The organism is Thioalbus denitrificans (genome assembly GCF_003337735.1).
Lineage (GTDB): Bacteria > Pseudomonadota > Gammaproteobacteria > DSM-26407 > DSM-26407 > Thioalbus > Thioalbus denitrificans.
Map to the genome: position 1 here is coordinate 186302 of NZ_QPJY01000005.1, position 53017 is coordinate 239318.

At 68.7% G+C, this 53017-nt stretch carries 45 protein-coding genes and 1 riboswitch (1 of these 46 only partly in view); of the genes, 23 read left to right on the top strand and 22 right to left on the bottom strand.

Annotation, left to right across the window (positions count from 1 at the left end):
• The 6 genes from pyrR to gshB form a co-directional block, all read right to left on the bottom strand.
• On the bottom strand, positions 1–49 hold the beginning of the coding sequence (gene pyrR, locus DFQ59_RS11955) for a bifunctional pyr operon transcriptional regulator/uracil phosphoribosyltransferase PyrR (protein WP_114279934.1). It extends 461 nt beyond the left edge of the window; 49 of the gene's 510 nt are visible here — the first part of the coding sequence; its start codon is at positions 47–49; the stop codon falls past the left edge of the window.
• Complete coding sequence (gene ruvX, locus DFQ59_RS11960) at positions 46–510, bottom strand: Holliday junction resolvase RuvX (RefSeq protein ID WP_114279935.1); 465 nt, start codon at positions 508–510, stop codon at positions 46–48. The genes pyrR and ruvX overlap by 4 nt, the downstream gene beginning before the upstream one ends.
• Positions 503–1066, bottom strand: coding sequence for a YqgE/AlgH family protein (locus tag DFQ59_RS11965; protein WP_114279988.1), 564 nt, complete (start codon positions 1064–1066; stop codon positions 503–505). The genes ruvX and DFQ59_RS11965 overlap by 8 nt, the downstream gene beginning before the upstream one ends.
• A 318-nt stretch (positions 1067–1384) precedes the next feature.
• Positions 1385–2281, bottom strand: coding sequence for a cell envelope integrity TolA family protein (locus tag DFQ59_RS20290; protein ID WP_281268254.1), 897 nt, complete (start codon positions 2279–2281; stop codon positions 1385–1387).
• 40 nt (positions 2282–2321) lie between these two features.
• On the bottom strand, positions 2322–3353 hold the full coding sequence (locus DFQ59_RS11975) for an FAD:protein FMN transferase (RefSeq protein ID WP_114279990.1): 1032 nt from the start codon (positions 3351–3353) through the stop codon (positions 2322–2324).
• Complete coding sequence (gene gshB / locus DFQ59_RS11980; protein WP_211314917.1) at positions 3353–4306, bottom strand: glutathione synthase; 954 nt, start codon at positions 4304–4306, stop codon at positions 3353–3355. Before gshB ends, DFQ59_RS11975 begins: the two co-directional genes overlap by 1 nt.
• Before the next feature lie 364 nt (positions 4307–4670).
• On the opposite strand from gshB, the gene pilG reads away from it, so the two are divergent.
• The 8 genes from pilG (at position 4671) to DFQ59_RS12020 (ending at position 16612) form a co-directional block, all read left to right on the top strand.
• Complete coding sequence (gene pilG, locus DFQ59_RS11985; RefSeq protein ID WP_114279937.1) at positions 4671–5063, top strand: twitching motility response regulator PilG; 393 nt, start codon at positions 4671–4673, stop codon at positions 5061–5063.
• Between the two features lie 164 nt (positions 5064–5227).
• Positions 5228–5593 (top strand): response regulator transcription factor, encoded by a 366-nt coding sequence (locus DFQ59_RS11990; RefSeq protein WP_114279991.1) that lies wholly within the window; start codon positions 5228–5230, stop codon positions 5591–5593.
• Positions 5594–5610: 17 nt separating this feature from the next.
• Positions 5611–6147 carry a chemotaxis protein CheW gene (locus DFQ59_RS11995; protein WP_114279938.1) on the top strand — a complete coding sequence of 179 codons (537 nt, stop codon included), beginning with the start codon at positions 5611–5613 and terminating at the stop codon, positions 6145–6147.
• Positions 6148–6310: 163 nt separating this feature from the next.
• On the top strand, positions 6311–8386 hold the full coding sequence (locus DFQ59_RS12000) for a methyl-accepting chemotaxis protein (protein ID WP_114279939.1): 2076 nt from the start codon (positions 6311–6313) through the stop codon (positions 8384–8386).
• A 133-nt stretch (positions 8387–8519) separates the two neighbouring features.
• Complete coding sequence (locus tag DFQ59_RS12005) at positions 8520–14486, top strand: Hpt domain-containing protein (protein ID WP_114279940.1); 5967 nt, start codon at positions 8520–8522, stop codon at positions 14484–14486.
• 90 nt (positions 14487–14576) lie between these two features.
• Positions 14577–15059: a chemotaxis protein CheW gene (locus DFQ59_RS12010; protein ID WP_170142146.1), complete on the top strand. Its 483-nt coding sequence runs from the start codon at positions 14577–14579 to the stop codon at positions 15057–15059.
• Positions 15060–15429: 370 nt separating this feature from the next.
• The gene (locus DFQ59_RS12015; RefSeq protein ID WP_147275244.1) at positions 15430–15858 is read left to right on the top strand and encodes a hypothetical protein; all 429 of its coding nucleotides are present in this window, start codon (positions 15430–15432) and stop codon (positions 15856–15858) included.
• A gap of 34 nt (positions 15859–15892) precedes the next feature.
• Positions 15893–16612, top strand: coding sequence for a rhodanese-like domain-containing protein (locus tag DFQ59_RS12020; protein ID WP_211314918.1), 720 nt, complete (start codon positions 15893–15895; stop codon positions 16610–16612).
• A 61-nt stretch (positions 16613–16673) separates the two neighbouring features.
• Here DFQ59_RS12020 and DFQ59_RS12025 read toward each other — a convergent pair whose 3' ends face one another.
• Positions 16674–17408, bottom strand: a complete 735-nt coding sequence (locus tag DFQ59_RS12025; protein WP_114279944.1) for a 16S rRNA (uracil(1498)-N(3))-methyltransferase — start codon at positions 17406–17408, stop codon at positions 16674–16676.
• 50 nt (positions 17409–17458) lie between these two features.
• The gene (gene asnB, locus DFQ59_RS12030) at positions 17459–19399 is read right to left on the bottom strand and encodes an asparagine synthase (glutamine-hydrolyzing) (protein ID WP_114279945.1); all 1941 of its coding nucleotides are present in this window, start codon (positions 19397–19399) and stop codon (positions 17459–17461) included.
• A 226-nt stretch (positions 19400–19625) separates the two neighbouring features.
• Between asnB and DFQ59_RS12035 the strand changes: the two genes are divergently transcribed.
• On the top strand, positions 19626–20555 hold the full coding sequence (locus tag DFQ59_RS12035; protein WP_114279946.1) for a hypothetical protein: 930 nt from the start codon (positions 19626–19628) through the stop codon (positions 20553–20555).
• Between the two features lie 84 nt (positions 20556–20639).
• Here DFQ59_RS12035 and DFQ59_RS12040 read toward each other — a convergent pair whose 3' ends face one another.
• The gene (locus tag DFQ59_RS12040; protein ID WP_114279947.1) at positions 20640–21047 is read right to left on the bottom strand and encodes a DUF6941 family protein; all 408 of its coding nucleotides are present in this window, start codon (positions 21045–21047) and stop codon (positions 20640–20642) included.
• Between the two features lie 18 nt (positions 21048–21065).
• Entirely contained in the window at positions 21066–22019 is a 954-nt protein-coding gene (locus tag DFQ59_RS12045) for an ATP-grasp domain-containing protein (RefSeq protein ID WP_114279948.1), read from the bottom strand.
• Between the two features lie 246 nt (positions 22020–22265).
• Between DFQ59_RS12045 and DFQ59_RS12050 the strand changes: the two genes are divergently transcribed.
• Positions 22266–23249: a sulfotransferase family protein gene (locus tag DFQ59_RS12050; protein WP_114279949.1), complete on the top strand. Its 984-nt coding sequence runs from the start codon at positions 22266–22268 to the stop codon at positions 23247–23249.
• Here DFQ59_RS12050 and DFQ59_RS12055 read toward each other — a convergent pair.
• The 5 genes from DFQ59_RS12055 to DFQ59_RS19870 form a co-directional block, all read right to left on the bottom strand.
• Positions 23204–24652 carry a phenylacetate--CoA ligase family protein gene (locus DFQ59_RS12055; protein WP_114279950.1) on the bottom strand — a complete coding sequence of 483 codons (1449 nt, stop codon included), beginning with the start codon at positions 24650–24652 and terminating at the stop codon, positions 23204–23206. The genes DFQ59_RS12050 and DFQ59_RS12055 overlap by 46 nt on opposite strands.
• A 57-nt stretch (positions 24653–24709) precedes the next feature.
• Complete coding sequence (locus tag DFQ59_RS12060) at positions 24710–25114, bottom strand: 6-pyruvoyl trahydropterin synthase family protein (RefSeq protein ID WP_114279992.1); 405 nt, start codon at positions 25112–25114, stop codon at positions 24710–24712.
• A gap of 158 nt (positions 25115–25272) precedes the next feature.
• Entirely contained in the window at positions 25273–25935 is a 663-nt protein-coding gene (locus DFQ59_RS12065) for a 7-cyano-7-deazaguanine synthase (protein WP_114279951.1), read from the bottom strand.
• Entirely contained in the window at positions 25935–27020 is a 1086-nt protein-coding gene (locus tag DFQ59_RS12070) for a methyltransferase domain-containing protein (protein WP_114279952.1), read from the bottom strand. The genes DFQ59_RS12065 and DFQ59_RS12070 overlap by 1 nt, the downstream gene beginning before the upstream one ends.
• A gap of 67 nt (positions 27021–27087) precedes the next feature.
• A complete protein-coding gene (locus tag DFQ59_RS19870) occupies positions 27088–27645 on the bottom strand; it encodes a hypothetical protein (RefSeq protein ID WP_170142147.1) in 558 nt (185 codons plus the stop codon).
• On the opposite strand from DFQ59_RS19870, the gene DFQ59_RS19875 reads away from it, so the two are divergent.
• On the top strand, positions 27644–28381 hold the full coding sequence (locus tag DFQ59_RS19875) for a SagB/ThcOx family dehydrogenase (RefSeq protein WP_170142148.1): 738 nt from the start codon (positions 27644–27646) through the stop codon (positions 28379–28381). The genes DFQ59_RS19870 and DFQ59_RS19875 overlap by 2 nt on opposite strands.
• Here the strand turns inward: DFQ59_RS19875 and DFQ59_RS12080 are convergent.
• The 5 genes from DFQ59_RS12080 to metK form a co-directional block, all read right to left on the bottom strand.
• Positions 28378–29742, bottom strand: coding sequence for an adenosylmethionine--8-amino-7-oxononanoate transaminase (locus DFQ59_RS12080; RefSeq protein WP_114279954.1), 1365 nt, complete (start codon positions 29740–29742; stop codon positions 28378–28380). The two genes, DFQ59_RS19875 and DFQ59_RS12080, sit on opposite strands and share 4 nt — an antisense overlap.
• A gap of 173 nt (positions 29743–29915) precedes the next feature.
• Positions 29916–30782 carry a methylenetetrahydrofolate reductase [NAD(P)H] gene (gene metF / locus DFQ59_RS12085; protein ID WP_114279955.1) on the bottom strand — a complete coding sequence of 289 codons (867 nt, stop codon included), beginning with the start codon at positions 30780–30782 and terminating at the stop codon, positions 29916–29918.
• Entirely contained in the window at positions 30782–31138 is a 357-nt protein-coding gene (locus DFQ59_RS12090) for a four helix bundle protein (RefSeq protein ID WP_114279956.1), read from the bottom strand. The genes metF and DFQ59_RS12090 overlap by 1 nt, the downstream gene beginning before the upstream one ends.
• Before the next feature lie 28 nt (positions 31139–31166).
• A complete protein-coding gene (ahcY, locus tag DFQ59_RS12095) occupies positions 31167–32582 on the bottom strand; it encodes an adenosylhomocysteinase (protein WP_114279957.1) in 1416 nt (471 codons plus the stop codon).
• Positions 32583–32603: 21 nt separating this feature from the next.
• Positions 32604–32689, bottom strand: a riboswitch (S-adenosyl-L-homocysteine riboswitch).
• A gap of 167 nt (positions 32690–32856) precedes the next feature.
• A complete protein-coding gene (metK, locus tag DFQ59_RS12100) occupies positions 32857–34017 on the bottom strand; it encodes a methionine adenosyltransferase (protein WP_114279958.1) in 1161 nt (386 codons plus the stop codon).
• Positions 34018–34495: 478 nt separating this feature from the next.
• Between metK and tkt the strand changes: the two genes are divergently transcribed.
• The 11 genes from tkt (at position 34496) to DFQ59_RS12155 (ending at position 46995) form a co-directional block, all read left to right on the top strand.
• A complete protein-coding gene (tkt, locus tag DFQ59_RS12105) occupies positions 34496–36490 on the top strand; it encodes a transketolase (protein WP_114279959.1) in 1995 nt (664 codons plus the stop codon).
• A gap of 57 nt (positions 36491–36547) precedes the next feature.
• Positions 36548–37546, top strand: a complete 999-nt coding sequence (gene gap / locus DFQ59_RS12110) for a type I glyceraldehyde-3-phosphate dehydrogenase (protein ID WP_114279960.1) — start codon at positions 36548–36550, stop codon at positions 37544–37546.
• Positions 37547–37683: 137 nt separating this feature from the next.
• Positions 37684–38868 (top strand): phosphoglycerate kinase, encoded by a 1185-nt coding sequence (locus DFQ59_RS12115; RefSeq protein ID WP_114279961.1) that lies wholly within the window; start codon positions 37684–37686, stop codon positions 38866–38868.
• A 75-nt stretch (positions 38869–38943) separates the two neighbouring features.
• Entirely contained in the window at positions 38944–40398 is a 1455-nt protein-coding gene (gene pyk / locus DFQ59_RS12120) for a pyruvate kinase (RefSeq protein WP_114279962.1), read from the top strand.
• 64 nt (positions 40399–40462) lie between these two features.
• Positions 40463–41527: a class II fructose-bisphosphate aldolase gene (gene fba, locus DFQ59_RS12125; protein WP_114279963.1), complete on the top strand. Its 1065-nt coding sequence runs from the start codon at positions 40463–40465 to the stop codon at positions 41525–41527.
• A 224-nt stretch (positions 41528–41751) separates the two neighbouring features.
• Positions 41752–43203 carry a sensor histidine kinase gene (locus tag DFQ59_RS12130; RefSeq protein ID WP_114279964.1) on the top strand — a complete coding sequence of 484 codons (1452 nt, stop codon included), beginning with the start codon at positions 41752–41754 and terminating at the stop codon, positions 43201–43203.
• Positions 43193–43705: a hypothetical protein gene (locus DFQ59_RS12135; protein WP_114279965.1), complete on the top strand. Its 513-nt coding sequence runs from the start codon at positions 43193–43195 to the stop codon at positions 43703–43705. Before DFQ59_RS12130 ends, DFQ59_RS12135 begins: the two co-directional genes overlap by 11 nt.
• Positions 43702–45057: a sigma 54-interacting transcriptional regulator gene (locus DFQ59_RS12140; protein WP_114279966.1), complete on the top strand. Its 1356-nt coding sequence runs from the start codon at positions 43702–43704 to the stop codon at positions 45055–45057. The genes DFQ59_RS12135 and DFQ59_RS12140 overlap by 4 nt, the downstream gene beginning before the upstream one ends.
• Before the next feature lie 83 nt (positions 45058–45140).
• The gene (locus tag DFQ59_RS12145) at positions 45141–45311 is read left to right on the top strand and encodes a DUF1328 domain-containing protein (RefSeq protein ID WP_114279967.1); all 171 of its coding nucleotides are present in this window, start codon (positions 45141–45143) and stop codon (positions 45309–45311) included.
• A gap of 419 nt (positions 45312–45730) precedes the next feature.
• A complete protein-coding gene (locus DFQ59_RS12150) occupies positions 45731–46258 on the top strand; it encodes a BON domain-containing protein (protein ID WP_114279968.1) in 528 nt (175 codons plus the stop codon).
• A 188-nt stretch (positions 46259–46446) separates the two neighbouring features.
• On the top strand, positions 46447–46995 hold the full coding sequence (locus tag DFQ59_RS12155) for a hypothetical protein (RefSeq protein ID WP_147275246.1): 549 nt from the start codon (positions 46447–46449) through the stop codon (positions 46993–46995).
• Between the two features lie 17 nt (positions 46996–47012).
• On the opposite strand, the gene DFQ59_RS12160 is transcribed toward DFQ59_RS12155, so the two are convergent.
• Together DFQ59_RS12160 and DFQ59_RS12165 are read right to left on the bottom strand one after the other, a co-directional pair.
• The gene (locus DFQ59_RS12160; protein WP_114279970.1) at positions 47013–47552 is read right to left on the bottom strand and encodes a phosphatase PAP2 family protein; all 540 of its coding nucleotides are present in this window, start codon (positions 47550–47552) and stop codon (positions 47013–47015) included.
• Positions 47549–48733: a glycosyltransferase family 4 protein gene (locus DFQ59_RS12165; protein ID WP_211314924.1), complete on the bottom strand. Its 1185-nt coding sequence runs from the start codon at positions 48731–48733 to the stop codon at positions 47549–47551. The genes DFQ59_RS12160 and DFQ59_RS12165 overlap by 4 nt, the downstream gene beginning before the upstream one ends.
• A 312-nt stretch (positions 48734–49045) precedes the next feature.
• Between DFQ59_RS12165 and DFQ59_RS12170 the strand changes: the two genes are divergently transcribed.
• Positions 49046–52900: a DUF3683 domain-containing protein gene (locus DFQ59_RS12170; RefSeq protein ID WP_245937265.1), complete on the top strand. Its 3855-nt coding sequence runs from the start codon at positions 49046–49048 to the stop codon at positions 52898–52900.
• The last annotated feature ends 117 nt before the right edge of the window (positions 52901–53017 follow it).

A 53017-nucleotide genomic window follows, 5' to 3' on the forward strand; every position in this document is an offset into this window, starting at 1 on the left:
CGGCCATCTTCTTGATGAGGACCTCGATATCTTCGTGCGTCTCGCTCATGCGGATGGGTTCCGTTGCTGTTCCAGCCAGGTCTCCAGGATGACCTGGGCGGCGATGTGATCCAGGGGCGCGTCCGGGCGTGCTTTCCGGGCATTGTCTCCGCGCAGCCGGCTGGCCGCCTCCGCGGAGGAGAGCCGCTCGTCCACGGCGTGCACCGGCAGGCCGAAACGGCCCTGCAGGCGGTTCATGAATCGCCGGGCGGCGCGGGTGACCTCGTGCTCGCTGCCGTCGGCGTTGAGGGGCAGGCCCACCACGATGAGATCGGGCCGCCACTCCTCGATGATCCCGGCGATGCGGTCCCAGTCGGGGATCCCGTCCCGGGCGGGGAGGACCTCCAGGGGGCGGGCGGTGGCGGTCAGCGCCTGGCCCGCGGCGACACCGATGCGCCGCATTCCGAAATCGAACCCGAGACAGGTGGGCGCCGTCTTTCCCGCCGGTTCGGGCCGGGCGCTGTCAGGCATGTCCCACTTCGCTGGAAATGCTGTCCAGGTCCACGCCCAGGAGACTGGCGGCGGCGTGCCAGCGCTGCTCCAGCGGGGTCTCGAACAGGATGGCGGCCTCCGCCGGCCCGCTCAGCCAGGCATTTTCCGCCATCTCGCGCTCCAGCTGGCCGGCGCCCCAGCCGGCGTAACCCAGCGCCAGCAGGGCGTCGCCGGGACCCGTGCCCAGGGCGAGGGCCTCGAGGATGTCGCGGGAGGTGGTCACCGCGATCTCATCGGTGACCGGCAGGGAGACGTCCCACTCGCCCACCGGCCGGTGCACGACGAAGCCGCGCTCGGTCTGGACCGGTCCGCCCCCCAGGATGAACTGGTCGCGGACCGCCGCGTCGCGGGTCTCGATCTCCATGTGCTGCAGCACATCGCCCAGCCGGATATCCAGCGGCCGGTTGATGACGATGCCCATGGCCCCCTCGTCGTTGTGCTCACAGATGTAGGTGACCGTGTGGAAAAAATTCGGGTCGGCCAGGGCGGGCATGGCGATGAGAAAGTGGTTACGCAGTGAGGTCGTGCCGAACATGGCCATAGTATCCGGCGAACCCCGGTGAGGTGGCAAGAGCGGTTCCCCCGATCAGCCCTCCGGGGCCGGGTTGTTCACCACGAAGGCACGAAAAACACGAAGTCTGAACAGGCTGAATCGACAGGATTAACAGGATAGACAGAACTTGTACTTGATTGCTGTGTGCCCTGGTCGCCGGCGTGGGAACCGGCGGGGCACTGCCGAGCATATTTGTCGCAGGGACAAGGAAATCCTGCCAAACCTGTCCGTATCTTCTCTGTTAGGTTTTTCTTCGTGCCCTTCGTGCCTTCGTGGTGAGATTTTCCCCGCGGCGGCGTGTCACTGGCTCACCAGGCGGTTGTCGCTGCGGAACACCCAGGTGCGGATGATCTCCAGCACGTCGGTGTCGCGGGTGATGGACTCGGGCAGGGGCGCGAAGGGCGCGGCCAGGTGGACGATGCGCAGCGCCGCGTCGTCCAGCAGCTTGCTGCCGGAGGACTTGAGCATCTCCACATCGCGCACCGTCCCGTCGGTGTTGAGCCGCACCAGCAGCCGCAGGCTGCCGGAGACGCCCTGGCGCTTGGCCTCGTCCGGGTAGTTCAGGTTGCCGATGCGTTCCACCTTGCGCCGCCAGGCGTCCAGGTAGAGGGCGAAGCGGGACTCCCGGGTGTTGGCGGAGATGGTCCGCACCCGCTCCCGCTGGGAGTAGGCCTCGCGCTGCTGGTTGTACTCGGCGGTGAGGCTGGCGATGGCCAGGCTGCGGGTGATCAGCTGGCTGGCCGAGGGGGCTGCCTCCGGCTCGGGACGGGCGGTGGGCGGCGCCGGTGTGCGCCGGGGGACCTTCTCCGGCGCCGGCGCCGTCGTGGTGACCGGCGCGCGCCGCTCGGGGGCCGCCGCCGGCTGGGGTTCCGGCGGCCGGGGCGGTGCCGGCTCCACGGGCCCGGGGAGCTGGCTGGCCGGTTCCGGCCGGGGGGCCGGGAAGGGGGTCTGGGCCGGGCTGGCGGGGCGTTCCGGCTCCGCCTCCTCCTCGCCGCCGCCGAGCTGGTTGGCCTGGGCCAGGAAGTCGGCGTCCTCCGGCGGCGCCTCGCTGCGGCTCGCCACCAGGGTCACGTCCAGGGTGGGGAACAGCGGCGGGGTCTCCGGCAGCGGCATCCGGAAGCCCACGCCGAGGATGATCATGGCGTGGAGCGCGGCGGCCAGGAACAGGGCCAGTCCCAGCCTGTCGACAGGGTTCACGCGGGTGGGCCGGAGGGGGGGAAGGGCGGCTGCCATCGGTTCAGAGCGGCGCGCTGATGATCACCCGGGGCGGCGGATCGTTCACGAAGCTCACCCGCTCCGCCATGGCCGGGTTCATGTGCACCGTGCCTTCGCTGTCGATGAGCATCACGTAGTGGATTCCCATGTCTCTGGCCACTGACTGCCACCCCTCCGGCCCGGCCACCACCAGCGCGGTGGCGGCGGCGTCGGCCAGGGTGCCGTTGTCGGCGATGACGGTCACCGAGCGTGTCCCCGCGGCCGGATAGCCGCTGCGGGGATCGATGATGTGGTGGTAGCGGCGCCCTTCATGCTCATAGTAGCGTTCGTAGTCGCCCGATGTGAACACGCTCTCGTCGCCGCTCACCTCCACCGCGGCGATGCTGCCCGGGCCGCGGGGATCGCGGATGCCGATGCGCCAGGGGCGCTCCCCGTGACGGCCGATGGCGCGCAGCCCGCCGCCGCCGTTGATGATGGCGTTCTCGATGCCCATCTCCCGCAGCATGTCGATGATGCGATCCACGCCATAGCCCTTGGCGATGCCGCCCAGGTCGAGCTTGACGGCGGGGTTGGTGCACTGCACCGTGCCGCCCTCGATGTGGACGTCGGCCATGGAGGGATGTTGCGCCACCAGCTCCGCCACCGCAGCGGCGGCGGGCGGCGGGCCGTGGGGGTCGTCGCTGTGGAAGCCCCACAGCGCGAACAGCCGGCTGGCCGCCGGGTTGAACAGCTCGCCGGAGGCCTCCGCCAGGTCGTGGGAGAGGCGTATCAGGGGCAGCAGGCCGGGGTCGGCCGTGAACGGCTCGCCGCCGGCGCAGCGGGCGTTGAACTCGCCCAGCGTGCTCGGGCGCCAGGCGTGCCAGGCGTCGTTCATCAGCGTCAGCTCGCGGCTCATGCGCGCCGCCGCCGCCTCCGCGAGCTCCCGGGGCGCCCCGTAGACGGTCAGGTCGATGAGGGTGCCGAAGGCCAGCACCCGGGTTTCGTACAGGGGCTCGGGGCGGGGCGTGCAGGCGCTGAGGAGGAGCAGCAGCGCCGGGAGGAGTGCGCGGCGCATCATGAGCGGCCCAGCCGTTCGGCGATGTGGTCCATGAGCTGGCCGGCGATGTTGATCCCGAACTGGGCATCCAGCTCGCGGACACAGGTGGGGCTGGTGACGTTGACCTCGGTGAGCCAGTCGCCGATGACGTCGATGCCCACGAACATCAGGCCCCGCTCGCGCAGCGCCGGGCCGACCTGTTCGCAGATCCGGCGGTCGCGCCCGGTGAGCGGCACGCCGACGCCGGTGCCGCCGGCGGCCAGATTGCCGCGGGTCTCGCCGGGCGCCGGGATGCGCGCCAGGGCGTAGGGTACCGGTTCGCCGTCCACCAGCAGGATGCGCTTGTCGCCGGCGCTGATCTCGGGGATGAAGCGCTGGGCCATCGCGAAGCGGCCGCCGTGGTCGGTGAGGGTCTCGATGACGACCCCGATGTTCGGATCGTCGCTGCGCAGCCGGAACACCGAGGCGCCGCCCATGCCGCCCAGGGGCTTGAGGATGATGTCCCCCTGCTCGGCCAGGAAGCCGCGGATCTGCCCGGCGCGGCGCGTCACCAGGGTGGGCGGGCAGCACTCCGGGAACCAGGCGGTGTAGAGCTTCTCGTTGGCGTCGCGCAGCCCCTGGGGGCGGTTCACCACCAGCAGCCCGGCCGCCTCGGCCCGCTCCAGCAGGTAGGTGGTGTAGATGTATTCCATGTCGAAGGGCGGATCCTTGCGCATCAGCACCACGTCCAGCGCGTGCAGGGGCATGGGTTCGGGCTCGCCCAGGGTGTACCAGCCGGCGGGATCGTCCCGCACGCTCAGGGGCCGGGGCAGGGCGTGGGTCACGCCGTCGGACAGGTAGAGATCAGCCTGCTCCAGGTAGTAGAGCGGCCAGCCCCGCGCCTGGGCTTCGAGAAGCATGGCGAAGGTGGTGTCCTTCTTGATCTTGATGGAGCCGATGGGGTCCATGACCACGCCGAGGCGGATGCTCACTGGGTCTCCTCCATGGAGCGCTGACAGGATGGGTTGGCTGGCGTCGCAGCATTCCGAGTCCGGCAGTATATCCCCGCGCGCGCCCCGGATCGCGGCCTTCCGGCCGCCGGGCCGGCTGGCTGACAGCCCCGTCGGACAGGTTGGGCGACGCCGTCGAGGAGCATGAAAGCGGGGTTGTGTGAACGGGTTCCGGAAGGGGCTCGATCCATGCACAGAACCGTGAAGAAATCCACGTTACAGCACATAGATTGTACTTTGTTTCTATGTTAGAAACGAAACGCACTGTGTGGTTATTAGGGCTATGTCCCGGTGTGTCACGGGCTCGGCGCGACCGGATCGCGGCCAGAATCGAGGAAGGGGAGTGATGGACAACGACCTCCAGGGTTTGAAGGTGATGGTCATCGATGACAGCAAGACCATCCGCCGCAGCGCAGAGACCCTGTTGAAGAAAGCCGGATGCGAGGTCATGACCGCCGAGGATGGTTTCGATGCGCTGTCGAAGATTGTCGAGGGCAGGCCCGACATCATCTTCGTGGACATCATGATGCCACGCCTCGACGGCTACCAGACCTGCGCCCTCATCAAGAACAACAGCCAGTACCAGCATATCCCCGTGGTAATGCTCTCCAGCAAGGACGGCCTGTTCGACAAGGCCAAGGGGCGCATCGTGGGTTCCGATCAGTACGTGACCAAGCCGTTCACCAAGGATGAGCTGCTGGACGCGATAAAGCGTCATGTCCTGAGTCGCCAGAACTGAAACACCCCGCTGCCCCGGGGAGATCCCTGCCGGCGGGACGGGGCGACCGGATTCATGCCGCCGACGGGTGCGCAGGCAGGAAACAGAATCTATCAGAACTCGTGGAGACCGGTGCCGCGGCGCAGACGTGGCGGGCCGGGAAAGGTTCCATGCGGAGGGAAACCGTGGCGCAGATATTGATTGTTGACGACTCGCCGACCGAGTTGCATGTGCTCAAGGGTATGCTGGAAAAGAACGGTCACCAGGTGATAACCGCCGGGAACGGTGAGGAGGGAGTACAGACGGCGAAGGACAACCATCCGGACTTGATCCTGATGGATGTGGTGATGCCGGGCCTCAACGGCTTCCAGGCCACCCGCCAGCTTTCCCGCGACACGCTCACCCGGGACATCCCCATCATCATCGTCAGCACCAAGTCCCAGGAGACCGACCGGGTCTGGGGCATGCGCCAGGGCGCGCGCGACTACCTGACCAAGCCGGTGGCCGAGGCGGACCTCATGGCCAAGGTCGCTGCGCTCCTGGCCGGTTGACGGACCCCGTGGGGACGATGGAACAGAATACCGCCCTGGACCTGCTGCTGGCGCTCGAGCAGCGCGGGCGCCGGGTGGCCCGCGAACTGCCCTCCAGCGAGGAGGTCCGGATACCCTGGAACGGCGTCGGGGTGCGCATCGGCGCCGACCGGGCGGTGGTGGACATGGGCGAGGTGCGGGAAATACTCGTCTACCCGGAGCTGACGCGGGTGCCCGGAACGCTCGGCTGGGTGCGCGGGGTGGCGAACGTGCGCGGCGCCCTGGTCCCGGTGATGGACCTCCGCGCCTACCTGGGACTGCCGGTACGCCACAACCGGGACATCCGGGTACTGGTCCTGCCCTACGGCGGCGGGCTGGTGGGGGTGGTGGTGGACGAGGTGCTGGGCCTGCGCCACTTCACCGAGGACGAACGCCTGCCCGAGCCGCCCGTGGATGCGGGCCCATTGAGCCATTTTCTGCATTCCGCCTTCCGGCGGGGCGGGGAGACCTGGCCGGTGCTCAGTCTCCATGCGCTGGTGAGCTCGCCCGGCTTCCAGCAGGTTTCCCAGCAATGACGGCCAGGAACCCCGGAGCTTGTGAAGTTGCGCTCACGGGTGTGGCAAACCCGTCCCGGGACGTTCCGGCCAGGCGTGGCTGCCGCCGCGGGGGTGGCTCCGCCATGCCCGGGTGGCCAACGGATTCGACAACCGAGATTCTCTCTGACGGCAGGAGCCAGACATGATTGCGCCTTCTACTGACGCCATGAAAAGTGCGGGTACCGGCAAACAGGTCGGTGCGCTGGGCGTGGTGCTGCTCGCCCTCATCGTGCTGATGGCGGTCAACTTCGCGCTCGTGGCGCGCCAGAATGCGTTCGACAAGCAGTACATCGAACACGCCGGTGAGATGCGCATCCTCTCCCAGGAGATCGCCAAGAACTCCACCGAGGCGGTGACCGGCAAGGCCGAGGCCTTCCGGTTCCTGCAGGAGGCGCGCCAGGCGTTCGAGCGGCATCTCGATCTGCTGCGGGCGGGCGACGGCGCGACCGGGCTGCCCGCCTCGCCGCCGGAGGCCGCCGCCGCCCTGGGGCGGGTGCGGGAAACCTGGAGCGGGGTGAGCGGGGCGGCCGACGTCATCATCGGCCGCTGGGACGTCATCACGACCCTGCACGAGATCGCCGGCCGTTTCAGTGAAACCATCCCGCGGCTGCAGAAGGTCACCGACGAGCTGGTGGATGCGATGGCCGCTGCCGACACTTCCCGCGAGCAGCTCATTCTCGTCAGCCGCCAGTCCCTGCTGCTGGAGCGTATCGTGCGCAACGTCAACCTGGTGCTGCGCGGAGGCCTGGAGGCGGTCACCGCCGCGGACAGCTTCGGCCGTGACACCGCCCTGTTCGGGCGCGTGCTGAACGGCCTGCTGGAGGGCAGCCCGGCGCTGGGCATCACCGCCGTCGCCGAGCCCGCGCAGCGGGCCCGGCTCGAAGAGCTGCAGACCCTGTTCGCGCCGGTGAGCGAGAGCGCGGGCCGGATCCTGGAAAGCTCCCCGGAGCTGTTCCAGGTGCGTGACGCGGCCGACCGGATCTTCCAGAACAGCGGGCTGCTGCTGGACGGCGCCACGGACCTGGAGACGGTCTACGAGAATCTGGGCGCCCAGCGGGTCATCTCCGCGTGGACCGGCTTCGGCATCCTGGCCGTGGCGATCCTGGTCCTGGTCCTGCTGGCCCAGCGCTATGTGCGGGACAGCCGGCTGCGGCTGCAGGCGAGCACGGAGCAGAACCAGCGCAACCAGGAGGCGATTCTGCGCCTGCTGGACGAGATGGGCGACCTGGCCGACGGCGACCTGACGGTGCAGGCGACGGTGACGGAGGATTTCACCGGCGCCATCGCCGACTCGGTGAACTACGCCGTCGAACAGCTGCGCTCCCTGGTGTCGGCCATCAACAGCACGGCCGTACAGGTCGCGTCGGCATCCCAGGAGACGCGCACCACCGCCGCCAACCTGGCCGAGGCGAGCCGTCACCAGGCGAAGGAGATTTCCGCCGCCACCGCCACCATCAACGACATGGCGGTATCCATCGAGGGCGTGTCCGAGAACGCCTCCGAATCGGCACAGGTGTCCCGGCGGGCGGTGGAGATTGCCAACAAGGGCCACCAGACGGTGCAGAACACCATCCACGGCATGGACAACATCCGCGAGCATATCCAGGAGACCGCCAAGCGCATCAAGCGCCTGGGCGAGAGCTCCCAGGAGATTGGCAACATCGTCTCGCTGATCAACGACATCGCCGAACAGACCAACATCCTCGCGCTCAACGCCGCCATCCAGGCCGCCACCGCCGGCGAGGCGGGCCGCGGTTTCGCGGTGGTGGCCGACGAGGTGCAGCGCCTGGCGGAGCGTTCCGGCAACGCCACCAAGCAGATCGAGTCGCTGGTGAAGACCATTCAGACCGACACCAACGAGGCGGTCATCTCCATGGAGCAGAGCACCACCGAGGTGGTCGGCGGTGCCCGCCTGGCGGAGGAGGCCGGTGTGGCCCTGGAGGAGATCGACGCCGTTTCCAAGCATCTCGCCGAACTCATCGAGAGCATCTCGGCGGCGGCCCGCCAGCAGTCGACATCGGCCGGCCAGGCCTCGCAGACCATGAAGGTGATCGAGGAGATCACCGCCCAGACCCTGACCGGAGCCAATGCCACCGCGGAATCCATCGGCAAGCTGGCGGAGCTGGCCGGGGATCTGCGCAATTCGGTGGCCGACTTCAGGCTGCCCGCCGAGGTCGGCGGGGAGCAGGAGGGGGAGACTCTCGCGGCGCAGGCCTGAGTTTCGCGGTAGCGGCAGTGCGGCGGCGACATGCCGCCGCGGCGTCCGGCAGCCGCCCTACCCTGCCTGTCCGATCATCCGAGCCGGCCCGTCGTCGACGGGCCGAATGTACTCATAGGAAGAGGCCTTAGGTGTGAACGACACGACAGCCTTGAGCCTGATTCGGGCGGAAATCGACCAGGCGCTGGAGCAGGTCCGCCGATTCCTGGAGCGGTACATCGAGCACCCGGAGGAGTCCGCCGTCCTGGAGCAGGCTGCCGACGAGCTGCACCGGATCCTGGGCAGCCTGAGAATGGTGGAGCTCTACGGCGCCGCGCTGGTGGCCGAGGAGATGGAGCGCGTCGCCCGGGACCTGCTCGAGGACCGGGTGCCGAATCGCGACGATGCCTGCGGCGTGCTGGTGCAGGCCGCCATGCAGCTCCCCAACTACCTGGAACGGATTCAGGCCGGCGAAAGCGACAATCCACTGGTCCTGCTGCCGCTGCTCAATGATCTGCGCAGCGGCAGGGGCGCGGAGCTGCTCTCCGACACCCTTCTGTTCGAGCCCGACCTGTCGGTCATGCCGCCCGCGGGCTTCGACGCCGATTCCCTGGCCCTGCTGGAGGGGGACCTGCGCAAGCCGGCTCGCAGCGCCCGGCATCTCTACCAGCTGGGCCTGCTCGGCCTGCTGCGCAACCAGCAGCTGCGCCAGGCTCTCGGCCGCCTGCGCCTCGCCCTGTCCCAGCTGGAGAAGATCTCCAGCGGCCGGCCCATGGGACAGTTGTGGTGGGTCGCCTCGGGCGTGGTGGCCGCCGTCGCCGGCGAAGGTCTCGAGGCGGGCCTCGCGGTCAAGCATCTCCTGTCCCGCCTCGATCGCCATATCCGCCGGGTGGCCGAGGAGGGGGAGTCCGCGCTGGAAGAGACGCCTCCGGCCGAGCTGGTCAAGAACCTGCTCTACTACAATGCCAAGGCCGAACCGGTCGACGCCCGTGTCCGCGAGCTCAAGTCGGCATTCCGCCTCGACGCGGTGCTGCCCTCCGAGGCTGACATGGCCAGGCGCCGCAAGGGGCTTTCCGCCGCCAACCGGGGCGTACTCCGGGTGGCGATCGGCGCACTCAAGGAGGAGCTCTCCCGGGCCAAGGATCAGCTGGACCTCTTTGTCCGTTCCGAGCCGCGGGAGCTGTCCGATCTGGAGTCGCTGCGCGCGCTCCTGCGGCGGGTGGCCGACACGCTGGTGATGCTCGGCATGGGTCATGCGCGCGGCATGATCCAGCAGCAGGCCGCCGTCCTCGAGGCGATGGAGCGGGGTGAGAGACCGGTGGAGGACAGCGTCCTGATGGAGGTGGCCGGGGCGCTCCTGTACGTGGAGTCGGGGCTCGACCTGCTGCAGGAAACCGGCCAGCTACCGGGGCAGGACGAGGCGCGGCTGACAGGGAGGGAGAGCGCGGAGCGATCGGCGCTGCGCTCCGTGCTGCACGAGTCCCTGCTGACCATCCAGTCGGCCAAGCAGGATTTCGCCGCGGCGTTGGCGGAGCCCGGAGCCGCCTTCGACGGCGCGGCCATGGCCATGGCCGTGGAGCCGGTTCTGGGGGCCCTGCGGATGCTGGAGGATGACGCCGTGGCGGGGCTTCTGGCCGCCTGGCTGGAGCGGATCCGGCCGCTGTCCGCGCTGCCCTCCGAGAGCGCCGCGTACGAGAGCCTGGCCGATGCCCTGACCGCCGTGGAGAGCTACCTGGATGCGCTGCAGCAGGGGCGCCGGGCGGAGGGCTATCTGGAAATCGGGCGCCAGCGCCTGGGGCTTCCGCAGCCCGCCACGGCGGCTGCCGCCGCGAGCCCGGCGGCGCAAGGTCCCGCTGAATGGCAGATCGCGGCCGGAGAATCCCTGGAAGAGGCCATCGACGAGTCAATCGAGATCGGCGGGCTCGTATATGACTGGGCCATCTCCCCCGGCGGGCATCCCGGGCCGGAGCCCGCGGACCAGGAGCACGGCCATGAGGCCGGGCCCGAACCGGTCGGGGAGGCGATCGACGTCTTCGCCCCCGGGTCGGAGGAACCCGCGGCGGCCGATGTATCCGATGCGGGGGAGCCGGTACCCGCCGCTGCGGCCGGAGGGCGGGAGCCCGGCGGATCCGCGGAGGCTGATGCGGCGCACGAAACGGGCGCGGAAGAGGCCGAGCCGCCGGATCCGGAACTGGTGGAAATCTTCATCGAGGAAGCCGACGAGGTGCTGGCGTCCATCGACGAGAACCTGGCGCGGTGGAAGTCCGATCCTGACGATACCGAAGCCCGCCAGAGCGTGCGCCGGGCCTACCATACCCTCAAGGGCAGCGGCCGCATGGTGGGGGCGATGGAGGCGGGTGAGCTGGCCTGGGCCGTTGAGAATCTCCTCAACCGGGTGATCGACGGTACCCTGCCCGCGGCGCCGGCGGTATTCGATGCCGTGGATGAATCCCGGCGCCTGCTGCCGTCCCTGCTCGACGCCTTCGCCGGGAACCGGGCCTGCCCGGAGGGCGCGGAGGCGCGCGAACTGGGGGAAAGTTGTCACCTGTTGAGCGCGGCAACCCTCCCCGCAGCGGCCGGGCCGTCCGTCGAGGCGGAGCCCGGACCGGAGCCCGGACCGGAGCCCGAACCGGAGCCCGAACCGGCTGAACCGCTGGCGACGGAAGCGCCGCCGGCGGTGGAGGCCGGAGCCGGGATGGACCCGGTGCTGCTGGGCATTTTCTCCGCGGAGACCCGCGGTCACCTGGCGGTGGTGGAGGAGTTCCTGGAGCGGTGCCGGGCGCAGGGTGACGGCTGCCGGGTGGATGGGGACCTGCAGCGGGCGCTGCATACCCTGCACGGGAGCGCGGGTGCCGCGCGGGTCGAACCGATGAGCGATCTGGCCGGTCGGCTCGAGTCCCTGGTCAAGGTCCAGGCCGGACTCGATTCCACGCCCGCACCGGCATTCCTCGACCTGCTGGAGGAGGGGCTTGCGGTCATCTCCGGGCAGTTCGAAGCCCTGCTGTCGGCGCCGGCCGCCGTGCCCGCCGCGGCGGAACTGTGCGCGCGGATCGGGGCTGAGGAAAGCCGGCTGCATGCCGCCGTGCCGCCCATGGCCGCCGGGTCGGCCGCGGACGAGGCCGGGCTGTCGACGCCCGGCGCGCCCGCCGTGGAAGAGCCCGCCGGATCTGCGCCGGTTACCGGGACCGCCGCCGGGGCCCCGGGTGAGGTGCTGTCGGAGTGGGAACTGGCCCTCGATGCCGAGTTGGCGGAAGCGGATGTCCCGGCGGCCCCCCCGGAGCTCGACGAGCTGACCGAGCTGTTCCTGGACGAGGGCGCGGCCATGCTGCAGTCGGCCGACGCCCTCCTGCGCGACTGGCTCGCTGAGCCCGGTGCGATCCAGCGCCTGGAGGAGTTGCGCTTCCAGCTCCACAGCCTGGCGGAAGGAGCCCGGCTTGCGGGGTGCATGGAGGTGGGCGCTTTCGCCGGGCAGCTGGAGCAGACCTATGCCGACCTGGCGGCGGGGCGTCTGCCCCGTGATTACGCCCTGAGCGACTGGCTGCAATCGGCCCATGACGGCCTGGCCGGGATGCTGGACAGCATTCAGACCGGGGAGCCCGTCGAGGAGACGGGGCCGCTGCTGGAGCAGCTCCAGGCGCTGAGGACCCGGCCGCAGGCGCCCGCCGGGGAGGAGGAGGCTGCAGGCATTGCGGAGGCGGCGGAAGAGCCGCCGGCCACGATTTATCCCGAACCGGCCCCCGAAGCTGTTGTCGAGCCCGGGCCCGAGCCGGAGCCAGAGCCAGAGCCCGCCACGGTGCGGGAGCCGGTTTCCGGCTACGCGGCGATTGACCCCGACCTGCTCGATATTTTCCGCGAGGAAGCCGCCGAGCTGCTGGATGCGATCGAACGGGCGCTCCAGGGCTGGGCCCGCGCGCCCGCCGAACCGGGTGTTGCCGAAGGGCTGCGCCGTGCGCTGCACACGCTGAAGGGCGGCGCCCGGACCACCGGACTGCAGGAGATGGCGGACCTGAGCCACCAGATGGAGTCGCTCATCGACGCGGTTCGTGACGGCACCCTGGTGGCCGACGACCGGGTGGTGCAACTGCTCCACGAGGGCTATGACGGGCTGGCCTCCATGCTCGAGCAGGTGGCGGCGCGGTTGACGCTGAGCCCGGCGGAGGCGCTTCTGCTGCGGATGCGCGAGGCGTTGTCGAGCGGTCCCGGACCGCTGCCTTCCGAGCTGACCGCACCCGCTGCCGCGCCCGCGGAGCCGGTTGCCGCGCCCGGGCCGGTGCCGGCCGCACCGGCCCCGCAGCAGCAGGAGATGGTGCGGGTCCGCGCCGAGCTGCTCGACCGGCTGGGCAACGTCGCGGGCGAGGTGAGCATCTCCCGCTCCCGCCTCGGACAGCAGGTCTCCCAGTTCGGCTACCACCTGCAGGAGTTCGAGGAGACGGTCAATCGCCTGCGCGGCCAGCTGCGGCGGCTGGAGATCGAGACCGAGGCGCAGATCCTGTTCCGCTACGAGCAGGCCGACCAGGCGGGGTACGACGAGTTCGATCCCCTGGAGCTGGATCGCTTCTCCCACATGCAGCAGCTCTCCCGCGCGCTCATGGAGAGCGCCGGCGACCTCATCGACCTGAAGGACACCCTCGCGGAACTGAACCGCGACTCCGAAACCCTGCTCCTGCAGCAGTCGCGCATCAACACCGAGCTGCAGGAAGGCCTGATGCGCGCGCGCATGGTGCCCTTCTCCAGCCTGGTTCCGCGGCTGCGCCGCATCGTGCGCCAGATCACCGGCGAGCTCGGCAAGCGGGCCGAGCTGCGGGTGCTGGGCGGCGAGGGCGAAATGGACCGATCGGTGCTGAACCGGATGGTCGGGCCCCTGGAGCACCTGTTGCGCAACGCCATCGATCACGGCATCGAGCCGCCCGCCGTGCGCCAGGCGGCCGGCAAGGCCGACGTGGGCACCATCACCCTCGACGTCAGGCGCGAGGGCGGCGAGGTGGTGCTGGTGCTCTCCGACGACGGCGGCGGGGTGAACCTCGATGCGGTGCGAGCCACGGCCATATCCCGCGGGCTGCTGGGCGAGGGCGAACGGGTCGGTGACTACGAGCTGATGCAGCTCATCCTCGAATCCGGCTTCAGCACCGCCGAGAACGTCACCCAGATATCCGGCCGCGGCGTGGGCCTGGACGTGGTCAACAGCGAGATCAAGCAGCTGGGCGGCATGGTCTCCATCGAATCGACCCGGGGCGAGGGCGCCGCCTTCTGCATCCGGCTGCCCTTCACCCTCTCGGTGAACCAGGCGCTGATGGTCTACGTGGGGGAAGAGCTCTACGCCATTCCCCTGACCAGCATCGAGGGCATCATCCGGCTCGACGCGGCCGACGTGGTCCGCCACCACGGCGCCCAGGGCGTGCCGTTCCGCTATGCCGGCCAGGACTACCGTCTCGAGTACCTGGGCAGCCTGCTCGGGCTGCACCGGGAGGCGCCGGTGACCGGCGGCGCCCCGCTGCCGGTGCTGCTGGTGCGTGGCGGCGACAGCCACTACGCCCTGCTCGTGGACGGCATCCAGGGCAGCGGCGAGATCGTGGTGAAGTCCCTGGGGGCGCAGCTCAGCACGGTCCGGGGCATCGCGGGAGCCACCATCCTCGGCGACGGCCGGGTCGTGGTGATCCTCGACATGCCGGCGCTCATCCGCACCGGTGCGGTGGTCCAGCACACGGTCGAGGCGGCGAAGGAGGTGCACACGGACGAGGCGCGGCCGCCCAGGGTGCTGGTGGTGGACGACTCCATCACCGTGCGCAAGGTGACGACGCGGCTGCTCGGCCGCAACGGCATGGAGGTGCTGACCGCCAAGGACGGTGTGGATGCCATGGCGTTGCTCCTGGAGCTGGAGCACCTGCCCGACATCATGCTGCTGGACATCGAAATGCCGCGCATGGACGGCTACGAGCTGGCCTCCCTGGTGCGCCACAACGAGCGGCTGCGGGAGGTGCCCATCGTGATGATTACCTCGCGCACGGGCGAGAAGCACCGGGAGCGCGCCGAGGGGCTTGGGGTGAGCCGGTACCTGGGCAAGCCCTACCAGGAGAAGGATCTCCTCGAGACCATCCGGGAGCTGACCGGGCAGGAGGAGTGAGGCGCCCGAGTTCCCGCGGCCACCGTTCGGCCGCGGCACGGGAGTCGGGGTTGAGGCAGCGGGGCGATGACGCGCCCATGGAATCGACGCATGCAACAGACACGCGAGGAAATCGCCGGCAGCCGGAGACCGGCAGAGGTCAACTGCCTGCTCATGCCCATCGGGGGAGGAGCGCTGCTGCTGCCCAACATCCTGGTGGCCGAGGTGATCGGTTTTTCCGCGCCGGAGCCCCTGGCCGACGCGCCGGCCTGGTTCGCGGGCCGCACCGAGTGGCGCGGGCTCACTGTGCCCCTGATCCGCCTGGAGACGCTCCTGGGTGTGGATGCCGTCCCCGGCGCCGGGCGCCGAATCGCCATCCTCAACGCCCTCGAGGAGCAGACCGACACGCCCTTCCTCGGCATCGTGCTGCAGGGCATCCCGGCCCTGGTCAGGGTGCGGGCGGCGGAGCTGGAAGAGGACCCGGAGGAGGGGCGGGGAGGGCCGGTCCTGCGCCGGCTCCGCTATCAGGGGCAGCCGGTGGTGGTGCCGGACCTGGAGGCATTGACGGCGTCGCTGCAGGCACACGTCGCCTGAAGCGATCAAGCCATCGTCGAGCGGTCCGGTCCGGTTCGGAAACCCTGTACACCCATGGAGGTGATGGGAGCTGGTGTCTGTTTGATTGTGTACTGCGCCGCAATTCCCGGCCCATTCAGCGAGTCGCTGCGGGGTTAGATGCAAGGCGCGCGTGCGCAGGAATGGCCAGCCCTTTCAAGCATACGCAACGCCGCAGATGACCCCGCAGCGGCTCGCCCGAAGGGAGCCGTCCACAAGCGCCGGTCCTGCGTTGCAGCGCTTGCCAAGGGCGACGGCCATTGCCGGTGCGCTGCGCCTTGTCCTGACGCTTGTGGGGGCTCTGAAAGGGCCGGGAATTGCGGCTCAGTACACTAACCAAGGAGTCGTGGACATGCAGATTGGAGGAATATCTCGGGACGCTACCCGAACGCCGCGCAAGACGGCGAGAATCACCCCGGCGGGCGGTCTGCTGGCCGTACTGCTGGGCCTTGTGCTGCCGTGCCTTGCCGCGCAGGCCGCCGATGATGACTACCTGAAGATGCTCGAAGCCGAAGCGACGGGGGACACGGGGCCGAAGGTGGATGCCGCCAGCGTGCGGGAGCATACCGCCAGTGCCGGCAGCAGCGTCGGTCCCGCGCAGGCGGGGGCGATGGACCGGGCCGCTTTCGAAGCCCAGTTCGGGCAGCTGCGTCCCTCCACCTTCAGTGCCTACGAAAAGCTGGAAGAGCCGCAGAAGCAGACGGTATTCGAGCAGTTCCGGGAGAGCGGCGACTACAACAAGCTGGTGCTGGAGGTCATGCGCCTGCGCTACGGGCAGTAAAACAGAAACGAGAACGTCGGAACGGAGGAGTCTCATGAAAGGACGGATATTCGGGGGGATGGCGCTGTCGGGACTGGTTCTGGCGGCCCTGGCCTGGACGCAGCCGGCGACCGCGCTGGAGGTCAATATCGCCGAGTTGATCCCCTATGTGGATGTGATGCACGAGGGCAAGAAGGTGCGCGTGATGCGTATCCAGGATACCGATCACGCGCTCACGGGGGGGTTCACCAAGACCTCGCGTCCGTGCCCGCCCTTCTGCTACCACCCGATGCAGGTGGCGCCCGGGGTGGCCACGGTGGGCGAGGTGGAACTGGTTAAGTTCATGGCCGACGAGGTGAACCGCGGCACCGGCCTCATCATCGATGCGCGCACCCCCCAGTGGTATCAGGGCGGGACCATCCCCGGCTCGGTGAATATCCCCTTCACCATTCTTTCCGGGGACGATATCAAGGCGCCGGAGCTGCAGGCGGCGATGGAGCGGTTCGGCGCCCGGCAGAAAGCCCCGGGGGAGATGGAGCCGGGGTTCCTCCAGCGCCTGTTCGGCGGGGCCGGGACGAACGACTCGCCCTGGGACTTCACCCAGGCGAAGAATCTGCTGCTGTTCTGCAACGGTCCCTGGTGCGACCAGTCGCCGCGGGCCATCAAGGGGCTGCTCAAACTCGGCTACCCGGCCGACAAGCTCTTCTACTACCGGGGCGGGATGCAGAACTGGCAGGTCGGCGGCTTCACCACGGTGGTGCCCGAAGGCGGCTGAACCGCGGACCCCGGACGGCGACGGGCGGTGGCCTGTCGCCGTCCGGGGCGGTGTCCGCCCGTCAGCCCAGATCGCCCCACAGGTGCTGGAGCACCGCGATGGCGGCAAGCCCCGCGGTTTCGGTGCGCAGCACGCGCGGCCCCAGCCTGACCCCCACGTAGCCCGCCCGGCGCGCAAGAGCGCGCTCCTCCCCGTCCAGCCCGCCCTCGGGACCCACCAGCAGCGTCACCCTGCCGTTCTCCGGCGGCGGCAGCGCCCGGGCTGTCGTGGCGGCCTCCGGATCGAGCAGCAGCCGCAGTCCTCCCGGCGCCGGTTGCAGGCAGCCATCCAGCGGCGTGATGCCCGCCAGGGTGGGTGGGCATGTGCGTCCCGACTGTTCGCAGGCGGCAATGATGACCCCGCGCCAGTGCTGCAGCCGCTTCTCCTGCCGGGCGCGGTCGAGCTGGACCACCGAGCGCCGCGTGATGACGGGGGTGATCGCGGCCACGCCCAGCTCCACGGCCTTCTGCAGGGTGTAGTCCATCCGCTCTCCGCGGGAGATGCCCTGCTGCAGCTCGATGCGCAGGGGCGACTCGACCGCGGGCCGGAGCGGCGGCTCCAGGACCACCCGCGCCGCCGAGCGGCCCAGGTGTTCGATCCGCCCCGGGTACTCCAGTCCGCTGCCGTCGAACAGGATGATGGGGCTGGCCGGCGCGAGGCGCAGGACCCGTCCCAGGTAGTGGGCGCTCTCCTTCGGCAGCTCCACCGTCGTCAGGCCGTGGAGGTTGTCCGGATGGTACAGGCGCGGAATACGCATGGATCAGCCACTCGTGAACGGTAGTGTGTAGGGGGAGCCGGGCGCCGGGCTCAGCCCGCGGGACCGTTTCCGGCTCCAGGCTGTGGTGGCAGGCTCCACTCGCGCAGGATTCCCTGCAGGGTTTCCCCGTCGGCCCCGCGCAGGGGCGAGGGTGCATCCATCACGGACGGGACCGCGGTGTCGGGCGGCCCGAGGACGCCGTCGCGGAATACCGCCAGCGCCATGGCCTCATATAGATGGCTCACCGCGTACATGTCGATATGCCTCCCCTGGACGCCCCGCTCGAACAGCTGGTCGAGGGGAGTGGCCGCGAACAGGGCATCGGCGCCTTCCAGGTATTTCTCCCGGAAGTGTGGGTAGATACGGCGCAGGATGCGTGCCGCCATCAGGTCGACCGAGGAAACGGCGCCGGTGCGGTAGAAGTTCACCTTGCGGCGCTCGACGGGATAATCCGGCAGGCGGCGCGCCAGCTGTTCCCGGACGATGCGCTTGTCGAAGAACAGCCGCGGGTGCAGGCGGGCGGGGATGCCGGCGAGCAGCTCCACCAGCCGGTGGTCCAGGAACGGCACCCGGGATTCGATGCCCTGGATCGCGCTGGTCCGGTCCTCGTGCCAGAGGTTGTAGCGCTGCAGGAAGCGGGCGCTGGAGAGCATCTCCAGGTGGTAGGGGTCCTGTCCAGCCGTGGCCGGATTGGCCGGGCCGTCGTCGGCGAGGAGCCTGAAGTACCGCTCCGGAATCCCGGCCGCTGACCACTCCGGCCAGCGCTGCTTCCTGTACAGGTGGCCGAGATAGCGGTCCCAGTCCGCACGCTGCGAATGCAGGGGCGAGGAGTAGCCGCCGGCGAACTCGTCGGCGCCCTGGCCGAGCAGGATGACCTTGAGACCGGGCACTGCCGTTTTCGCGTAGCGGTGCAGTTCGTGCTTGAGCAGCCACTCCATCTCGAAACGGGGCGACTCCATCATCCACACCAGGTACTCGAAATGCTGCAGATCGAAGCCCAGCGTATCGAGGAGGGTGTCCCGATCGTAGATGACGGCGTGGAAGGGCAGGCCGAGCCGGTCCGCGGTCCGGGCGGCCTGCTCCACGTCGCCGACCCGGACCGTGGTCCGCTCCACCACCGTAAAGCAGTGCAGGTTCGGCTGGTGCGCCGCGGCGATGGCCGCCAGCAGGCAGGAGTCCACTCCGCCGCTGAGGAACAGGCCCACCGGAACGTCGCTCATCAGCTGTCGCCGCACGCTGTCCTCGAGCAGCTCGCCGTAGCGCTCGATGCAGATCTCCGGCTCGGTGGTCCGGTCCTCGTCCACGCCCGGCAGGTGATCGGCAAGCCGCCAGTAGGGAGCGGTCGCGGGCCCCCGCTCCCGGCTGCAGGCGAGGTACTCACCGCCGGGCAGATGGTGGACGCCGGTGACGAAGCTGGGGGTGCGCCCCGGCTGCTTCCCGGGTCGGCCGATATCGCTCCAGTTCAGCGTCCGCGGACAGCGGGGATGGGCCAGCAGGGCCTTGAGCTCGGAGGCGAACAGCAGGGCGCCATCCACGTGGGCGTAGTAGAGGGGCTTGATGCCGAGGCGATCCCGGGCCAGCAGGAGCTTCTGCCGGCGGCGATCCCAGACCAGGATGGCGAACATGCCGTTCAGCTCGCGGAGACACTCCTCCCCCAGCTCCTCGTAGAGGTGCAGCACCACCTCCGAATCGGAGCGGGTGCGGAAGGCGTGTCCGCCGGCGAGCCGGGCGCGCAGTTCCCGGTGGTTGTAGATCTCCCCGTTGACCGCCACCAGGATGCTCTCATCCTCGTTCCAGATGGGCTGGCGGCCGGTTCCCGGATCGATGATGGCGAGGCGGCGGAACACCAGCGACAGCACCCCGTCGTCGTAGAACTGCTCGTCATCGGGCCCGCGCCGCGCCAGGCGCTGGCCCATCCGGGCGAGAATCCGGCGCCGTTCACCGGCGGCGATGGGGTTGCGGTAGTCGATGAAGCCGGCCAGTCCACACATGGGGAGGGGGTTGCTGTTTCGGAAGTGACGGGATGGTATCGGAAGGTGGGCTTCGATGTCACGGTGGCGTGTGGCCACCGGGGTCGATCATGTTGCAAATCGGCAACATTTGGTTGCTGACGGGAAGTTGGCTGTTGCATGGGTTGTTTTTCACTGACTTTCAGTTATGGTATTCCAAGGTGAAGTTGCCCACGTGCAACATCGTTCTGTATGTGGAGGGGGGTACATGGACTTCAAGAAGAAACTGCTCAATCTGGCGATCGCCTCGGTCGTGGCATCGGGTCCGGTCGCCGCGGTGGCGGCGGACGTGGTCAATCTGCTCGGCACCGAGGGGGGCAAGCTCAACATCAGCCTGCATGCCGACCACAGCAATCGGGATGTGAAGCAGGACGGTTCGACCACCCTGCTGGATGAGGCGGGCTTCTACGATGCCTATGTCGATGAGTTCGACAACCTCATCGAAACCGAGGGCGAAATCAGCGCCTCGGTGCGCAACCTCAAGGCCGAGGAGCGCCAGCAGCACCTCTACCTGCAGATCGCCTATGCCGTCAGCCCACGGATCCAGGTCTACGGCAAGGCCGGCATGGCGCGCACCAAGCTGCACAACATGCATGGCGCCACCGTGGACGAGAGCTGGAGCGAAACCACCTACGTCAACGGTTCCTTCGACGAGTACGACGAGGGTTGGTACACCGAGTCGGATCTCAGCGTTCCCGGCGGCAAGTACGGCGACTGGGGTGCGCTGGTGTCGGTGGGTGCGAACGTCCAGCTGTGGGAGTCCCCGGAATCCGGTTGGCGTGCCGGCCTGGACCTCTCCTACCAGTACAAGAACCAGGACGCGGACTGGTCGGCCGGCGGGCTCGACTTCACCGGCAGCGAGAGCCAGGAATGGCAGGCGGCGCTGGTGATGAGCAAGGCGATGGGCAAGTTCAATCCGTACTTCGGTCTGAAGCTGTCCAAGGCCAAGACCGACTACGAGGGACAGACCAGTCTCTACTACGGCAGCGACAAGTGGACCCTCAAGATGGAGAACGATCAGCCCCTGGGCCTGTTCGCCGGCTTCAACTACGATCTGACGCCGGGCATGGGCATTACCGCGCAGGTGCGCGCGGTGGACGACACGGCGGGCAACCTGGGCTTCTACTGGAAGTTCTAGGCGGGTTATTCTCCGCGCTACCGGAAAAGCCCGGCCTGGCCGGGCTTTTTCTTTTGCGGGCGGCGCTGTCGGCCTGTCCCGGGCTCAGTCGAGCGCGGTGCGGCTGACGGTGAACTCGCGCGCGAAGGCGTAGTCGCCGATGAGCCCCTCGAGGGTGTAGTTCCCCTCCATGGAGATCTGCAGCGGCGCGGCCAGGATCACGAACAGCGTCTCACCACCCGTGCCGGCGCCGGGAAGGGGACGGCCCTGGACCGAACGGGTCTGATGCTCGTCGGGTGCCTCGATGGAGACATGGAGGGTGTCGTCCTCCGGCAGGCTGCCGCGGAAGCGCAGGACGAAGGCAAGCTGGCTCAGCACGGTCGGCAGCTGGGCGGTGGCGATGGCGCGCCCGGGATGGATCCCCATGAGCGAGAAGCGTCCGTCGGTTTCACGTCTCACGTCATCACACAGCAGCACGTCGACCAGCTCCAGGTGCTGTTCATTGTCGTTCATGGTTCGACTTCCTATGGCTCAGAGAATGACCGGCAGGGTGATGAAATCGCTGCGTGGCACCGGTGCGGGTGCGAACAGCATTCCGGCAAACGCCTCGCAGTAGCGATGCACGGCGTCCAGCTGGTAGGACCATTCCCGCTTGAAACTCTCCGGGTTGACGATGTTGTAGCAGGGATTGAGCTCGAAGAAAAACGGCCTGCCGTCAGCGCCCAGGGTGTAGTCGGCGATGGCGTAATCGAGCCCGAGCATGGACTTGGCGCGCAGCAGCTCCCCGGTCTCCGGGGGCGGTTCGAACAGGAACGGCAGTTCCTCGGCGCGATGATCGAGCGCCCGGTTCTCGTCGCGAGAGCCGGAATGAATGTTCCAGTCATGCGATGAGATCACATGCCGCGGGACAACGCGATCTCCCACCAGGGCGCAGCGGTACTTGCGGTAGAAGCCGTCGGGGCTGCGGTATTCGTGGTACTCGATGGCGATGGTCGTCGACTGGAAGGCCTTTGCCGGCAGCTTTTCCGCATCTTCCGGTCCGCCGAGCAGCTGCATGGTGGTGCCGAGGTGGGCCAGCTCATTGCGCAGGATGATCGGGTAGTTGAGCTGTTGCTGCTTCAGGGCCTGCAGGCTGGGCGTCTTGACCACCCGGGCGCAGAGGATGTCGTTTTCCGACCAGATCTTGTAGGCCCGGGTCCGGCGACAGCTGCGCAGTGCTTCCAGGTTGTTGAATAGCGGGATGCCCGCCGACCGGCACCAGGCTTCTATCCGCTGCAGGCGCTTCTCGTGGCTCGCGTCGTTGCAGATGGCGTTGAGGACCCGGTCATAGCGGCCGACCTGGTCTTCCCCGATCTCCTCGATGGGCATGCAGTCGAGACGGATTCCGTGGTTCTTCCACAGGTAGTTGAACAGGTAGTCGTGGATGGCCACGCCACGTTCCTGGAAGACGGCCAGGACCTTGAGTCGGGTCTGGGTATTGAGCATGGGTTGTCCGCGGCTGGCTGTCGATCGGGATGTGCGGCTTGGGGTTCCACCGGCCCGCCGTATGGTGGGGCGCGCCGCCGGGGTCCCAATATAGCAGCATGGCGGGGGTGCTCCAACCGACAGTTCCGGTGCGCATGCCAGTGAGGATCGGGCGGGTGCCGGGGTTCCGCCGGCAATGTCCGATACGGTATCGTCTGCGCACCGGGGGCGGTCCGTCCCCGTCGGCCGTTGTCGGAGTCAGCACGCATGTTTCCCAACTTCATCCTGGTGGGAGCCGCCAAGTCCGGGACCTCCTCCCTCTATCACTACCTCCGGCAGCATCCGGAGGTCTTCATGTCGAGGGAAAAGGAGCCCCACTTCTTCGCCCCGGCGAAGTGGTGCGGCCATCCCGTTCCGGACCGGGCGGAGTACGAGCGGCTGTTCGACGGGGCCGGGGGCTGCCGGGCGGTGGGGGAGGCCTCCACGGGGTATCTCTACTACGAGGATTCGCCGGACCGGATCCATGCCCTGGTGCCCGGGTGCCGCATCGTGGCGGTGCTGCGCAATCCCGTGGACCGGGCCTTCTCCGGCTGGTGCCACGAGGTACGGGAGGGACTGGAGACGGTGAGCTTCGAGCAGGCCCTGGATGAGGAGGAACAGAAGGGCCTGCGCGTCATCCGCGGCGGCGACTTCAGCTTCAACTACATCCGCCAGGGCTTCGTCGCCGGGAACCTGGCGCGCTACATCGAGCTGTTCGGGCGGGAGCGGGTGCTGATCCTGTTCTACGACGACCTGGAGCGGGATCCGGACGCCTTCATGGCCCGGCTGTTCCGGTTCCTCGGGGTCGCCCCGGGTTTCCGCGGCGACTGGAGCTACCGCTACAACCCCTCCGGCGTCCCCCGGTTCGACTGGCTGCACCGGCTGGTGGACGGGGAGGGGCGCTGGCGGCAGCCCCTGGTGCGCCTGGCGCGGTGGCTGCTCCCGGAGCCGGTGCGTATTCCGCTGTGGCACCGGGTACGGGACTGGAACGTGCGCAGCGGCTCCAGTCCGGCGCTGGACCCCGCGACCCGCCGCCGGCTGCAGGCACGCTTCGCCGGCGAGATCGACGCCGAGGAGGCGCTGACCGGACGCAGCCTCGAGCCCTGGCGTGCGGGACGGCCGCTGGATCCGGAACCCTGGGCCGGGCGGCCGGATGACGGCCCGGCTCAGGTGGCGTCGGCGTCCTCCACGGGGGCGGGGAAGGGCGCGTAGTCGGAGGTGAAGTTCTGGAACTTGCCGCCCGCCGGGCGCGGAATGTCCTTCAGCACCCGGATTTCCAGCGGCGCGGCCTCCGCGCCGCCGTGGCGCCGCCAGGCCCCGTGGATGGCGTCCAGCAGGGCGTCGGGCAGGGCGGAGGACTCCAGGCGCAGCTCGAAGGAGCCGTCCCGGAACTGGTGGAGCTGGTACTTGCGCAGGCCGCCGATCAGCTCGCGGGGTGCGTGGCCGAGGGTGTAGAGCAGTGCGTCCCAGTAGCCCCAGGTGCCGGGCGGGAGGGCGATGGTGCGGCGGTAACGTCCCACGAGGTCCTGGAAGCCCGGCAGCGTCCGCCCGCACGGACAGGGCCCTTCCGCCGCCACCGCCATGTCATCGGCGTCGTAGCGGAGGAGCGGCATGGCGGCGTTGCTCAGCCCGGTCACCAGCAGTCGGCCCCGCTCACCGGGCGCGACCGGCCGCCCCTCCTCGTCCACCACCTCCACCAGGCAGTGCTCGGTGTGGACGTGGTAGCGCCCGCCTTCCGGGCAGCGCACCGCCACGATGCCAATCTCGTTGAGCCCGTAGTTCTGCTGCACGGGCGTGCCGAAGGTGGACTCGATGCGGTGGCGCATGTCGGGCGTGAGCTGCTGGGAGATGGCCTCGAAGGCCTGGAGGTTGGGCGGTGGCGTGTGATCCATGAAGCCCAGGGCCAGGTGCTCGAGCTGGGCGGACTGGCCGAGAACGTATTCGGGCCGGTGCTTCAGCAGCCACTCCACCTGCGCCTCCACCGGGTTGAGATCGCTGAAGCCGCGGAACGGGCCGGTGTTGAAGTAGCGGCCCGCCGACGGCCAGCTGTCGTGGTAGCAGGTGGTGTTCAGCCCGATGGGCTCGCCGTCCCCGCGCCGCGGCAGGTCGGTGGGGGGGCGGATGTAGGCGAAGGTCCCGTTCGGATCGAACCGGAACCAGCGCAGTTCGCGCTGCTTGAGCACCGCGAACATGTTGCGGCTGAACCTGGTGTGCAGTATCTCGGCGGGTTGCCCGGTAGTCCCGGAGGTCCTGGCGATGCCGCCGGGCTGCTCCCCGGGCGGGAGCCGCGCAGGGCGCAGGTCGGCGGCGCGTCGCTGAAGATCCTGCTTGGTCAGGACGGGCAGCAGCGGCAGCTTGTCGACCCCGTCGATCTGCTCCGGGTCGATTCCCTGTTCGCGCAGGTGGTCGCGGTAGAAGGGGATGTGCTCGGCGGCATAGCCGACGATCTGCCGGACCGCGGCGTCGGCGCGGTCCGCGTGCTCGTCGGCGGAGATGAATTCGTTGCGGACCAGGCGGTCGAAGAGATCCAGCCCCTCCCACTGCGATCGCAGCCGCCAGCGGCGCTGCTCCTCCAGTTCCCGGGCCAGGGTGGATGGTTCAGGTGCCGTTGTCATCGCCGTGGTGCGTCCTGTTTCCCGGGCGGGCGCCGGGGAGCCCGTTGCGCGATTCCGCTAGCGGCTGCTGTAGCTGGCGTAGCAGGTCTCGGTCTCCCACAGGGTGACATCCTTGACCGGGTAGCCGGCAGCGGCGATGTGCTCGAAGATCATGCGCGCGATGTTCTCCGCCGTCGGATTCCAGTCCACCACGTAGACCCGTTCGCCGGCCTCGCGCAGGGCGGGGAGGATGGGATCGTCCCGGTGCAGGAGCATGTTGTGATCGAGCTCCGCGTCGATCCAGTCCTTCACCAGCCCCCGGATCTCGTTGAAGTCGTAGAGCATGCCCTGCTCATCGAGCGTTTCGCCCTCGAGCGTGATGATGGCCCGCGCATTGTGTCCGTGCAGGTGCCGGCACTTGCCGTCGTAGTCAAGCAGCCGGTGGCCGTAACAGAACGAGATGGATTTGGTGACTCGGTACATGGTGTTCCGGAAGTATCGCGCCTGGTTGCAGGGGCGCCGGCCGTTCACATTCTGCTTCGCAGCCGTGATCCAGGCGGCATGGTTCAACTGTCGAGACGGCATTCTAACATCAATATCCCGTTCCGCACCCGGAGCGGACGCTCCCGCCCGGCTGCGGCTCAGCGGGGTGGTGCCGCGTACTCCGTGCGGTCCTCCACTCCAGCCTCCCGGAAGGCCCTGTGCCGCTCGGCGCACTTGTTGCAGCGGCCGCAGTGGCGACCCTGGCGCGGGTCCATGCAGGAGAAGGTCAGCTCCAGTGGCAGCCGGCTCGAACGCCGGATGACCTCCGCCTTGGTGAGCGCGGCATAGGGACGCAGGATCTCCAGCCGGAATCCCAGCGCCAGCTCCAGGACCCGCTCCATGGCGGCGTAGAACTCGGGGCTGTTGTCGGAGAAGGGGTTGCCCTTGAGCGGTGCCAGGGCGATGGCGGACACGCCGTGGCGTTCGCACCAGACCCCGGCCTTGGCCAGGAACAGCAGGTTGCGTCCCGGCAGGTAGACCGCCTCGTCCGGGGTGCTGTGATCCGGAACCGCACCGTCGGAGAGGCTCCAGTGGCGGCCGTAGAGGTCGGCGACGGGCAGCTCCAGCACGCTCACCGGGCGCAGCGCCGGGCGTTCGGCGGCCGCCAGGAAGCGGCGCAGGTGCGCCAGCTCCGTCTCCTCCCACTGCAGCCCGTGGCGCAGGTAGAGGGGATGGACGACGGGGTGGGTCCCGGCGAGCTCCACCGCCAGCGCCGCGCTGTCGATGCCCCCGCTGACCAGGACGGCGACCGGACCCGCCATCAGTTCCGCCCCCGCCGCGCGAGGATGCAGTGGTTGAGAAAGGCCCGGTACCAGCGCTGGTGCTCGCGCAGGACCCAGGGCACGTGGTCCACGCTCTCCAGGATGCCGAACCCGAGCCCTTCCAGCTCCCGGACCATCTGCTCGGCCGACGGCGCCTCGCGGGTGGCGCCGACCCAGGCGTCGATGGGCACGTCGTCCGAGCCCCAGGAGTAGGGCGAGGTGATGAGCAGCAGGCCGTCCGGTTCCAGGTGTTCGGCCAGGCGCCCCAGGAACGCCACCGGATCGGGAACGACGTCCACCACGTTGAGGGCGGTGATGAGAGCGAAGCGTCCCGAGAGGGGCAGCGCGGTGGCCGAGGCCACCAGGAACTCGGTATTGGCGCGTTCCGCGGGCAGGGGCCTGAGCTCGTGGTGGCGACCGTCCAGGTAGCGGCGGTACTCGCGCTGGGGCAGCGGGTGTCCGGTCTGGATGCGGCGCGCGGCGAGGACCGGGTTGTAGGCCAGGTCGATGCCGATGACCGATGCGGCCAGGGAGCCCAGCCGCTGGGCCATGCCGCCCACGTTGGTGCCCACGTCCAGGGCCCGGGCCACGGGGCCGTCCAGGTGCCGGGCGAGCATCGTCTCCACCGTCTCGAAGACCTGGGGCTGGGAGGCGATGAAACGTCCCAGGGGGGAGCGGTCGTCGGCGCCGGCCGGGGTGGTGTCGTAGTGGGTGGAGGTGAAGATGTTGACCCAGCGGTTCTCCTCGTAATAGTTGGAGGCGAACCGGTTGCCCAGGTGCCAGTCGCGGGCCTCGAGCCAGGCGGTCATCTCCGCACCGACGCCGCCGGCCTGGGCGGCGCCGGCGATCAGGTAGTAGTAGTTGGCGCGCAGCCAGCCCTGGACCTGGGGCAGCAGGATGGCGATGCCCGCGATGACCGGGTACTCCGCGCCGCACTCGGGGCAGCGCAGCACGCCCTCGCGCAACTCGGTCCCCGCGGCATCGAGCTCCGGGCGCGGTGTCCGCTCCAGCCGGAGCGGGCCGCCGCAGGGACTCCCCGGCCTGGACTCAGGGCAGGTCAGGGTGGAAATCAGCTCCATTCTCATCAGGTATTCTCCTGGACTCCGATCCGGCGCGGTCCCGGTCCCGGCCGGAACCCGGACGCGGGCGGATTCACGGCGGCGGGGTGTCGAGCTCCAGGCCGGACTTGATCCTCCAGCGTCCGGTCTCCGGCTCCAGCTGGTGGCAGTAGACGCAGTAGCCGCCGTACACGGAGTGGAAGTGGTTGCCCCGCCCCGGCCGCGAGCGCTGGTACTTTAACAGATGGATGAGGCGCTTGAACTCGGGTGCGCGGTCGCTGTTCTCGGCGTGGCACTGGATGCAGACATCGGGGATGACGGCATCGCGCAGCTTTTCATTCACGTCCGGATGGCGACCGGTGAGCTTCACGCCCGCGGGGGCGGCCTTCTGCGCGTACTCGAGCAGTTCATCGGGGACGCCCTCGCTGGCCCAGCGGGCCAGGGTCCGGGAGAGGCGGAAGTCCTTTCCCAGCCGCTTGTCGTCGAAATGGCAGTCGACGCAGCCCCGGGTGGCGGTAAAATGGTACCGCGTCACTTCCTGGCCCACCCCGGCGCCGCTGAGCAGGAGCAGCAGGACGGCGAACGCCGCGGCGGCGGGGAGGCGCGAACGGCGGGGAGGCTGGTTTTCAGGGGAATCGGAGATGGGTTTCATGCCGGATAAGCCAAACGTTTTTCCCGCCGCCGGTACGGACCGCTGGTGGTCCCCGGCGCTGCTGTTGTCGCTGTTGCTGTCCATGATGCCGCTGGCCGCGGCCGCCGGAGTCGAGGCCTGCGGCACGGAACCGCCCGCGGTGGTGGAGCTGCCGGAGCCCGCCTTCCGCGGCGCGCCCCTGGAGGAGGTCATCGCGGCGCGGCGCACGGTCAGATACTACAGCCCCGAGCCCCTCGGCCTCCAGGACCTGTCCCAGATTTTGTGGTCGGCGCAGGGCATCACCGATCCCGATCGGGGCATGCGGGCCGCGCCTTCGGCCGGCGGGACCTATCCCGTCGATCTCTACGTCCAGCCCAACAATGTCTTCGGGCTCGAGTGCGGCGTCTATCGCTACGAGCCGGTCGGCCATCGCCTGGTTCTGTACCGCGCCGGGCGCTTCCGCGACGCCATCCACGAGGCGGCCCTCGGCCAGCGCTGGGTCTACACCGCCGGCGCGGTCATCCTGTTCGTGGCCACTCCCGCCCGGGTGGCGGAGAAGTATGACGAGGCGTCGGCCCTGAAGTCCACCCTGCTGGAGGCCGGGCACATCAGCCAGAACATCTATCTCCAGGCCACCTCCCTGGGGCTCGGCGTCGGCGCCATCGGCGGCTTCTCGGCGGAGGCCATGGGCAGGCTGCTCGGCCTGGGCGAGGGACAGAAGGTCGTCTACCTCAACCTCGTCGGCAACCGCCGCTAGCCGACTCGGCCTCCGCCCCCCGTGGCGATGTCGATTCCCTCCGCCGCCACTTCGGCGAGGAAATCGATCTGCTCCTCCGTGATCACGTAGGGCGGCATCATGTAGACCACGCTGCCCAGCGGGCGCAGCAGGGCGCCGCGGGACAGCGCGTGGCGGTAGACCCTGAGGCCGCGCCGCTCCTGCCAGGGGTAGGGGGCGCGGGTCGTCTTGTCGCGCACCATCTCCATGGCCAGGATCATGCCGGTCTGGCGCACGTCGGCCACGTGGGGGTGGTCGGCCAGGTGGGCGGTGGCGGCGGTCATGCGCGCGGCCAGGGTGCGGTTGCGCTCCAGCACCGGTTCCGAGTCGAAGATGTCGAGGGTGGCCAGCGCGGCGGCGCAGCCGAGGGGGTTGCCGGTGAAGCTGTGGGAGTGGAGGAAGGCGGTCATCCGCTCGTAGTCGTCGTAGAAGGCCTGGTAGACCTCGCCGGTGGTCAGGGTGGCCGCCAGGGGCAGATAGCCGGCGGTGAGCCCCTTGGACAGGCACATGAAATCGGGGCTGATGCCCGCCTGCTCGCAGGCGAACAGCGTCCCCGTGCGCCCGAAGCCCACGGCGATCTCGTCGGCGATGAGATGCACTCCGTGCCGGTCGCAGGCCTCCCGCAGCAGGGTGAGGTAGACCGGGTCGTACATGCGCATGGAGCCGGCGCACTGCACCAGGGGCTCCACGATCACCGCGCAGGTCTCGTGGGCGTGGCGCTCCAGCGCCTCCTCCATGTGGACGAACATGCGCCGGGCCACCTCGGCGCAGCTCTCGCCCGGCTCGCGGTCGAAGCAGTCGGGGGCGGGGACCGTGAAGGGTTTCAGCAGCAGCGGCTCGTAGGTCTCCTTGTAGAGGGAGACATCCCCCACCGCCAGCGCCCCCAGGGTCTCGCCGTGGTAGCTGTTGGAGAGGTTGATGAAGCGGGTCTTCTCCGGCCGGCCCGAGTTGCGCCAGTAGTGGTAGCTCATCTTCAGCGCCACCTCGATGGCCGATGAGCCGTTGTCGGCGTAGAAGCAGTGGTCGAGCCCGGCGGGGGTGATCTGCACCAGCCGCTCGGAGAGACGCACCACCGGCTCGTGGGTGAAGCCGGCCAGGATGACGTGCTCCAGCTGTCCGATCTGCTCGGCGACCGCGGCGTTGATGCGCGGGTTGGCGTGGCCGAAGAGGTTCACCCACCAGGAGCTCACCGCGTCCAGGTAGCGGTTGCCCTCGAAATCCTCCAGCCACACCCCCTCGCCGCGGCGGACGGGAATCAGCGGCAGCGTCTCGTGGTCCTTCATCTGCGTGCAGGGATGCCACACCACCCGCAGATCCCGCTCGACGATGTTTCGGTTTTTCATTGGTCACCAAAGAGTCAAAAGATTTCACCACGAAGACACGAAGGGCACGAAGTGAAGAACGAGACAGGGCTGTTGGGTTGTCGTCTGCACCTGACAGCGAGGTAACACTCTACCTCGCAGAACCCCTAGAAATCTTCGTGCTCTTCGTGTCTTCGTGGTGAACGGTTTTTCATTCATTCACTCCCCGGAAGCCCCAGGTTGCGCCACAGGGCCAGCGTCGGCTCGGCGCGGTTCATGGTGTAGAAGTGCAGGCCCGGGGCGCCGCCGGCGAGCAGCTTCTCGCACAGCCTTGTGACCACCTCCTCGCCGAAGGCGACGATGGCGTCGCGGTCGTCGCCGAAGGACTCCAGGCGCTTGCGGATCCAGCGCGGGATCTCGGCGCCGCAGGCGTCGGAGAAGCGCGCCAGCTGGCTGTAGTTGGTGATGGGCATGATGCCCGGCACCACCGGCGCCTCCACGCCCAGGGCGCGCACGTCCTCCAGGAAGCGGAAGTAGGCGTCGGGGTTGTAGAAGTACTGGGTGATGGCCGCGTCGGCGCCGGCCTTCACCTTGCGGGCGAAGTTCTCCAGGTCCGCACGGGCGCTGGCCGCCTGGGGATGGAACTCGGGGTAGGCGGCCACCTCGATGTGGAACCAGTCGCCGGTCTCTTCGCGGATGAAGGCCACCAGCTCGTTGGCGTAGCGGAACTCGCCGGCCCCGCGGCTGCCCGAGGGCAGGTCGCCGCGCAGGGCGACGATGCGGCGGATGCCGTGGCTGCGGTAGGTCGTGAGCAGCTCGCGGACGAAGCCCCGGTCGGTGCCGATGCAGGAGAGGTGGGGGGCGGCGTCGTTGCCGGCCGCCTGGATCTCCAGCACCGCCTCCAGGGTGCCCGCCTGGGTGCTGCCGCCGGCGCCAAAGGTGACCGAGAAGTAGGCGGGGTCCAGCCGCGCGAGCCGCTCGCGCACCCCCCGCAGCTTCTCCCTGCCCTCGTCGGTCTTGGGCGGAAAGAACTCGAAGCTGAAGGTGGGTGAGGGGTAAGGCGTGAGGGGTGAGGTGGTCATCAGTTCTTGTCTCGCAGGGAGTTGATCAGGCCGCCCAGGAGGCCGAACAGCTCGTCGAGCTGCGCGGACAGGTCTTCATTCTCTGAGATAAAGCCTAGATCATGGGCAATCAGCAGTTGAGTCTCCAGCTCGCTGAGGGAGCCGCGGGCCATCCCGGCAAAGTGCAGGAACTCTTTCCGGGTCAGGCGGGCGGCTCCCTCGGCGATATTGGAGGGGACGGAGACGGCAGCGCGGCGTAGTTGTGATGTCAGGCCGAACTGCTCGGAGGCGGGAAACGAGGCGGTGAGCCGGTAGACATCGCCGACCAGAGCCATGGCGGACCGCCACGCCCGGAGGTCGTGATGTTTACGCCTCACCCTTCACCCCTTTCGCCTCACCCCTCACTCAGTACCGGTAGTGGTCGGGCTTGTAGGGGCCTTCCGCCGGCACGCCGATGTAGTCGGCCTGCTCCTCGGTGAGGGTGGTGAGCTTCGCGCCGATCTTCTGCAGGTGCAACCGCGCCACCTCCTCGTCCAGGTGCTTGGGCAGGGTGTAGACGCGTCGCTCGTACTGATCGCCGCGGGTCCACAGCTCCATCTGCGCCAGGGTCTGGTTGGTGAAGGAGTTGGACATGACGAAGCTGGGGTGGCCGGTGGCGCAGCCCAGGTTCACCAGCCGGCCCTCGGCCAGCAGGATGATGCGGCGGCCGGAGGGGAAGATGACGTGGTCCACCTGCGGCTTGATGTTCTCCCACTCGTACTGCTCGAGCCCCGCCACGTCGATCTCGTTGTCGAAGTGGCCGATGTTGCAGACGATGGCCTGGTCCTTCATCTGCACCATGTGGTCGTGGGTGATGACGTGGAAGTTGCCGGTGGCGGTGACGAAGATGTCCGCCTGGGAGCATGCCTCGTCCATGGTCACCACGCGGTAGCCCTCCATGGCCGCCTGCAGGGCGCAGATGGGATCGATCTCGGTGACCCAGACGGTGGCGCCGAGGCCGCGCAGGGACTGGGCACAGCCCTTGCCCACGTCGCCGTAGCCCAGCACCAGGGCGATCTTGCCGGCGATCATCACGTCGGTGGCGCGCTTGATGCCGTCCACCAGCGACTCGCGGCAGCCGTAGAGGTTGTCGAACTTGCTCTTGGTGACCGAGTCGTTGACGTTGATGGCGGGGAAGGGCAGCTCGCCGCGCTTCTCCATCTGGTAGAGGCGGTGGACGCCGGTGGTGGTCTCCTCGGTGACGCCGCGGATGGCCGCCTTGCGCTCGGCGTAGTAGCCGGGCTGGCTCTCCAGGCGCCGGCGGATGGCGGCGTAGAGCACCCGCTCCTCCTCGCTGCCGGGGTGGTCCAGCACCGAGGCGTCCTGCTCGGCCTTGGCGCCGAGGATCACCAGCAGGGTGGCGTCGCCGCCGTCGTCCAGGATCATGTTGGGGGTGCCGCCGTCGGCCCACTCCATGATCCGGTGGGTGTACTCCCAGTACTCCTCCAGGCTCTCGCCCTTGTAGGCGTAGACCGGCACGCCGGAGGCGGCGATGGCCGCGGCGGCGTGATCCTGGGTGGAGAAGATGTTGCACGAGGCCCAGCGCACCTCGGCGCCCAGCGCCGTCAGGGTCTCGATGAGCACGGCGGTCTGGATGGTCATGTGCAGGCTGCCGGCGATGCGGGCGCCCTTGAGGGGCTGCTCGGCGGCGTACTTGGCGCGCAGGGCCATCAGGCCGGGCATCTCCGTCTCGGCGATGGCGATCTCCTTGCGCCCCCAGTCGGCCAGCGCCGGCTCGGCCACCTTGAAGTCGTTGAACGAGGGGTCGATGACAGCGTTCATAGTTCTCACTCTCCCGGAGTCTGAAAGTGAGCGCCGTTGCGTCGTGGAAACCGCAGCCCTGCCGAGCCTGACGGGCCGGACGGCCCGCTGCAGCGCCCCTCGGCGGGGGGGATGTGAAGCCTGGTGCTTCAGTTGGTTCGTAGGATGGGCAAAGCGCAGCGTGCCCATCAGCGCGCCTCTGGTGATGGGCACGTCGCTACGCTCCTTTGCCCATCCTACTCTTCGTGTCTTTGCGTCTTTGCGTCTTTGCGCCTTGGCGTTGAAGCCTTTTCTCCTAAATCCCGGCCGCCTCGCGCAGCATCTCGGCCTTGTCGGTGCGCTCCCAGGTGTACGCCTCCTCCTCGCGGCCGAAGTGGCCGTAGGCGGCGGTGCTGCGGTAGATGGGCCGGATCAGATCCAGCATCTTGACGATGCCGTAGGGGCGCAGGTCGAAGTGCTCGCGCACCAGCGCCACCAGCCTCTCCTCGGGCAGCCTGCCGGTGCCGAAGGTGTCGATGCTGATGGAGGTGGGCTCGGCCACGCCGATGGCGTAGGAGACCTGGATCTCGCAGCGCTCGGCCAGCCCCGCGGCGACGATGTTCTTCGCCACGTAGCGGCCGGCGTAGGCTGCCGAGCGGTCCACCTTGGAGGGGTCCTTGCCGGAGAAGGCGCCGCCGCCGTGGCGGGCCATGCCGCCGTAGGTGTCGACGATGATCTTGCGCCCCGTCAGGCCACAGTCGCCCACCGGGCCGCCGATGATGAACTGGCCGGTGGGATTGATGTGGTACTTGGTGTTCCTGTCCAGCCACTCCTCGGGCAGGGTGGGGAGGATGATGTTCTCCATCACCGCCTCGCGGATGTCCTTCTGGGAGACGTCCGGGTCGTGCTGGGTGGAGAGCACCACCGCCTCGATGCCGGCCGGACGGCCGTCCTCGTAGCGGAAGGTCACCTGGCTCTTGGCGTCGGGGCGCAGCCACTGCAGCACGCCGTGCTTGCGCATCTCCGCCTGGCGCTGGACCAGCCGGTGGGCGTAGGTGATGGGCGCGGGCATCAGCACGTCGGTCTCGTTGGTGGCGTAGCCGAACATCAGCCCCTGGTCGCCGGCGCCCTGCTCCTCGGGGCTGGTGCGGTCCACGCCCATGGCGATGTCGCCGGACTGCTTGCCGATGAGGGACATCACCGCGCAGGTGTGGCCGTCGAAGCCCACATCCGAGCTGGTGTAGCCGATATCGCAGATGACGCCGCGAACCACCTCGTCGAGGTCGACCCAGGCGGAGGTGGTGATCTCGCCGGCGACAATCACCCCCCCGGTCTTGATGAGGGTTTCGCAGGCCACGCGGGCGCGCTTGTCCCGCTCGAGGAGCGCGTCGAGCACTGCATCGGAGATCTGGTCGGCGATCTTGTCGGGATGGCCTTCCGAGACCGACTCGGAGGTAAAGAGGTAGTTCTTGAGCATGGAACCCGGTTGCCTCCAGGCATTGCATGTGGCCCCGGTAGCGTCCCGGGGGTGGCCGCGAACGGCGGCGGGAGCGCCGCCGAGTGTCAAAGTGTCGGATTTTAGCCCGATGGGCCGCGTATTTCATCCATGGGATATGGGCGGCCATCAGCCGGGGGGGTGAAAGCCATAAAGACGTTTGATTGCCGATGGCGGTAGCGTAGTGGAGAATAACGAGCTACTTATGGAGCCGGTCTGTGGCGGGGTTACGCAGGCACGGTCATGGGGTGGGGAAGAATCACGGACGCCGCGCCAGTCAAATTATAGCCATTCGCGCGGCTGTTGCAATGCAACAATCCGGTCGGGCCATGAACAGCGTCCGACGACCGCATCGGATCCTCGACGCGACCACCGTCCGGTCCTGTTAACATGCCGGCCACGGTGCGGTCCCCCGCTCCCCGAATTCAGTTCGAGACTTGAGACTACAAGGAGGCCATAGATGCCCTCGCGCAGAGAACTTGCCAATGCCGTCCGTGCCCTGAGCATGGACGCGGTGCAGAAGGCGAAGTCCGGTCACCCGGGCGCGCCCATGGGAATGGCGGACATCGCCGAGGTGCTGTGGAACGACTTCCTCAAGCACAACCCCGCCAACCCCAAGTGGGTGGACCGCGACCGCTTCGTGCTCTCCAACGGGCACGGCTCCATGCTGCTCTACTCCCTCCTGCACCTGGCCGGGTACGACCTGTCCATGGAGGACCTCAAGAATTTCCGCCAGCTGCACTCGCGCACCCCGGGCCACCCCGAGTACGGCTATGCGCCGGGCGTGGAGACCACCACCGGTCCCCTGGGCCAGGGCATCACCAATGCCGTGGGCATGGCGCTGGCCGAGCGCACCCTGGCCGGCCAGTTCAACCGCCCCGGCCACCACATCATCGACCACTACACCTACGTGTTCCTGGGTGACGGCTGCATGATGGAGGGCATCTCCCACGAGGCCTGCTCGCTGGCCGGCACCCTGGGCCTGGGCAAGCTCATCGCCTTCTGGGACGACAACGGCATCAGCATCGACGGCCACACCGACGGCTGGTTCACCGAGGATGTCGCCAAGCGCTTCGAGGCCTACGGCTGGCACGTGGTGCGCGGCGTGGACGGCCACGACGCCGAGGCCATCGCCAAGGCGGTCCACGAGGCGCGCTCGGTCAACGACAAGCCCACCCTCGTCTGCTGCAAGACGGTGATCGGCTTCGGCGCCCCGAACCTGTGCGGCAGCCACGACTGCCACGGCGCCCCGCTGGGCGACGACGAAATCGTCGCCACCCGCGAGAACCTGGGCTGGCACCACCAGCCGTTCGACATCCCCGAGGATATCTACGCCGGCTGGAACGCCCGCGACAAGGGGAGCGAGGCCGAGAACCACTGGAACGAGAAGCTCGCCGCCTACCGGGCCGAGTACCCGGAGCTCGCCGCCGAGCTCGAGCGCCGCATGGCCGGGGAGCTGCCCGCCAACTGGGCCGAGCACAGCGAGGGTTTTGTCCGCGAAGTGGCCGGCAAGGGCGAGACCATCGCCTCGCGCAAGGCCTCCCAGAACACCATCAACGCCTTCGCCGCGGTGCTGCCCGAGTTCCTGGGCGGCTCGGCCGACCTGACCCCCTCCAACCTGACCAACTGGAAGGAGGCGAAGGTCATCAGCAACACGGTGGCCGACGGCAACTACCTCTCCTACGGCGTGCGCGAGTTCGGCATGTCCGCCATCATGAACGGCATCGCCCTGCACGGCGGGTTCATCCCCTTCGGCGGCACCTTCCTGATGTTCTCCGAGTATGCCCGCAACGCCCTGCGCATGGCGGCGCTGATGAAGGTGCAGAGCCTGTTCGTCTACACCCACGACTCCATCGGCCTGGGCGAGGACGGACCCACCCACCAGCCCGTCGAGCAGATCTCCACCCTGCGGCTGATTCCCAACATGCACACCTGGCGTCCCTGCGACGCGGTGGAATCGGCGGTGGCCTGGAAGGCGGCCGTGGAGCGCAAGTCGGGCCCCACCTGCCTGATCTTCTCGCGCCAGAATCTCAAGCACATGGATCGCAGCGACGCGCAGCTGGCGGAGCTCGCGCGCGGTGGTTATGTGCTCAAGGACTGTGACGGCACTCCCGATGCCATTATCATCGCCACGGGCTCCGAGGTGGAGCTGGCGGTGGGAGCCGCCGATGCACTGGCCGAAAAGGGCCGCAAGGTGCGCGTCGTGTCCATGCCCTGCGTCGAGGTGTTCGAGGCCCAGGACGCCGCCTACCGCGAATCCGTCCTGCCCGCCGCCGTCACCGCCCGCGTGGCGGTGGAGGCCGGTGTCACCGCCGCCTGGTACAAGTACGTGGGCCTGCAGGGGCGCGTGGTGGGTATCGACCGCTTCGGCGAGTCGGCTCCCGCCGGCCAGCTGTTCAAGGAGTTCGGCTTCACCGTGGAGAACGTGGTGAAGTCTGTCGAGGAGGTCCTCTGAGGATCCCGCTCCCCGCAAGGATTTTTACTGCCTGAGTAACCTGACGGAGAAAGAATCATGACTATCAAGGTCGGTATCAATGGTTTTGGCCGCATCGGCCGCATGGCCTTCCGCGCCATCGCCCAGGAGTTCAATGACATCGAAGTGGTCGGCATCAACGACCTGCTCGACGCCGAGTACCTGGCCTACATGCTGAAGTACGACTCGGTGCACGGCCGCTTCAAGGGCGATGTTTCCGTCGACGGCAACAACCTGATCGTCAACGGCAAGACCATCCGTCTGACCGCCGAGCGGGATCCCGCCAACCTGAAGTGGGGCGAGATCGGCGCCGAGCTCGTGATCGAGTGCACCGGTTTCTTCCTCACCGAGGAGACCTGCCAGAAGCACATCGACGCGGGTGCCAAGAAGGTCGTGCAGAGCGCGCCGTCCAAGGACGCCACCCCCATGTTCGTCTACGGCGTGAACCACGCGACCTATGCCGGCCAGGCCATCGTCTCCGCCGCCTCCTGCACCACCAACTGCCTGGCCCCGGTGGCCAAGGTGCTGCACGACAAGTTCGGCATCAAGCGCGGCCTGATGACCACCGTCCACGCCGCCACCGCCACCCAGAAGACCGTCGACGGTCCGTCCATGAAGGACTGGCGCGGCGGCCGCGGCATCCTGGAGAACATCATCCCGTCCTCCACCGGCGCGGCCAAGGCCGTGGGCAAGGTGCTGCCCGACCTGAACGGCAAGCTGACCGGCATGGCCTTCCGCGTGCCCACCTCCGACGTCTCCGTGGTGGACCTCACCGTCGAGCTGAACAGCGACGCCTCCTACGACGCCATCTGCGCGGCCATGAAGGCGGCATCCGAGGGCGAGCTGAAGGGCGTGCTGGGCTACACCGAGGAGAAGGTGGTCTCCACCGACTTCCGCGGCAACTCCGCGCCCTCGACCTTCGACGCCGAGGCCGGCATCGCCCTGGACGGCACCTTCGTCAAGGTGGTCTCCTGGTACGACAACGAGTACGGCTACACCTGCAACATGCTGCGCCTGGTGCAGCACGTCGCGAAGTAAGTCGCGGGGGCGGGGCGGCCGGCGGCCGCCCCGCCCCTTTTCGGTCCCGAGTGTCCAGTTCTGAGTGTTGGGTGCGGGATCCGCCGCGCAGGACTCAGAACTGAATACTGCAACTTCGAATGACGAAGGAGTTCCCCATGTCTTTCACCAAACTCACCGACCTCGACCTGGCCGGCAAGCGCGTCCTCATCCGTTCCGACCTCAACGTCCCCGTGAAGGACGGCAAGGTGACCTCGGATGCCCGCATCAAGGCTTCCATGCCCACCTTCGAGCATTGCCTGAAGGCCGGCGCCAAGGTGCTGGTGATGTCCCATCTCGGCCGCCCCGAGGAGGGTGTCTACAGCGAGGAGAACTCCCTCAAGCCGGTCGCCGACTACCTCTCCGGCCTGATGGGCAAGGAGGTGCGGCTGGTGCAGGACTACCTCGACAACGCGCCGCAGCTTGCCGACGGTGAGCTGGTGCTGCTGGAGAACGTGCGCTTCAACAAGGGCGAGAAGAAGGACAACGAGGAGCTGGCGAAGCAGTACGCCGCCCTCTGCGACGTGTTCGTGATGGACGCCTTCGGCACCGCCCACCGCGCGCAGGCCTCCACCCACGGCGTGGGCAAGTTCGCCCCCGTGGCGGCGGCCGGCCTGCTGCTGGCCGAGGAGCTGGACGCCCTGAACAAGGCCCTGGCCAACCCGGCCCGGCCCATGGTGGCCATCGTCGGCGGCTCCAAGGTCTCCACCAAGCTCACCGTGCTGGAGGCCCTGTCCGAGAAGGTGGACCAGCTGGTGGTGGGCGGCGGCATCGCCAACACCTTCCTCAAGGCCGCCGGCCACAACGTGGGCAAGTCGCTGTGCGAGAGCGACCTGGTGCCCACCGCCCAGGCGCTCATGGAGAAGATGACCGCCCGCGGCGCCACCATCCCCATCGCGGTGGACGTGGTGTGCGGAAAGAAGTTCGACGAGAACGAGCCGGCGGTCACCAAGGACGCCGACCAGGTGGCCGACGACGACATGATCTTCGATATCGGCCCGAAGTCCGCCGCCGAGCTGGCCGAGATCATCGGCAAGGCCGGCACCATCGTCTGGAACGGCCCGGTGGGGGTGTTCGAGTTCGACCAGTTCGGCGAGGGTACCCGGACCGTGTCCATGGCCATCGCCAATGCGCCCGGCTTCTCCCTGGCCGGCGGGGGCGACACCATCGCCGCCATCCAGAAGTACGACATCTACGACAAGGTCTCGTACATTTCCACCGCCGGCGGCGCTTTCCTCGAGTTCCTGGAAGGCAAGACCCTGCCCGCCGTGGCGATGCTCGAGGAACGGGCCCGCAACCAGTAAGGAGAGCGGTGTGAAGGTTGAGGTGCGTCTAGGGATTGACCCCCTTCACAACTCAGACTCCACGCCCGACTGATTATGCTCAGACGAACCAAGATAGTGGCCACCCTCGGGCCCGCCACCGACGACCCCAAGGTCCTCGACCGCATGATCGAGGCGGGGCTCGACGTGGTGCGCATCAACTTCTCCCACGGCGCCCCCGAGGAGCACCTGCGCCGGGCCGAGGTGGTGCGCAACCGCGCCCGTGCCTACGGGCGCGAGGTGGGCGTGCTGGTGGACCTCCAGGGTCCCAAGATCCGCATCGAGCGCTTCCGCGAGGGTCCCGTGACCCTGGAGGAGGGCGCGCGGTTCGTGCTCGATGCCGAGCTGCCCGTCAACGACGGCACCGCGGAGGCGGTGGGCATCACCTACAAGGACCTGCCCGGCGACGTGAAGCGGGGCGACACCCTGGTCCTCGACGACGGCCGCGTGCTGCTCTGGGTCGAGGAGGTCGAGGGCCCGCGCATCATCTGCAAGGTGGAGGTGGGCGGAGACCTCTCCAACAACAAGGGGATCAACCGCCAGGGCGGCGGGCTGTCCGCCGGGCCGCTCACCGACAAGGATCGGGCGGACATGAAGGTGGCCGCCCAGCTCCAGGCCGACTACGTGGCGCTCTCCTTCGTGCGCAACGCCGCCGATATCAACGAGGCGCGGGAGCTGCTGCGCGCCGCCGGGGGCACCGGCGGCATCGTGGCCAAGATCGAGCGCGCCGAGGCCATGGACGCCATCGACGAGATCCTGGAGGCCACCGACGCCATCATGGTGGCCCGCGGCGACCTGGGCGTGGAGATCGGCGACGCCGAGCTGCCCGGGGTGCAGAAGCGCCTCATCAGCATGGCCCGCACCATGGACCGGGTGGTGATCACGGCCACCCAGATGATGGAATCGATGATCCAGAGCCCCATCCCCACCCGTGCGGAGGTGCTGGACGTGGCCAACGCGGTGCTCGACGGCACCGACGCGGTGATGCTCTCCGCCGAGACGGCGGTGGGCAAGTACCCGCACAAGGCGGTGGCGGCCATGGACCGGGTCTGCCGCGGGGCCGAGCGCCAGCGCTCCATCCGCGTCTCGGGCCACCGCATCGATCAGCAGTTCAACCGGGTGGACGAGGCCATCGCCATGGCGGCCATGTACACCGCCAACCATCTCGGTGTGAAGGCCATCGTCGCCCTGACCGAGTCCGGGGCCACGCCCCTGTGGATGTCACGCATCAGTTCCGGCATCCCCATCTACGCCTTTTCCCGCAGCCCGGGCACCCGCGGCAAGGTGACCCTCTACCGGGGTGTCTACCCGGTGGAGTTCGACGTGACCCACACGGATCACGCCCGTGTGAACAAGGAGGTCATCGACGAGCTGCTGCGCCGGGGCGTCGTCCGCGAGGGCGACCTGGTGATCATCACCAAGGGTGACCTGGCCGGCGTCCACGGCGGAACCAACGCCATGAAGGTGGTGAAGGTGGGGCAGCTGGTGGAGCCCGGCATGGGCAGCGACTGAGACGCAGCAGATAATTCCGAACCGCTAGCAGTACGACACGACAGCTCACAATAAGGAGGTCATCATGGCCCTGATTTCCCTGCGCCAAATGCTGGACCACGCCGCCGAGCACGGCTACGGCGTGCCGGCTTTCAACGTCAACAACATGGAGCAGATGCACGCCATCATGGAGGCGGCGGCCGAGACCGACAGCCCGGTGATCGTGCAGGCCTCCGCCGGCGCCCGCAAGTACGCCGGCTCCGCCTTCCTGCGCAACCTGATCATCTCCGCCATCGAGCAGTGGCCGGACATCCCGATCTGCATGCACCAGGATCACGGCACCTCCCCGGCGGTGTGCCAGCGCTCCATCCAGCTGGGCTTCTCCTCGGTGATGATGGACGGCTCCCTCGGCACCGACGGCAAGACGCCCACCAGCTACGAGTACAACGTGGATGTCACCCGCCGCACCGTCGAGATGGCCCATGCCTGCGGCGTCTCGGTGGAGGGCGAGCTGGGCTGCCTGGGCTCCCTGGAGACCGGCATGGCCGGCGAAGAGGACGGCATCGGCGCCGAGGGCAAGCTGGATCACAGCCAGCTGCTCACCGACCCCGAGGAGGCCGCCGACTTCGTCAAGCAGACCGGCGTGGATGCGCTCGCCATCGCCATCGGCACCTCCCACGGCGCCTACAAGTTCACCCGGCCCCCGACCGGCGACATTCTCGCCATCGAGCGCATCAAGGAAATCCATAACCGCATCCCCAACACCCACCTGGTGATGCACGGCTCCTCCTCGGTGCCCCAGGAGTGGCTCAAGATCATCAACGAGTATGGCGGTGACATGGGCGAGACCTACGGCGTGCCCGTGGAGGAGATCGCCGAGGGCATCAAGCACGGCGTGCGCAAGGTGAACATCGACACCGACCTGCGCATGGCCTCCACCGGCGCCATCCGCAAGTTCCTGGCGGAGAATCCGAAGGAGTTCGATCCGCGCAAGTTCCTCATCGCCGCCACCAAGGCCATGAAGGAGATCTGCAAGGCCCGCTACGAGGTCTTCGGCACCGCCGGCAACGCCTCGAAGATCAAGGCCATCAACCTCGAGGACATGTCCAGGCGCTACGAGAAGGGCGAGCTCGACCCCAAGGTCAACTGAGCGGCTCCGGAACGCTGAGGCGTGGAACGAAGGGGCGGCCTGCGGGCCGCCCTTTTTTTCCGTCCTGGGCGGCAACCCGTGACTGGATCCGCAGCGTGAAGCCGCTTGGGTCTGGGATACCTCCGCCTCCGCCAGGAACCGGATCCAAAACCATGCAGTAGAATTCGAGGGTGCGCCTACGCGCGGCATTCCGACAGGTTGTGCAACTTCAGGGGTTGCCCGTCATGACCCTCAGATTCCAGTATCCACGCTCCTTCACCTCGCTCCTGCTGGTGGGTTTCACCCTCGTCGCGCTGCCTCTCCTGGGGGGCGTGGTGAACACCGGGCTGCTCCTCGACCGGATGGTCCGCGAAGGGCGGCAGGCGGTGGAGGCGACCGTGGAGGTCACCCGCGGCACCCGGCGGCTGGCGGAGCTCGCCCTGGCCCTGGAGCGTTCCGCCGGACAGCTCTACGTGCTCGAGGACCCCGCCCTGAAGGAGGCGCTGGCCGGTGTGCACGGGGAGTTCGGCGCCATCCTGTCGAGCCTGGACGGGATGTCCTGGGAACCCCCGGCGCGGGTGCTGCTGGAACGGATCGGAACCCTGGAGCGGTCACTCTACGACGATCTCGGCGCGGGGCCGGGCGAGGGGGGGTTCGCGCGCTTCGAACCGGCATTCGATGAGCTGCACGGGGCGGTCACGGAGATGATGGCCGCGGGCAATGCGGCCATCGACGGACGCGTGGGGGCGCTCTCGGCCCGGGCGGCGGACGTGCAACGGGTCCTGCTGTGGCAGGGAGCCACGATTGCGCCCCTGTCGCTGTTCCTGGTGGGGCTCTTCTCCTGGCTCATCAACCGTCCCGTGCGCCAGCTGGCGCGGGCCATCCGCCGGCTGGGAGAGCATGATCTGGAGCCGGGACCGGTGGTGAACGGTCCCCGCGACCTGGCCTTCCTGGGCGAGCAGGTGGACTGGCTGCGCCTGCGCCTGGTCGAGCTTGAGGCGCAGAAGCAGCGCTTTCTCCGTCACGTCTCCCACGAGCTCAAGACGCCCCTGGCCGCGCTGCGCGAGGGCGTGGAACTGCTCTCCGACCGGGTGGGCGGGGAGCTCTCCGCGCAGCAGGAGGAGATCGCCTGCATCATGCGCGAGAACGCCATCGTGCTGCAGCGGCGCATCGAGGACCTGCTGCGCTACAATCGCGCGGTCCAGGCGGGCGAGCTGCGCCTGCCGGAGTGGTGCCCGCTCCCCGAACTGGTGGAGGCGGCGGTGCACAAGCACGATCTCGCCCTGCGCGCGCGGCGCATACGGATCGAGACCGACCTGGGCGAGCTCCGGGTCCGGGGTGACCGGGGCAAGCTCGAGACCGTGTTCGAGAACCTGATCGGCAACGCCGTCCGTTTCAGCCCCGCCGGGGGTATCATTGGTGTCCAGGCCCGAACCGAGGGCGGAGAGGCCGTCATCACCCTCCGGGACCAGGGGCCCGGGGTGGCGGCCGCGGACCGTGAGCATATCTTCGAACCCTTCCACCAGGGCGTCATCCAGCCTCCGGGTTCGGTGCAGGGCACCGGGCTTGGTCTGGCCATCGTCCGGGAGTATGTTGAGGCCCACGGCGGTCGGGTGTCCCTGCTGGAGGAGACGACCGAAGGCGCCGGTTTCCAGGTGATCCTTCCACTGCAATCAGGTAGACGTGATGAGGTTTGAGGCGCTGGTGATCCCGGTGCTGCTCCTGCTGCTGCAGGGCTGCGCCGGCCTGCAGGAACTCGCCCCGACGCTCGTGGACGGCGGGGAGGGGAGTTCCCTGCGCCTGCAGGATACCTGGATCGCGCCGGGCCAGCTGACCGACTACATGGCCGAGGTCGAGCGCCGGGGGCAGCCGGACCCGGCGCAGCTGCGGCGCCTCGAGGCGGAATCCGAGCGGAGCGCCGCGGCGCGCATCAAGCGTGCCTGGCTGCTCTCCCGGCCCGGCGCCACCCCCGCCGCGCTGGCCCGGGCGCAGGAGCAGCTCAAGGGTCTCGACGGGGTGCTGAAAAACGCCGGCACCCGTCAGCTGGTGCGACTGCTGGAGCGCAACATACGGCTCGAGCAGGCGCTGGCCGAGGAGCGCCGCAAGTCCGCCGAGCTGAGCCAGAAGATCGAGCAGATCAAGTCCCTCGAACTGGAACTGCAGCAGCGGGGCCGGAGCGCCCCGGCCGGCACGCCATGAGCACGGGACGTTTCCTGCTGCTGGTGGACGACGACCCGGGTCTGCTGCGGCTGCTCACCCTGCGCCTGGAGTCCGAGGGCTACCGCGTCGCCACCTGCGCCAGCGGCGAGGAGGCGCTCGCCTACCTTGCCGTGGAGCGCCCGCGGGCGGTGCTGACCGACCTGCGCATGTCGGGCATGGACGGCATGGCCCTGTTCGACGAGATTCACGCCCGGGATCCCGCCCTGCCGGTCATCATCCTCACCGCCCACGGCACCATACCCGACGCGGTGGAGGCGACCCGGCGGGGAGTGTTCGGCTACCTCACCAAGCCGGTGGAGGCCAGGGAGCTGACGGCGCTGCTGGAGCGGGCCATGGCCCTGGGAGCCGAGGCCGCGCCCGAGGAGGGCGCCGGCGACGAGGCCTGGCGCGCCGAGATCATCACCGCCAGCCCGCGCATGGAGGCGCTGCTGTCGGAGGCCCGGCTGGTGGCGCAGAGTGCCGCCAGCGTGCTCATCCGGGGCGAGTCCGGCACCGGCAAGGAGGTGCTGGCCCGGGCCGTGCACCGCGCCAGCGCCCGCAGGGAGGGGCCGTTCGTGGCCCTCAACTGCGCCGCCATCCCGGAGCCGTTGCTGGAATCGGAGCTCTTCGGCCATGCCAGGGGCGCCTTCACCGGGGCGGTGGCGGCCCACCGGGGGCTGTTGCAGGAGGCCTCGGGCGGCACCCTGTTCCTGGACGAGATCGGCGACATGCCCCTGACCCTGCAGGCGAAGCTGCTGCGGGTGCTGCAGGAGCGGGAGGTCCGTCCGGTGGGGGCGACCCGCGCGGTGGCCGTGGACGTGCGCGTCATCTCCGCGACCCATCGCGACCTCGAGGCCGGCATCGCCGAGGGCACCTTCCGCGAGGATCTCTACTACCGGCTGAACGTGGTGCACCTGGCCCTGCCGCCCCTGCGCGAGCGGCGCGAGGACATCCCCCTGCTGGCGCGGCATTTCCTCGCCCGCCTGGGGGAGGAACACGGCCGGCCCGTCAACGGCTTCACGCCCGAGGCCGTGGAGATGCTGGTCTCCTACGACTGGCCGGGCAACGTGCGCCAGCTCATCAACGTGGTGGAGCAGTGCTGCGCCCTGTCCACCACGCCCCTGGTCTCCGCCCATCTCGTCAGCCGGGCCCTGCGCGATCGGCCGGGGGAGATCCCCTCCTTCGCCGAGGCCAAGAACCGCTTCGAGCGTGACTATCTCGTCGCCCTGCTCAAGCTCACCCGCGGCCAGGTAACGGCGGCCGCCCGCCTCGCCGGGCGCAACCGGACCGAATTCTACCGGCTGCTGAAACGCCACCAGCTCTCCCCGGACCTGTTCAAGGGCGGCGGTTAGCGCACTGGCTGGAACGCTTCTTGCTCCTTGAAACCCGGCGCCTGTCCGCCGGCCGGACGGGAATCTGTTGCGAGGAGCTTTCCATGTTCTGCTGGTCCATCACCGCGCTGGTGGTCGCCATCCTGGCCGCTCTGCTGGGTTTCGGAGGGCTTGCGACCGGTACCCTGGCCCTGTTCTCCCGCATGGTCTTCCTGCTGGGATTCATTCTCTTCCTGGCCTTCCTGGTCCAGGGGCGCACACCGCCGGTCCGTTGACACCTCGCCGTTTTCCCGGGATGGCCTTCACGGTCCGCGCCCCGGCGGCGCCGGCGCGGACCCGCGCGCCACACCGGTCCTGCCGCGCCGCGCGCCCGGGAGGAACGGGACGCGCACGGCGGCCACCCCCCGTTGCGTCCGGAAACGCCTGCCAGTCCTGGCGTTGCGGTCAGCGCCCTGGCGGACGTCGCCAATCGGCGACAATTAACGGCCGGTAAAACAATGCCTTGTGGAAACAGGCCCCAGAGTGTCGGGAAATGGTGACAGCCTGGCGGATGCGGGTGCTCCGGGAATCCGGTCGCAAGGCCGGCGGCCTGCACAAGTGGCTGATTGTCGGACTGTTCCGGAAAGTGGCACAAGGCCTGCAATGACAGTGGGGCAGGCAGGCGCCCGTACCGGAGAAGACCAAGGAGGACACCGTGAAGCGATACCCGCACCAACTCCCCGTGACTTCCCTGGTGGGCGCCCTGGTGGTTGCCCTGGGCCTGGTCTGGAATCCCGCCAAGGCGAGCCAGCAGGGCGCCGGGCCGCAGACCGCCACCCCCGCACCGGCCGCCGAATTCAGGGACCAGGACAGCAATGGCGACGGCGCCCTGACGCTGGCCGAGTTCACCGCCCGGGGCTACGACGAGCGCGCGTTCCGCAATGCGGACCTGGACGACAACGGGTTGCTGGGCGCCGGGGAGTATGTCAAGGCGCGCTCCCTGCAGGACCGGATCAGTGCCGGGGAATACATCGACGACGCCTGGCTCACCACCAAGGTCAAGGCGGTGCTGCTCAAGGAGGATCTCCTGGGCGGCCTGGATATCGGTGTGGAGACACGGGACGGCGTCGTGCAGCTCTCCGGCTGGGTCGATGAACCCGGCCAGGCCCACAAGGCCGGGCAGGTCGCCGCCAGTGTGAAGGGCGTCAGGGAGGTCGAGAACGACCTGCTCGTCAAGGAATAGACGCCTTTCGGGAGCCGCTGGCCATTCAGCGCTCCCTGACGTGGGGCAGGTCCGGCAGACAGTGGCCCCGCGGTGGTAACGGCCGTGTTCCGAGAGGTTCCGGCCGCGTCGCCCGCCCCCGGGGTGCCCCTTACCGGATGGCGGGCGATTTTTTTATCCGCGGCAGGACATTCCATGGAGAAGCGTTCATGACTGGTCGGAGACAGGTGGCGTTGGCCGTGGTGCTCTCGATCCTGTTGCTGCTGGCCTCCAGCGCCCTGGCGTCGCTGACGGCGATTGAACTGGTCCGCGTCCTGGACCCCCGCATGGGGCGGGAGCTGGTCGGGGTAATCATCGGCGCCATGAACAACGCCTTCATCGCCCTGGCCACCTTCGAACTCGCCCTGGGGATGGGGATCGTCAGGGTGGCCTCCTTCGCCGCCGGCAGCGACCGGCTCGGCGTGCTGGTGCGGAGAATCTTCACCCGCTTCGTCAGCGTCGTGGGCATCGCGCTGACCCTGGAGGGGCTGATCATGGTGGTCCGCTACAGCCCCGTGGACCTGGGCCGGTATCTGCTCTACGCACTGGCCCTTCTGCTCGGCATCGGTGTCCTGCTGCTGGGACTGGCGGTGCTGGTGAACCGGGTCCAGGCGGCTGTGTTGCGGCGCCGCCGGCGCGCGGCGCAGTCGAATCCCGCGGCCAGCCGGGTCGTCGCCGGGACAGCACCCGGCGGGCATGGAATGACCGTTGGACAATGACCGTTGGACAATGACCGTTAGATAAAGGGTCCGAGCATGCCCACGGCGATTGCGGTGACAGTGCCCAACAGCGCCCCGGCGGCCACGTCGGACGGGTAGTGCAGGCCGAGAATGACCCGTGACAGTGCGACCAGCACCGCGAAGGGGATGACCAGCCAGCCCAGGGCCGGGATCTGGGTCACGAGCACGGTACTGAATCCCACGGCATGCATGGTGTGGCCGGAAGGGAAGCTGTAGGCGTCCAGGGGCGGGGCGCCGAGGTGGATGCCGGCGTCCATCCGGAACGGCCGCTGGCGCAGGGTGGTGCCCTTGAGCCGGCGATAGATGGCCAGGTTGATCACGCCCGTCAATGCCATCTCCGCCACCGTTTCCCAGGCGGCGGGACCATGCACGACCGGCAGCAGCAGCATCAGGAGATACCAGAACACGCCGTCGCCCAGCCGGCTGACACGGGCGAAGAACCGTTCCACGGACCGCCGCCGGCTCAGCCGGTTGATGCGGCGGCACAGGGGCAGCTCACGGGCGGTGAGCCGTTGCAGCACGGCCTGGGTGGTCATGAGTCACCTCCTGTCGGAGCCTGGGTTGCACGGTAGGCGCCAGGGGTCGCATGGTCGTGCACCTGGCGCAGCAGCAGGGCCTCGAACCGCTCATGGATCTGCTGCCAGTCGGCTTTCTGCACCCCGAACCGGGCCCGGGCGCCAAGGCGCCGGACCCGCGCCGGATCCCGGGCCAGCGTCGCCGCGGCCCGGGCCAGTGCCTGCTCCTCCCCGGGTGCGGCCAGCAGCCCCGACCACTGGTGGATGACGTACTCGCGGGCCGCCGCGGTGTGATAGGCCACCACCGGGAGGCCGCTGGCCATGGCCTCCAGCACCACGTTGCCGAAGGTTTCGGTCAGGCTCGGGAACAGGAACAGGTCGGACGACGCGTAGTGGGCGGCGAGATCCTCACCGCCGCGCATGCCGCAGAAGACGATCTCCGGGTGCTCGGCGGCGAGCCGCTCCCGGAGCGGTCCGTCGCCCACCATCACCAGGCGGACCCGCCGGTTGGCCGAACGCATGGCATGGAACCAGCGCACCGCCACTTCCAGGTTCTTCTCCGGCGCCAGCCTGCCGACGTAGAGCGCCACCAGGTCGCGGCCGCGCACGCCCCAGCTGCGCCGCAGCGCCTCGCTCCGGTGCCCGGGATGGAACAGCCGGGTGTCGACCCCCCGCCCCAGCACCTCCAGGTGACGAAAGCCGTGGCCGGCGAGCTCTCCCGCCAGCTCCCGGGTGGGCACCAGGGTGCAGCGGGCACGGCCATGGAAGCGGCGCAGGTAGCCGCCCACGGGCCGCTGCAACAGGCCGAGTCCGTAGTGGGCGCTGTACTGGTGGAAATTGGTGTGGAAACTGGTGACCGCTGGCAGCGCCAGGCGCCGCGCCGCTGCGAGCGCCGACCAGCCCAGCGGACCCTCCGTGTCCACGTGCACCACGTCCACGGGCGTTTCGCGCCAGCGCTCCGTCAGTGCCCGGCGCACGGGGATGCCGAAGCGCAGGCCGGGGTAGCCGGGGATGCCGAGCCCGGGCGTGAGCAGCTCGCGCAGGTTCGTGTCCGCCGCGGGGCGGTTGCCGCGCTGCTGGCTCGGGCGGACCAGGTCCACCTGGTGACCCCGCTCCAGCAGTCCGCCGACCAGTCTGGCGACGGTCATGGCCACGCCATTGACCTCGGGGGGATAGGTTTCGGTCACGATGGCGACGCGCAGACGGGGCGCGGCCTCCACGGCCGTGCCGGGGATGAGGGCAGAGGCGTCCATGGGGCGATTCTGGGCGCCCGGCGTGACCGGCTCGTGAAGCCTGTGCGACAGCCGTGTGACAGCGGCTGCGGGTGCGTGCGGGGCGTTGTGGACCGATAATGGCCAATGCCCGGTCGCCCTGCGGCGTTTGAGCCGTCGACCCGGAAAGGAAGGATCCCGGCTGAAATCTGTGGGCCTACCGGAGAATTTTCATGGAAGCGGCCGCCGGTCCCTGTGGTAGGATCGCTGCTTTGCAGCACATCAGTATTTTCTATGACCTCCATGAGCCCGGACAGCGTCGCGCGCATTCGCGAAATCCCGTACAACTACACCTCCTTCTCCGACCGCGAGATCGTCATCCGCTTCCTCGGGGAGGATATGTGGGACGTCCTCAACGAGCTGCGCGGACAGCGCCGCACCGGCCGTTCGGCGCGCATGCTGTTCGAGGTGCTGGGGGACATGTGGGTCATCACCCGCAACCCCTACATCCAGGACGACCTGCTGGAGAACCCCAAGCGCTGGCAGTCCCTGGTGCATGCCCTGCACCACCGCCTGGACCAGATCGTGGCCCGGGCCGAAGGCAACCAGCTGGCCCTGCGGCTGGCGGAGCGGGCCCGCGAGGCCATCCGCGCCTTCGAGGGTGAGCAGGAGCGCCGGGTGGAGCTGCGCCGGCGCGCCTTCCGGCGTCTCAGCCGGGTGACCCGCAAGGACAATATCGGCTTCGACGGCCTGGCCCGGGTTTCCCACGTCACCGACGCCACCGACTGGCGCGTGGAGTATCCCTTCGTGGTGCTTTCGCCCGACTCGGAGGCCGAGACCCTGAAGGTGGTGGAGGCCTGCATCGAGCTCGGGCTCACCATCATCCCCCGCGGCGGCGGCACCGGCTACACCGGCAGCGCCGTGCCCCTGCACGCCGACACGGCGGTGGTGAACACCGAGAAGCTGGAGGGCATCGGCGAGGTGACCCTCAACCGGCTGTTCGGCGTGGCCGAGCCCGTGCCCACCGTCCGGGTGGAGGCGGGCGTGGTGACCCGGCGGGTCTCCGAGCTGGCCACCGCCCACGGCTACATCTTCGCCGTGGATCCCACCTCCCAGGACGCCTCCACCATCGGCGGCAACATCGCCATGAACGCCGGCGGCAAGAAGGCGGTCATGTGGGGCACCACCCTGGACAACCTGGCCTCCTGGCGCATGGTCACCCCCGACGCCCAGTGGCTCGAGGTGGAGCGGCTCAACCACAACCTGGGCAAGATCCACGACCAGGCGACGGCGGAGTTCCGCGTCACCCGCTTCGCCGCCGACGGCCGGACGCTGGTGGGCGAGCCGGAAATCCTGCGCATCCCGGGCAGCGAGTTCCGCCACCGCGGGCTGGGCAAGGACGTCACCAACAAGTTCCTGGGCGGGCTGCCCGGTATCCAGAAGGAGGGCTGCGACGGCCTCATCACCTCCGCGGTCTTCATCCTGCACCGGCAGCCGAAACACCTGCGCACCGTCTGCCTGGAGTTCTTCGGCGCCAACCTGAAGAACGCCGTGCCGGCCATCGTGGAGGTGAAGGAGTACCTCGACAGCCTGCCGGACGTGCACCTCACCGGCCTGGAGCATCTCGACGAGCGCTATGTGCGGGCGGTGAAGTACAGCACCAAGGCGCCGCGGCCGGAGCTGCCCAAGATGGTGCTGCTGGCGGACATCTCCTCCGAGGACGAGGACGGGGTGGCCGATGCGGCCTCCCATATCGTGCGCCTGTGCAACGCCCGCGACGGCGAGGGCTTCGTGGCCGTCAGCCCGGAGGCGCGCGCCCGGTTCTGGGCCGACCGGTCGCGGACCGCCGCCATCGCCGCCCACACCAACGCCTTCAAGATCAACGAGGACGTGGTGATCCCGCTGGATCGCCTCTCCGAGTACAACGACGGCATCGAGCGCATCAACATCGAGCAGTCGACCCGCAACAAGCTGAAGATGATCGATGGCGTGCTCGGCTACCTGGGCGGGGACATGCCCGAGCTGCGCCAGCTGCCCGGCCTCGAGGAGAGCGCCGAGAACGACGCCATCGTGGCGGCCAAGAAGGAGGCCGCGGTGGACCTGCTGGAGCGGGTGCGCGACCGCTGGCGCGCCCTGCTGGAGCGGCTCGACGCCCCGGCGGCCGACAATCCCGATCTGCTCACCGAGGCGGAGCGGGAGCGGGTGCAGCCCGGCGACACCCTGTTCGACCTGCTGCAGCGGCGCGATGTGCGCATCTCCTACCGCCGCGGCGTCGAGCGGCCGCTGAAGGAGATCTTCACCGGGCGCATGCTCGAGCCGGTCTGCCGCAGGTTCGACGCCATCCACGCCGGCATCCGCACCGGCCGGCTGTTCGTGGCCACCCACATGCATGCCGGCGACGGCAACGTCCACACCAACATCCCGGTCAACTCCAACGACTACGGGATGCTGCGCGAGGCCGACCGCATCGTGGACCGGGTCATGGCCCTGGCGCGCAGCCTGGGCGGGGTCATCTCCGGCGAGCACGGCATCGGCCTGACCAAGATGCAGTACCTGGACGCCGGGACGGTCGAGGCCTTCGCCGAGTACAAGCGGCGGGTCGACCCGGAGGGGCGCTTCAACCGCGGCAAGCTGATGCCCGGCTCGGGGCTGGAGAAGGCCTACACCCCGTCGCTGCGCTTGGTGGAGCAGGAGGCGCTGATTCTCGAGGCGAGCGCCCTGGGCAATCTCAACAACGACATCAAGGACTGCCTGCGCTGCGGCAAGTGCAAGCCGGTCTGCACCACCCACGTGCCGCGGGCCAACCTGCTCTACTCGCCGCGCAACAAGATTCTCGCCACCGGGCTCATCATCGAGGCGTTCCTCTACGAGGAGCAGACCCGGCGCGGCATCTCCGTGCGCCACTTCGCCGAGATGAACGACGTGGCCGACCACTGCACGGTCTGTCACCGCTGCCTCAACCCCTGCCCGGTGAACATCGATTTCGGCGACGTGACGGTGAAGATGCGCGGCATCCTGCGCGCCCAGGGCAAGAAGCGCCTCAACCCCGGCACTTGGATGTCCATGGCGTTCCTGAACGTCACCGACCCGGCCACCATCAAGGTGATGCGCAAGGCGCTCATCGAGTGGGGCTACGGCGCCCAGCGGCTGGCCCACGGCGTCTACCGCCGCTTCCGGCCCGCCGCCGGCGAATCGCGCCCGGCCGGCACCACCGGACGCACCGCCATTCCCGCCCAGGTGGTGCACTTCATGAAGAAGCCCATGCCGGCGGGGCTGCCCACCCAGACCATGCGCGGCCTGCTGGGGGTGGAGGACGCCAAGACCGTGCCCATACTGCGCGATCCGCAGCGGGTGACCGACGAGTCCGAGGCGGTCTTCTACTTCCCCGGCTGCGGCTCCGAGCGGCTGTTCAGCCAGATCGGGCTGGCGACGCTGGCCATGCTCTACGACGTGGGCGTGCAGACGGTGCTGCCGCCGGGCTACCTCTGCTGCGGCTACCCGCAGGCCGCTTCCGGCAACGAGGCCCGCGGCCAGCAGATCTCCACCGACAACCGGGTGCTGTTCCATCGCGTGGCCAACACCCTCAACTACCTCGACATCAAGACCGTCATCGTCTCCTGCGGCACCTGCATGGACCAGCTGCTCACCTACCAGTTCGAGCAGATCTTCCCCGGCTGCCGGCTGCTGGACATCCACGAGTACCTGATGGAGAAGGGCCGGGCGCTGGAGGGCGTGGACGGGGTGCAGTACCTCTACCACGACCCGTGCCACACCCCCATGAAAACCTACAGCCCCACCCAGGTGGCGGCGAAGCTCATGGGCCAGGAGGTGCGGCTGTCCGACCGCTGCTGCGGCGAGGCCGGCACCTTCGCCATCTCCCGCCCGGACATCGCCACCCAGGTGCGGTTCCGCAAGCAGGAGGAGATCCGGAAGGGGGTGCGCCAGTACACCGGCCACGACCAGGCCCGCAAGGGCGAGGTGAAGATGCTCACCTCCTGTCCCGCCTGCCAGCAGGGCCTGGATCGCTACCGCGAGGAGACGGGCGTGGAGACCGACTACATCGTGGTGGAGATGGCCAACCGGCTTCTCGGCGCCGATTGGCAGAAGCGCTTCGTGGACCAGGTGAAGGACGGCGGCATCGAGCGGGTCCTGCTCTGAGACGTGAGTGCGTTAGTGCGTTAGTGCGTGAATGCGTGAGTGCGTGAATGCGTGAGTGCGTGAGTGCGTGAGTGCGTGAGTGCGTGAGTGCGTGAGTGCGTGAGTGCGTGAGTGCGT

Coding starts and splice junctions, on each gene's coding strand:
- ruvX (WP_114279935.1), bottom strand. CDS start 510: ATGCCTGACAGCGCCCGGCCCGAACCGGCGGGAAAGACGGCGCCCACC.
- DFQ59_RS11965 (WP_114279988.1), bottom strand. CDS start 1,066: ATGTTCGGCACGACCTCACTGCGTAACCACTTTCTCATCGCCATGCCC.
- DFQ59_RS11975 (WP_114279990.1), bottom strand. CDS start 3,353: ATGCGCCGCGCACTCCTCCCGGCGCTGCTGCTCCTCCTCAGCGCCTGC.
- pilG (WP_114279937.1), top strand. CDS start 4,671: ATGGACAACGACCTCCAGGGTTTGAAGGTGATGGTCATCGATGACAGC.
- DFQ59_RS11995 (WP_114279938.1), top strand. CDS start 5,611: ATGGAACAGAATACCGCCCTGGACCTGCTGCTGGCGCTCGAGCAGCGC.
- DFQ59_RS12000 (WP_114279939.1), top strand. CDS start 6,311: ATGATTGCGCCTTCTACTGACGCCATGAAAAGTGCGGGTACCGGCAAA.
- DFQ59_RS12010 (WP_170142146.1), top strand. CDS start 14,577: ATGCAACAGACACGCGAGGAAATCGCCGGCAGCCGGAGACCGGCAGAG.
- DFQ59_RS12015 (WP_147275244.1), top strand. CDS start 15,430: ATGCAGATTGGAGGAATATCTCGGGACGCTACCCGAACGCCGCGCAAG.
- DFQ59_RS12020 (WP_211314918.1), top strand. CDS start 15,893: ATGAAAGGACGGATATTCGGGGGGATGGCGCTGTCGGGACTGGTTCTG.
- DFQ59_RS12025 (WP_114279944.1), bottom strand. CDS start 17,408: ATGCGTATTCCGCGCCTGTACCATCCGGACAACCTCCACGGCCTGACG.
- asnB (WP_114279945.1), bottom strand. CDS start 19,399: ATGTGTGGACTGGCCGGCTTCATCGACTACCGCAACCCCATCGCCGCC.
- DFQ59_RS12035 (WP_114279946.1), top strand. CDS start 19,626: ATGGACTTCAAGAAGAAACTGCTCAATCTGGCGATCGCCTCGGTCGTG.
- DFQ59_RS12040 (WP_114279947.1), bottom strand. CDS start 21,047: ATGAACGACAATGAACAGCACCTGGAGCTGGTCGACGTGCTGCTGTGT.
- DFQ59_RS12045 (WP_114279948.1), bottom strand. CDS start 22,019: ATGCTCAATACCCAGACCCGACTCAAGGTCCTGGCCGTCTTCCAGGAA.
- DFQ59_RS12050 (WP_114279949.1), top strand. CDS start 22,266: ATGTTTCCCAACTTCATCCTGGTGGGAGCCGCCAAGTCCGGGACCTCC.
- DFQ59_RS12055 (WP_114279950.1), bottom strand. CDS start 24,652: ATGACAACGGCACCTGAACCATCCACCCTGGCCCGGGAACTGGAGGAG.
- DFQ59_RS12060 (WP_114279992.1), bottom strand. CDS start 25,114: ATGTACCGAGTCACCAAATCCATCTCGTTCTGTTACGGCCACCGGCTG.
- DFQ59_RS12065 (WP_114279951.1), bottom strand. CDS start 25,935: ATGGCGGGTCCGGTCGCCGTCCTGGTCAGCGGGGGCATCGACAGCGCG.
- DFQ59_RS12070 (WP_114279952.1), bottom strand. CDS start 27,020: ATGAGAATGGAGCTGATTTCCACCCTGACCTGCCCTGAGTCCAGGCCG.
- DFQ59_RS19875 (WP_170142148.1), top strand. CDS start 27,644: ATGCCGGATAAGCCAAACGTTTTTCCCGCCGCCGGTACGGACCGCTGG.
- DFQ59_RS19870 (WP_170142147.1), bottom strand. CDS start 27,645: ATGAAACCCATCTCCGATTCCCCTGAAAACCAGCCTCCCCGCCGTTCG.
- DFQ59_RS12080 (WP_114279954.1), bottom strand. CDS start 29,742: ATGAAAAACCGAAACATCGTCGAGCGGGATCTGCGGGTGGTGTGGCAT.
- metF (WP_114279955.1), bottom strand. CDS start 30,782: ATGACCACCTCACCCCTCACGCCTTACCCCTCACCCACCTTCAGCTTC.
- ahcY (WP_114279957.1), bottom strand. CDS start 32,582: ATGAACGCTGTCATCGACCCCTCGTTCAACGACTTCAAGGTGGCCGAG.
- metK (WP_114279958.1), bottom strand. CDS start 34,017: ATGCTCAAGAACTACCTCTTTACCTCCGAGTCGGTCTCGGAAGGCCAT.
- tkt (WP_114279959.1), top strand. CDS start 34,496: ATGCCCTCGCGCAGAGAACTTGCCAATGCCGTCCGTGCCCTGAGCATG.
- gap (WP_114279960.1), top strand. CDS start 36,548: ATGACTATCAAGGTCGGTATCAATGGTTTTGGCCGCATCGGCCGCATG.
- DFQ59_RS12115 (WP_114279961.1), top strand. CDS start 37,684: ATGTCTTTCACCAAACTCACCGACCTCGACCTGGCCGGCAAGCGCGTC.
- pyk (WP_114279962.1), top strand. CDS start 38,944: ATGCTCAGACGAACCAAGATAGTGGCCACCCTCGGGCCCGCCACCGAC.
- fba (WP_114279963.1), top strand. CDS start 40,463: ATGGCCCTGATTTCCCTGCGCCAAATGCTGGACCACGCCGCCGAGCAC.
- DFQ59_RS12130 (WP_114279964.1), top strand. CDS start 41,752: ATGACCCTCAGATTCCAGTATCCACGCTCCTTCACCTCGCTCCTGCTG.
- DFQ59_RS12135 (WP_114279965.1), top strand. CDS start 43,193: ATGAGGTTTGAGGCGCTGGTGATCCCGGTGCTGCTCCTGCTGCTGCAG.
- DFQ59_RS12140 (WP_114279966.1), top strand. CDS start 43,702: ATGAGCACGGGACGTTTCCTGCTGCTGGTGGACGACGACCCGGGTCTG.
- DFQ59_RS12145 (WP_114279967.1), top strand. CDS start 45,141: ATGTTCTGCTGGTCCATCACCGCGCTGGTGGTCGCCATCCTGGCCGCT.
- DFQ59_RS12155 (WP_147275246.1), top strand. CDS start 46,447: ATGACTGGTCGGAGACAGGTGGCGTTGGCCGTGGTGCTCTCGATCCTG.
- DFQ59_RS12160 (WP_114279970.1), bottom strand. CDS start 47,552: ATGACCACCCAGGCCGTGCTGCAACGGCTCACCGCCCGTGAGCTGCCC.
- DFQ59_RS12170 (WP_245937265.1), top strand. CDS start 49,046: ATGAGCCCGGACAGCGTCGCGCGCATTCGCGAAATCCCGTACAACTAC.